General features: G+C 59.9%; 52 protein-coding genes and 5 pseudogenes (2 of these 57 only partly in view). 26 read left to right on the forward strand and 31 right to left on the reverse strand.

Annotated features, from left to right (window positions below; genetic code table 11):
- The 5 genes from ACVZUB_RS31295 to ACVZUB_RS31315 all read right to left on the reverse strand — a co-directional run.
- Positions 1 to 30: the 5' portion of a hypothetical protein gene (locus ACVZUB_RS31295; RefSeq protein WP_482628922.1), read on the reverse strand. It extends 768 nt beyond the left edge of the window; the window shows 30 of its 798 coding nt (coding positions 1-30); its start codon is at positions 28 to 30; the stop codon falls past the left edge of the window.
- Entirely contained in the window at positions 30 to 1997 is a 1968-nt protein-coding gene (locus ACVZUB_RS31300; protein ID WP_482628923.1) for a hypothetical protein, read from the reverse strand. Before ACVZUB_RS31300 ends, ACVZUB_RS31295 begins: the two co-directional genes overlap by 1 nt.
- A gap of 28 nt (positions 1998 to 2025) precedes the next feature.
- Positions 2026 to 2328 (reverse strand): type II toxin-antitoxin system PemK/MazF family toxin, encoded by a 303-nt coding sequence (locus ACVZUB_RS31305; RefSeq protein WP_482628924.1) that lies wholly within the window; start codon positions 2326 to 2328, stop codon positions 2026 to 2028.
- A complete protein-coding gene (locus tag ACVZUB_RS31310; protein WP_047270442.1) occupies positions 2329 to 2544 on the reverse strand; it encodes a hypothetical protein in 216 nt (71 codons plus the stop codon).
- 560 nt (positions 2545 to 3104) lie between these two features.
- Positions 3105 to 3737 (reverse strand): hypothetical protein, encoded by a 633-nt coding sequence (locus ACVZUB_RS31315; RefSeq protein ID WP_482628925.1) that lies wholly within the window; start codon positions 3735 to 3737, stop codon positions 3105 to 3107.
- Between the two features lie 401 nt (positions 3738 to 4138).
- Between ACVZUB_RS31315 and ACVZUB_RS31320 the strand changes: the two genes are divergently transcribed.
- Positions 4139 to 4903 (forward strand): Hachiman antiphage defense system protein HamA, encoded by a 765-nt coding sequence (locus ACVZUB_RS31320; RefSeq protein WP_482628926.1) that lies wholly within the window; start codon positions 4139 to 4141, stop codon positions 4901 to 4903.
- 52 nt (positions 4904 to 4955) lie between these two features.
- Complete coding sequence (locus tag ACVZUB_RS31325) at positions 4956 to 8450, forward strand: DEAD/DEAH box helicase (RefSeq protein ID WP_482628927.1); 3495 nt, start codon at positions 4956 to 4958, stop codon at positions 8448 to 8450.
- Between the two features lie 346 nt (positions 8451 to 8796).
- On the opposite strand, the gene ACVZUB_RS31330 is transcribed toward ACVZUB_RS31325, so the two are convergent.
- Positions 8797 to 9735: a hypothetical protein gene (locus tag ACVZUB_RS31330; protein WP_482628928.1), complete on the reverse strand. Its 939-nt coding sequence runs from the start codon at positions 9733 to 9735 to the stop codon at positions 8797 to 8799.
- Between the two features lie 347 nt (positions 9736 to 10082).
- Between ACVZUB_RS31330 and ACVZUB_RS31335 the strand changes: the two genes are divergently transcribed.
- Complete coding sequence (locus tag ACVZUB_RS31335) at positions 10083 to 10283, forward strand: hypothetical protein (RefSeq protein ID WP_157092595.1); 201 nt, start codon at positions 10083 to 10085, stop codon at positions 10281 to 10283.
- Between the two features lie 261 nt (positions 10284 to 10544).
- On the forward strand, positions 10545 to 10892 hold the full coding sequence (locus ACVZUB_RS31340; RefSeq protein WP_482628929.1) for a hypothetical protein: 348 nt from the start codon (positions 10545 to 10547) through the stop codon (positions 10890 to 10892).
- A 26-nt stretch (positions 10893 to 10918) separates the two neighbouring features.
- Here ACVZUB_RS31340 and ACVZUB_RS31345 read toward each other — a convergent pair whose 3' ends face one another.
- From ACVZUB_RS31345 to ACVZUB_RS31360, 4 genes are all read right to left on the reverse strand, one after another.
- On the reverse strand, positions 10919 to 11584 hold the full coding sequence (locus ACVZUB_RS31345; protein ID WP_482628930.1) for a TetR family transcriptional regulator: 666 nt from the start codon (positions 11582 to 11584) through the stop codon (positions 10919 to 10921).
- 76 nt (positions 11585 to 11660) lie between these two features.
- Entirely contained in the window at positions 11661 to 12230 is a 570-nt protein-coding gene (locus ACVZUB_RS31350) for a 3'-5' exonuclease (protein ID WP_482628931.1), read from the reverse strand.
- A 96-nt stretch (positions 12231 to 12326) separates the two neighbouring features.
- Positions 12327 to 12677, reverse strand: a complete 351-nt coding sequence (locus tag ACVZUB_RS31355; RefSeq protein WP_482628932.1) for a hypothetical protein — start codon at positions 12675 to 12677, stop codon at positions 12327 to 12329.
- A gap of 86 nt (positions 12678 to 12763) precedes the next feature.
- Entirely contained in the window at positions 12764 to 13000 is a 237-nt protein-coding gene (locus ACVZUB_RS31360) for a hypothetical protein (RefSeq protein WP_225989386.1), read from the reverse strand.
- A gap of 118 nt (positions 13001 to 13118) precedes the next feature.
- On the opposite strand from ACVZUB_RS31360, the gene ACVZUB_RS31365 reads away from it, so the two are divergent.
- Both ACVZUB_RS31365 and ACVZUB_RS31370 read left to right on the forward strand, forming a co-directional pair.
- Positions 13119 to 13712 carry a sigma factor-like helix-turn-helix DNA-binding protein gene (locus tag ACVZUB_RS31365; RefSeq protein WP_482628933.1) on the forward strand — a complete coding sequence of 198 codons (594 nt, stop codon included), beginning with the start codon at positions 13119 to 13121 and terminating at the stop codon, positions 13710 to 13712.
- A 178-nt stretch (positions 13713 to 13890) separates the two neighbouring features.
- Positions 13891 to 15021, forward strand: coding sequence for a lipase family protein (locus ACVZUB_RS31370; protein WP_482628934.1), 1131 nt, complete (start codon positions 13891 to 13893; stop codon positions 15019 to 15021).
- 528 nt (positions 15022 to 15549) lie between these two features.
- On the opposite strand, the gene ACVZUB_RS31375 is transcribed toward ACVZUB_RS31370, so the two are convergent.
- Positions 15550 to 16056, reverse strand: a complete 507-nt coding sequence (locus ACVZUB_RS31375; protein ID WP_482628935.1) for a hypothetical protein — start codon at positions 16054 to 16056, stop codon at positions 15550 to 15552.
- A gap of 478 nt (positions 16057 to 16534) precedes the next feature.
- On the opposite strand from ACVZUB_RS31375, the gene ACVZUB_RS31380 reads away from it, so the two are divergent.
- A complete protein-coding gene (locus ACVZUB_RS31380) occupies positions 16535 to 17134 on the forward strand; it encodes a TetR/AcrR family transcriptional regulator (protein ID WP_039972767.1) in 600 nt (199 codons plus the stop codon).
- Positions 17131 to 18924, forward strand: coding sequence for an alpha/beta fold hydrolase (locus tag ACVZUB_RS31385; RefSeq protein WP_482628936.1), 1794 nt, complete (start codon positions 17131 to 17133; stop codon positions 18922 to 18924). Before ACVZUB_RS31380 ends, ACVZUB_RS31385 begins: the two co-directional genes overlap by 4 nt.
- A gap of 254 nt (positions 18925 to 19178) precedes the next feature.
- Here the strand turns inward: ACVZUB_RS31385 and ACVZUB_RS31390 are convergent, their stop codons facing one another.
- On the reverse strand, positions 19179 to 21131 hold the full coding sequence (locus ACVZUB_RS31390; RefSeq protein WP_482628958.1) for a cutinase family protein: 1953 nt from the start codon (positions 21129 to 21131) through the stop codon (positions 19179 to 19181).
- 301 nt (positions 21132 to 21432) lie between these two features.
- On the opposite strand from ACVZUB_RS31390, the gene ACVZUB_RS31395 reads away from it, so the two are divergent.
- Positions 21433 to 22503 (forward strand): PDDEXK nuclease domain-containing protein, encoded by a 1071-nt coding sequence (locus ACVZUB_RS31395; protein ID WP_241064671.1) that lies wholly within the window; start codon positions 21433 to 21435, stop codon positions 22501 to 22503.
- 130 nt (positions 22504 to 22633) lie between these two features.
- Here the strand turns inward: ACVZUB_RS31395 and ACVZUB_RS31400 are convergent, their stop codons facing one another.
- From ACVZUB_RS31400 to ACVZUB_RS31450, 11 genes are all read right to left on the reverse strand, one after another.
- The gene (locus ACVZUB_RS31400; RefSeq protein WP_482628922.1) at positions 22634 to 23431 is read right to left on the reverse strand and encodes a hypothetical protein; all 798 of its coding nucleotides are present in this window, start codon (positions 23429 to 23431) and stop codon (positions 22634 to 22636) included.
- On the reverse strand, positions 23431 to 25281 hold the full coding sequence (locus ACVZUB_RS31405) for a hypothetical protein (RefSeq protein WP_482628937.1): 1851 nt from the start codon (positions 25279 to 25281) through the stop codon (positions 23431 to 23433). Before ACVZUB_RS31405 ends, ACVZUB_RS31400 begins: the two co-directional genes overlap by 1 nt.
- 28 nt (positions 25282 to 25309) lie before the next feature.
- The gene (locus tag ACVZUB_RS31410; protein WP_064444974.1) at positions 25310 to 25609 is read right to left on the reverse strand and encodes a type II toxin-antitoxin system PemK/MazF family toxin; all 300 of its coding nucleotides are present in this window, start codon (positions 25607 to 25609) and stop codon (positions 25310 to 25312) included.
- Positions 25609 to 25845: a YlcI/YnfO family protein gene (locus ACVZUB_RS31415; protein WP_042445813.1), complete on the reverse strand. Its 237-nt coding sequence runs from the start codon at positions 25843 to 25845 to the stop codon at positions 25609 to 25611. Before ACVZUB_RS31415 ends, ACVZUB_RS31410 begins: the two co-directional genes overlap by 1 nt.
- A 372-nt stretch (positions 25846 to 26217) precedes the next feature.
- Positions 26218 to 26958, reverse strand: a complete 741-nt coding sequence (locus ACVZUB_RS31420; RefSeq protein WP_482628938.1) for a TetR family transcriptional regulator — start codon at positions 26956 to 26958, stop codon at positions 26218 to 26220.
- Positions 26955 to 27923, reverse strand: a complete 969-nt coding sequence (locus ACVZUB_RS31425; RefSeq protein ID WP_482628939.1) for a DUF2637 domain-containing protein — start codon at positions 27921 to 27923, stop codon at positions 26955 to 26957. Before ACVZUB_RS31425 ends, ACVZUB_RS31420 begins: the two co-directional genes overlap by 4 nt.
- 630 nt (positions 27924 to 28553) lie before the next feature.
- Positions 28554 to 28748, reverse strand: coding sequence for a hypothetical protein (locus ACVZUB_RS31430; protein WP_232354273.1), 195 nt, complete (start codon positions 28746 to 28748; stop codon positions 28554 to 28556).
- Positions 28749 to 28864: 116 nt separating this feature from the next.
- Complete coding sequence (locus tag ACVZUB_RS31435; protein WP_029256883.1) at positions 28865 to 29647, reverse strand: ParA family protein; 783 nt, start codon at positions 29645 to 29647, stop codon at positions 28865 to 28867.
- Positions 29648 to 33867: 4220 nt separating this feature from the next.
- Complete coding sequence (locus ACVZUB_RS31440; protein ID WP_029256882.1) at positions 33868 to 34125, reverse strand: hypothetical protein; 258 nt, start codon at positions 34123 to 34125, stop codon at positions 33868 to 33870.
- 725 nt (positions 34126 to 34850) lie between these two features.
- Positions 34851 to 35789, reverse strand: coding sequence for a phospholipase D family protein (locus tag ACVZUB_RS31445; protein WP_064688359.1), 939 nt, complete (start codon positions 35787 to 35789; stop codon positions 34851 to 34853).
- Between the two features lie 475 nt (positions 35790 to 36264).
- Positions 36265 to 37722 (reverse strand): APC family permease, encoded by a 1458-nt coding sequence (locus ACVZUB_RS31450; protein ID WP_482628940.1) that lies wholly within the window; start codon positions 37720 to 37722, stop codon positions 36265 to 36267.
- Between the two features lie 117 nt (positions 37723 to 37839).
- On the opposite strand from ACVZUB_RS31450, the gene ACVZUB_RS31455 reads away from it, so the two are divergent.
- The 4 genes and pseudogenes from ACVZUB_RS31455 (at position 37840) to ACVZUB_RS31470 (ending at position 41869) form a co-directional block, all read left to right on the forward strand.
- Positions 37840 to 38364, forward strand: coding sequence for an imine reductase family protein (locus ACVZUB_RS31455; RefSeq protein ID WP_358345288.1), 525 nt, complete (start codon positions 37840 to 37842; stop codon positions 38362 to 38364).
- A gap of 19 nt (positions 38365 to 38383) precedes the next feature.
- Positions 38384 to 39264 (forward strand): annotated as a pseudogene (locus ACVZUB_RS31460) (phytanoyl-CoA dioxygenase family protein).
- Positions 39265 to 39456: 192 nt separating this feature from the next.
- A pseudogene (locus tag ACVZUB_RS31465) lies at positions 39457 to 40737 on the forward strand (IS256 family transposase).
- 382 nt (positions 40738 to 41119) lie between these two features.
- Positions 41120 to 41869: a GAF and ANTAR domain-containing protein gene (locus ACVZUB_RS31470; protein ID WP_042445282.1), complete on the forward strand. Its 750-nt coding sequence runs from the start codon at positions 41120 to 41122 to the stop codon at positions 41867 to 41869.
- A 108-nt stretch (positions 41870 to 41977) separates the two neighbouring features.
- On the opposite strand, the gene ACVZUB_RS31475 is transcribed toward ACVZUB_RS31470, so the two are convergent.
- Positions 41978 to 42745, reverse strand: coding sequence for a GAF and ANTAR domain-containing protein (locus ACVZUB_RS31475; protein WP_482628562.1), 768 nt, complete (start codon positions 42743 to 42745; stop codon positions 41978 to 41980).
- A gap of 269 nt (positions 42746 to 43014) precedes the next feature.
- Here ACVZUB_RS31475 and ACVZUB_RS31480 point away from each other — a divergent pair, with 269 nt between their 5' ends.
- Both ACVZUB_RS31480 and ACVZUB_RS31485 read left to right on the forward strand, forming a co-directional pair.
- A complete protein-coding gene (locus tag ACVZUB_RS31480) occupies positions 43015 to 43662 on the forward strand; it encodes a GAF and ANTAR domain-containing protein (RefSeq protein ID WP_482628058.1) in 648 nt (215 codons plus the stop codon).
- Positions 43663 to 43720: 58 nt separating this feature from the next.
- Positions 43721 to 44419 (forward strand): GAF domain-containing protein, encoded by a 699-nt coding sequence (locus ACVZUB_RS31485; RefSeq protein ID WP_042445280.1) that lies wholly within the window; start codon positions 43721 to 43723, stop codon positions 44417 to 44419.
- Positions 44420 to 44613: 194 nt separating this feature from the next.
- On the opposite strand, the gene ACVZUB_RS31490 is transcribed toward ACVZUB_RS31485, so the two are convergent.
- Both ACVZUB_RS31490 and ACVZUB_RS31495 read right to left on the reverse strand, forming a co-directional pair.
- Positions 44614 to 44814, reverse strand: coding sequence for a hypothetical protein (locus ACVZUB_RS31490; protein WP_482628563.1), 201 nt, complete (start codon positions 44812 to 44814; stop codon positions 44614 to 44616).
- 27 nt (positions 44815 to 44841) lie between these two features.
- A complete protein-coding gene (locus tag ACVZUB_RS31495; protein ID WP_054781737.1) occupies positions 44842 to 45186 on the reverse strand; it encodes a MerR family transcriptional regulator in 345 nt (114 codons plus the stop codon).
- Positions 45187 to 45350: 164 nt separating this feature from the next.
- Between ACVZUB_RS31495 and ACVZUB_RS31500 the strand changes: the two genes are divergently transcribed.
- From ACVZUB_RS31500 to ACVZUB_RS31525, 6 genes are all read left to right on the forward strand, one after another.
- The gene (locus tag ACVZUB_RS31500) at positions 45351 to 45809 is read left to right on the forward strand and encodes an Hsp20/alpha crystallin family protein (protein WP_158171149.1); all 459 of its coding nucleotides are present in this window, start codon (positions 45351 to 45353) and stop codon (positions 45807 to 45809) included.
- Entirely contained in the window at positions 45806 to 46192 is a 387-nt protein-coding gene (locus ACVZUB_RS31505; RefSeq protein WP_482628564.1) for a hypothetical protein, read from the forward strand. The genes ACVZUB_RS31500 and ACVZUB_RS31505 overlap by 4 nt, the downstream gene beginning before the upstream one ends.
- 302 nt (positions 46193 to 46494) lie before the next feature.
- Positions 46495 to 46746, forward strand: a complete 252-nt coding sequence (locus ACVZUB_RS31510) for a hypothetical protein (RefSeq protein ID WP_064688369.1) — start codon at positions 46495 to 46497, stop codon at positions 46744 to 46746.
- 62 nt (positions 46747 to 46808) lie between these two features.
- Complete coding sequence (locus ACVZUB_RS31515) at positions 46809 to 46970, forward strand: hypothetical protein (protein WP_156665952.1); 162 nt, start codon at positions 46809 to 46811, stop codon at positions 46968 to 46970.
- A 703-nt stretch (positions 46971 to 47673) separates the two neighbouring features.
- Entirely contained in the window at positions 47674 to 47862 is a 189-nt protein-coding gene (locus tag ACVZUB_RS31520) for a hypothetical protein (RefSeq protein ID WP_054828087.1), read from the forward strand.
- A gap of 46 nt (positions 47863 to 47908) precedes the next feature.
- On the forward strand, positions 47909 to 48466 hold the full coding sequence (locus ACVZUB_RS31525; protein ID WP_482628565.1) for a type 1 glutamine amidotransferase domain-containing protein: 558 nt from the start codon (positions 47909 to 47911) through the stop codon (positions 48464 to 48466).
- A 118-nt stretch (positions 48467 to 48584) separates the two neighbouring features.
- Here ACVZUB_RS31525 and ACVZUB_RS31530 read toward each other — a convergent pair.
- Positions 48585 to 49067, reverse strand: a pseudogene (locus ACVZUB_RS31530) (SRPBCC family protein).
- Positions 49068 to 49901: 834 nt separating this feature from the next.
- Between ACVZUB_RS31530 and ACVZUB_RS31535 the strand changes: the two are divergent.
- On the forward strand, positions 49902 to 50036 hold the full coding sequence (locus ACVZUB_RS31535; protein WP_256521188.1) for a hypothetical protein: 135 nt from the start codon (positions 49902 to 49904) through the stop codon (positions 50034 to 50036).
- Positions 50037 to 50884: 848 nt separating this feature from the next.
- On the opposite strand, the pseudogene ACVZUB_RS31540 reads toward ACVZUB_RS31535, so the two are convergent.
- Positions 50885 to 50992 (reverse strand): annotated as a pseudogene (locus ACVZUB_RS31540) (transposase); the annotation flags it as partial.
- Positions 50993 to 51459: 467 nt separating this feature from the next.
- On the opposite strand from ACVZUB_RS31540, the gene ACVZUB_RS31545 reads away from it, so the two are divergent.
- Complete coding sequence (locus ACVZUB_RS31545; protein ID WP_064688372.1) at positions 51460 to 51645, forward strand: hypothetical protein; 186 nt, start codon at positions 51460 to 51462, stop codon at positions 51643 to 51645.
- 1610 nt (positions 51646 to 53255) lie between these two features.
- A complete protein-coding gene (locus tag ACVZUB_RS31550) occupies positions 53256 to 54035 on the forward strand; it encodes a hypothetical protein (RefSeq protein WP_482628566.1) in 780 nt (259 codons plus the stop codon).
- 605 nt (positions 54036 to 54640) lie between these two features.
- Here ACVZUB_RS31550 and ACVZUB_RS31555 read toward each other — a convergent pair.
- A complete protein-coding gene (locus tag ACVZUB_RS31555; protein WP_482628959.1) occupies positions 54641 to 55048 on the reverse strand; it encodes an Lsr2 dimerization domain-containing protein in 408 nt (135 codons plus the stop codon).
- 806 nt (positions 55049 to 55854) lie between these two features.
- Here ACVZUB_RS31555 and ACVZUB_RS31560 point away from each other — a divergent pair.
- Positions 55855 to 56256 (forward strand): VOC family protein, encoded by a 402-nt coding sequence (locus tag ACVZUB_RS31560; protein ID WP_376137859.1) that lies wholly within the window; start codon positions 55855 to 55857, stop codon positions 56254 to 56256.
- Positions 56257 to 56625: 369 nt separating this feature from the next.
- Positions 56626 to 56757, forward strand: a pseudogene (locus tag ACVZUB_RS31565) (PadR family transcriptional regulator); the annotation flags it as partial.
- Here ACVZUB_RS31565 and ACVZUB_RS31570 read toward each other — a convergent pair.
- Positions 56730 to 57419, reverse strand: coding sequence for an SDR family NAD(P)-dependent oxidoreductase (locus tag ACVZUB_RS31570; RefSeq protein ID WP_482628567.1), 690 nt, complete (start codon positions 57417 to 57419; stop codon positions 56730 to 56732). The pseudogene ACVZUB_RS31565 and the gene ACVZUB_RS31570 overlap by 28 nt on opposite strands.
- A gap of 10 nt (positions 57420 to 57429) precedes the next feature.
- Positions 57430 to 57443: the final stretch of a hypothetical protein gene (locus ACVZUB_RS31575; protein ID WP_064444989.1), read on the reverse strand. The gene runs 238 nt beyond the window's last position; only the last 14 of its 252 coding nucleotides appear in the window; its start codon lies beyond the right edge, outside the window; it ends in the stop codon at positions 57430 to 57432.

The following is a 57443-nucleotide window of genomic DNA, read 5'->3' on the forward strand; positions in this document are numbered from 1 at the left end:
TGATCGCGGTTTCGGAAGATGCAGAGCCACTATATGTTTCCTTCATCTTCGCCGGTGAACGCAGCTTTGAGCGCGAGGTTGATCTCGTGGGTATCACGGGCGTCGGTCAGCATGACAGTGACGTCCTCGGTGAGCGGGGCACTCTTTTCCAGAGTCATCTTCCCGAGCGCGTCACTCTCGTCTGCGATGTCGATGCCCGGGGGCAGGGGGTAGACCCAGGAGTCGGTGACGGTGCGCAGTGGCCATCGGCCGGTTTCGCGCGCGATGCGCATCGCGACGCGGCGGCCTCGCCAGCGGCAGTGTGCGATGATCGCTGCTCGCCAGAGCGGTTGGTGGTGGTGTTGCATTTGTTTGGCGGTCCACATGTCGGGGTTGACCATTCGGCCGATGTAGCCCTTGTAGCAGGAGCCGATGAACCGTTTCATTGCTGTGTCGCCGGTGTCGACGGCAACTTTGCGGGCTTCTCTCAAGATTTTCGCCCACTTGTCGAGGGCCCGACCTTGTTCGGGGTAGACCCATGCTTCGGTGATGTCGAGGTCGTCGAGTTCTGCGCCGATTCCGCCATCTGCGATGGAGGTTTGCAGTGCGTCGAGGCTGACGGTGGTGATCCACGTCTGCACGGGTTGGTCGGCGAGCATGTGTGGGTGAGGCAACGGTAGAGCGGGTGGCAGTGCCAGCATGTCACCGGGTGGGAGGGTTACATGCCAGAGTCCGAACGGGGTTTTCGATTGCCGCGCAGCGTCGAGCGCGTTCTCGCCGCGAAGATGCCGAGGTTTTCCGTAGCCGAATTCGAGCATGCCAGCGGAAGCGAGGTATGCGGCTCGTTGGTCTATCGATACCAGTTGTGTTGCGTCGGACAGTTCTTCGCTGCCCGGGATGCGGGTCCATCCGACTGCAGGTTCGAGATCTCCGCGGGGTTCGCCGTCCAGCGGTGGGACCGGCCCACCGGCAGTGACGACGATTCCTTTACCGCTGCGGGTGCGGTCGCGTTTGATCTTGTCGACGATGGCGGCGCCGGTGCGTGCTGGGGTGGGGCCGGGTAGTACGCCGAGGTGTTGTGCGCACCAGGCGAGTCGGCGTCCCAGTTCGCGGGCAGCGGGGAGGTCGTCGTCGGGGAGGTAGGTTCCCGCGGCCGGTGATCCGAGGATCCCCATGTCTCCCACTCGATTGCCCCATCCGAAGTCTTTGTTCCAATAGGTCCACACGTAGGGTTCGATGAAAATGTCGACCATGGACGTGAAGTTCCCGGTGGTGCGGGAGAGGTGAACGACGTGGCCGGGTTCTCCGCGGAGTTCCCATCCTGCGGTCAGCATCGGGGTCAGCGTGGCATGGAGGATCGCTGTGAGTTCTTCGGCCGCGCGTGTGCGCAGGATTTCCATGTCGTCGACGTCGTCTTCGCTGCCTGGGTCGATGATCCATCCGAGCATTTCGCAGGCTTCGATTCCCACTATCCAGATCTGTGCCGGTGCGCCCAGCGGGGTGAGCGTTGCCCATCTGATCAGTTTGTCGAGTTTTTCGATGGAATCTACTGGGCCCGTGAGTGTATGGCCAGACGGTGTATAGGTGCCGGCTGCTGTGACAATGACAGCGTGGCCGTCTGCTGCCTCGCTGGCGGGAGGTAGGGCGGCCGGTTCGGTTGCGCCCCGTTCGGACGCCGGGGTGGGTCCCGGTTCCACGTCAGCAGTGGGGTCGTCTTGGGGCACAACGGTCTCAGTATCTGCGACCGATGACACGGGCGACGTCGAGCCGGCACCTTGACGATCTGCGTCGACGCTTTCGCCAGTTTCCGATTCGCCTTCTGGTTCCGCGTCGACACCATCCTCCGCGATCGGCGCATGGGCATCCATCACGTCAGCATCGGATTCCGGCGTTGCGGCGTCGTCGAGCTCGAAAAGGGCCGGTTCAGAATCGAGATCAGGACCATCCCCCTGAACTTCGGGCACCGGAGGAGGATCGAGATCGAACAGGGGAATCTGCTCCCACTTCTTCACCGCCATCGCTGCCACATCATCGCTGCTGATGCCCTCATGACTCGAGATCGAATGCAGATCGCAACGCCCTGCTCAACAACACTTCCTGAGCCGGCAGAAGAAATCCTCTGTTCGCCCCGAGAGCGGACACGGGGATGGTCGTAACCCCGTCGCAGTCGACAACCGATCCGTCCTCGACGCCGTTGACGTCACCTAGACTCAGCTCCGTCGACAACCCCCGCCGCACCGAACGAATGGGCGCAACAGTGACCGTTCCCAGATGAGGCCGAACCAACTCCCTCGTCAGAACCAAGACCGGACAAAGATCTCCGAGGCGCGCGTCATGGATCGGGCGCACTCAGTTCTTCTTCCCGTGCGCGGCAGCGATATTCACATCGCCACCTGCGCCGTCAGACAAGATCTCCACGTCACGGACCGCCAGCTGCCGACGCTGCTCACGCTCCAACGCTCGAAGCACGACTTGGGCACGGCTTTTCGCGCGCCCGCCACTGACCTCACTGTCGAGAAACGCCACGATGTCCTCGGGCAGCCGTACCGCGATCTGCGTACTCATAACCACCATGATACCGAATTGGGATGCAAACCGGTACTGGTCCCACATCCATTCATCCCCTTGCAACCACCGCCCCTGACACTCCCGGTGCCGGGGACTGCCGGCCGAACGTCCGGGGACTGCCGGGCCGTCAGTGCCCCAATTACCCGGTGCTGTACAACTCGGCGGCGAAAATGCCCCTCCCCATTGCGTGTGGCATCACCGAAAATCGACGCCCAACGCGTCGGCCAAGTGATGTGCATCGGAGCGCAAGTCCGCAAACACCGTGGGCAATCCTTCGGTGCCAGTACCGCAGCGGCGGGCATACGCGATCATTCCGTCCGCTGCCCGCACAGCGCGGACGTCACTATCGTGGATCTGCCACTCAGACCAGGCACCGCCAAGCCAACCTATGACTGACACGGCCTCCGCTGCGCTGGGTCCTGAAGTGCCTACGTACCAACGAAACTCACGCCAAAGACCAACAGAAACACACTCGCGCTGCGCGCTCCCTCTTCCGCTCACCAAAGATCGAGGTGAGGCCGGGCGCTGCGCGCTCCCCTGCCTCACCTCTCCCCTGGCTAGTCGGCCAACGCGTAGTCGAAATCCAGATACGAGAGATGGCCGCTGATGTGCTCACGAATATCGTCGGAATCAATTCGCTCCACAGCATCGCGCTGCGAAACACCGCGCACCGTCGCTGTCATCGTTGCAGTCACGGTCACCTCTACCTCCTGGTCACGCTCACGCCCTCGCAACCCGTTCTCTTCCATGAACCGATCGAATTGCTCGCACAAACTGTCGTCATCGGCCCATTCGATAGCCAGATCATTCAAGTTCTCGATCCATTCCTGATGCTTACGCACGGACTCACCCTGCGCGCGCTCCAGAATGGCGCACTTCTCACGCTCGGCTTCCAACTGCACCACAACACGCTGAGCTTCATACACAGGGGATACGTACTGCCCGAACCACCCAGGCGCTACAGCTGCAGCACGGACCTCTGTGGGCCGCACGGAACCTGCCCACGCCGACAGCAACTTCGGGCCTGGCACAGCCGACTGCGGAGAAACCAACACCGCCCTGCCCGTCTCCGGCGTAGAAACTTCCGCGTCAATCGAGAACCACCCTGCAGCGAGCACATCGCCGCTCTCATCAACTACCTCGGACCACGCACCCTCGGAGGGAAAGCCGGACACCAACGGGGCGGGCATCACCTCAAGCACCTCCACTCCATCGCGCACAGGAGCCGTGACAGCAAAATCCGCACTCACATCGAGAACAGCTATCGGAAAACCACCCTTCCCAGGTGATCGAATCGGCAGGCTGGTCAGGCACCGCCACTAAAAGGACTTCACAAACATATCAGGAATCCCCCACCTGATCAATCTAGAGGGGCCGAAATACATTGCAGTGCCAGTTATTTCGAATCATAGTCACAGCCAAGGCGCAAACCCCAGATGCCCCTGGCCCTCGCGGTGCCGGGGGCAGGGGCATCACGTCATTGCCCGCCGCCAAAATAACGCAGCGTGGACGGTTGGCAACTGCAGGGCACTCGGTCGGTTAATGTCACAGATGTTCAGAACGAAGTACACCCGACAAAGGGAAGCAGCACGTGACGCAATTCGACAGCTGGTGCGATCCCGAAGTACTCGTTGCGATCAATGGCCACACTTCCGGCGTCCTCGTCTCCAAGAACGATGACGACGGAATCTCAGCCGTGGCCGCAACATTGGCTGAAAAGTACACGAACACAAACACTTTGACTGCCATCGCACAAAGCCTCGGCAAACCCGGCGTTGCGAGGTTCCTGCAAAATCTCTTTCCGGGCGACGCCGGCTCTAGATCCGGCGATATGGGCGAAATTCTCGCAACCTCCTACCTCGAAGAAGAGCTCAACTACACAGTTGGGCCCAGTAGGCTTGAGCACCGCGATCACCCCACATGGGCGATGCGCGGTGACGACGTACTCGGAGCACGAATCGATCCAACCTCAGGCCTTCAACTCGCCAAAGGCGAGGCAAAGAGTCGTACCCGCATCTATGAAAAAACCGTCGAAGAAGCACGTACAGGCCTGTTGAGAGAGTCCGGACTTCCATCGCAGCACTCCCTCACCCAGTTTGCGACACGGCTCATCGCCGACGGAAATCGCACGCTTGGCCTTGCAGTGATGGATCACCAATTAACCAGTGGGATTCGTCCCGACATGGTGCTGCACCTGATGTTTTTGTTCACGCAAAACGACCCCACCAAGCACGTCACGACTGACCTCACCGGCTACAGCGGCCCCATACGACAACTCGCCCTGATTTTGCGAGTGACTGCCCATCAGAGGTTCATCACAGCGGCATACGAGCAGGCCTCCTCTTATGCTCCGTGAAACGGAAGAACTCGTCACAAGCCTGCAAGCAGCACTCGCATCTCAAGAAAACATGCTTGCACAAGGGCAAGCACAGGCCAGTATCCGCCGCGATGGTGCTCTGCCGGCAGATTCACCACGCTTCGAACCTTTTCTCGACAACGACCTCCTCAACTACAGCTACGCACTCATCTCGACCAGCATCGATCTACTCGACGCGCCCAGCACTGAGATTGAAGAACCGACTCGGACGGAACAGCTTGGCCTGGCGCGGCGCGGATTCATCCAGGCCTCGTATGCGCTGGAGGCTGCCACCCGCAACGCAGCACCATCCGCGGACCTCAGTTTCCACCGATTGATGGCCGGAGCTGCAAGTCACCTCGGAGACTTTGCGGCTCGCGCGTACTCACTCGTCGACGCCAGCATCCAGTCGGGACGTATGACCCCAATGGAAGCCACCCTAGCCGATCTGATCTTGCGGAAACCCAGACAAATCGAAGAACGCACCAGACTGCTGAAGACCTCACCTAGTTTCTCCGATGACGCACTACTTCAAGCTCTCCGAGGGAACCCGGCCGACATAGTCACTCTCACGGCAGATCCGACCCAGCCGGCCGGCGCACAGATCGAGAACGCAGTATCCGAAGTGGGACCTATCGTTGCCCTACTGAGCGAGCACTACATGTCCGCTGTCTCCAGCGCTCTCTTTGCAATTGCCTATGGCCAGGAGCCGCTGCTACAAGCAGCGATAGCAGACCTCGCGAGCGGGGAGCAGGCAGCAAGCGACATCAACGCCCCCGGACCCTGGTGGATCTACAGACTCACACGCCGGCTGATCGGCGATCTCCGAGAAACCAGCATCAGGAAGAACATTCCCATCAGCCGGCCGCCGGCAGCAACCGCCGATACCGAAGCCGATCAACGAGACTGGAAACAACTCCGCAAAACATTTGTAGCATCGCTGTTTGTGCGCAAGCGATCAGAAATCGACTTGTGGCCATCCCAGCTCCACGTCGTCGAACAAATCTTCTCTGGCACAAACGATCTCGTTATCTCTCTACCTACGAGCGCCGGCAAGACTCGTATCGCCGAACTGAGCATTCTCGCGTGCCTCGCTCAAGGCCGAAGAGCCGTTTACATCACTCCCCTTCGAGCCCTGTCCGCTCAGACCGAACGCATCTTGGAACGAACCTTCACTCCACTGGGGGTAAGAGTCTCGTCACTGTACGGAAGCATGGGAACCAGCGACATCGACGAAGATGCGCTTCGAACGAGCGACATCGTCGTCGCAACCCCCGAAAAACTTGACTTCGCTTTGCGCTCAGATCCCTCAGTTCTCGACGACGTCGGCGTCGTGATCCTTGACGAGGGACACATGATCGGCCCCACCGAACGCGAAATTCGCTACGAAGCGCAAGTACAGCGCCTACTACGTCGCGATGACGCCGACAACAGACGAATCGTGTGTCTCTCAGCAGTATTTCCCTCGGGTGAAGATCTCGATGACTTCGTCGCATGGATGACAGACGACGACCCCACCGGCCTGCACCGTGAAAAGTGGCGCCCCACCCAGCAAAAATTCGGTCTCGTCCAGTGGAACCAGAATCACGCTCGCTTGACGATGACGATCGGCAGCGGCCATACAACCTTCATCCCACGGTACGTCGAGGCAAAGGCACCCACCGGAAAGCGCAGAAACGCGTTTCCCAGCAACAATCGGGAACTCGTCATCGCTACCGCTTGGCGCTTAGTCGAGGAAGGCCAGTCGGTACTCGTCTTCTGCCCTCAACGCAATGGAGTAGGACCGTACGCCGACCATATCCTCAAGCTGCATCAACAGGGATTCATCGACACCATCCTTCCCGCCGGCGTCGACCTCGCCGACGCTCGCTCCGTGGGCACTGAATGGTTCGGCGCAGATCACCCCATCCTCAAATGCCTCGAACTCGGCGTCGCGATTCACCACGCGGCACTACCAGGTCCGTTCCGACAAGAAGTCGAGCGTCTCCTCCACGACGGCGTCATCAAGGTGACCATAGCGTCCCCGACCCTTGCACAGGGACTGAATCTGTCCGCCTCGGTAGTGCTCTTCCATGGTCTTCATCGAGAAGGAAAGTTGCTCAGCGGTTCCGACTTCTCCAATGTCATAGGACGCGCCGGTCGTGCGTTCGTCGATACAGAGGGCCTGGTGCTCTACCCCATGTTTGTGAGGAAAGCATCCCACCTACGCCAGTGGCGACAATTGACGACTGGCCAAGCGGGCAAGACGTTGCGTTCCGGGATGATCTCTGCGGGAGCAGCATTGATCAATCGAGTGCTCCACGCCTTCGGATCAGCACAGGTGCAACCCTTTATCGACTACGTCACTGGTGGTTCGAACTGGACACTTCCGGTCAGACAAGACGAGACAGCCGCACAGGAGCAAGAAGCCCGACAATCATGGGACGACAACCTGGCCCTCCTCGACACCAGCATTCTCAGCATCATTGGGGAGGACGAATCGGACCCAGATCAGGTGACACAACTCCTGATCGACATGCTGCGCGATTCTCTATGGGAACGTCAACTACTACGATTGACGCCAGAAATGGCCGGCGCACAACGTGCTGCGGTCACCAACCGCACTCTATTCATTTGGAACAACTCCACACCCAGACAACGACGCGGTTGGTACCTTGCCGGCCTGGGAGCTGCAACCGGATTCGATCTGGGCTTGATCGCAGCCGACGTTGTCGACAAGATTCTTCTGTCCGAAGACGCTATTGCACAGAGTGACTCAGCTTCCGCTATCACCCTGATCACTGACATTGCTTCTCTACTGTTCGCAGTCGACAAATTCAAACCCAAAACTTCTCTGGAGTGGGAGCCAGTGCTTGCTCACTGGTTAAGCGGCCGGCCGCTGGGAGAACTCGCCGACGACCGGGACAGTGTGGTTCAGTTCGTAGAAGCAGATCTCTCCTACAGGCTTGTGTGGGGGATGGAAGCCGCACGGGTTTACGAGACGGCACAAGCGAACCCAATTGCGGAGATGCTCACCGGTACAGCCACAGCCGCCATCGAAACCGGGACACTCAATCAACAGGCAGCGATCCTCATCCGGTCCGGATTTGACCACCGGTCTGCAGCGATCAAGGCAGTAGAAGCCATCGAGTCAACCTTCGATTCGAGCACCACTATGCGTCAATGGATCCGAGACCTGCCCTCATCACTCGTTTCCAGTCCCGACTGGCCGACGACCGAAACACACAGCGCTTGGCTACAATTCGCGAAAACCAGAAGTGACTCAAACAACATCCCATGGGAATTTCACATTGAACATGTCGAAGACGTCCAGTGGGATGAAGAAAGACCCCACCCCAAGGCGTGGTTGCGCGTAACAGACCTCGGCCCCGGCGCGGTCGAACTGTGGTCAACAGGATTCACCTATCTGGGCGAAGCGCGCGTCGAAATCAACCCTGATCGAATGGGCGTCCTGTACGCCCGCCGCAACGCAAATGACTCGTCGATAGAGCTGTACTACCGCGGCCCCCGCGATCTCCTCCTCTCCATGCTCGATCAAAACCAGTGACCTCCCCTTCAAACCGGAGCTCATCATTCCGTCGACTCAATTCGAATCGGCCCTCGTTATTGTTCCGTAACCTTTGGTCTGAAGTATGCCGAAATATTTTGGTCGGACCCTTCTTGCTTCAGAATGAACACGACGCAGCCCGGTTTCGTCGATACTGTTGGAGCACTTCCCATTACAGAGACATCATGCACAAAAAATGAAACCTTCCGGGCGTCGGTCGTCCAGGCTACGAGCAAGGCACGAAACTGTAGCCAGATTGGCCACGCTTGAAGATGAGCCCGCCACCGCCCCTGAGAATCGGATAGACGCCACCGATTCTGGACACGAAGACACCCTCAAGCCTGGCTTACACATCCAGAACATCACACGCCGCAGGTAGAGCCAACTCCTTGAAACCTTCGGCCAAAAAGTTCAAAGTGTGCGGTACCAACCCCGTTTTGGACACCTTCCCCGTACTGGGATGTGGCTCGGGTTTTTCGTAGCCGATCATCTTGCCGGCGCTGGTTCTCATGACATGTGGGATGACCTCAAGCAGCCCCAGGGATGACAGGAATTGATGACGATCGAATGCGGATGGACTCAAACCATGGCGCCTCAAGCGTTCTTCACTCGTCATCTGGAATGATCCACCCGTGACTGAGGATTGATACGCCGAGACAAGCAGCAATGCGAGTTCAGATTCCTCCAGGACATGGATCCATCCGTGTGTAAACAACTCCACCGGGACAGTGAAATAGTCCTCGCCGTCGCGCGGAACAACGTAGCGGACGTTTGCTCCGTGGTCGCGGCGGCCGCCCTCGTGGAGGAGATGGAAATGCTCAAACTTGTTGGCAGATTTTGCACCGCCGGGCAAAGCCACGAGTTCGTTCTCCGGACGGGCAAGTCTTTTCACTGAGCCCTTCAACTGATCCAACATCTTGGCCGGCGCGTCGAGGTACGTCGTCTTCTCGTCGTGTGCCTTGTTGTCCCGAGTGTCTTCGACCAATAGATCAATCCAACCGATATCGGTACCTCCGGCCCACACGAGGGGCCGACTGTTCGACACATGCGACTGACCTGGATGAAGCTGAGTCTGCGCTTCAAAGTATGTCAAAAGAGCAAACCGAAGGAGAGAACCCCGCGAGGTCACCAGTCGGGTCGACGGCGGGCGAAATTTGCGTTCAGGCAATTTGCGGTCCGACCCTTCCGGCGCTGGATCCGACCTGACTACGAATGCTGGACGTAGACGCACCTCGGCGAGCTGCTTCACACGACCGTCGTCCATCACTCGCTGAACTGCCGACATTGCCTTCGTCATCGCAGGCCCTGTGCGTCTGAGTCGTTCAAGCCGCGCCCTGTCCGTGTCCTTCGTCACATCGCCCTTCGATCTGCTTGTTTTAAATTGAAGGTTTTAACATGTATTTATGCACCTTTGCCGTTTCCTCGTTCCTAAGGTCAAACTACATTTTTAAAACCGCTATCAACCATACCAGCCCAGACTGGCGCTGAACTGTCTTCGAGGACAAAGTTGGAAGCGGCCCACCACAGATCACTGCCGCAGCCAGCGAGCAATTCGATCGAGGTGCGGCCCCCGGGCGCAATCCGGGGACCGCGTATGCCGACATCCATCTGACAGAGAGAGGAAACTCGACAATGACTACCCTACGACCCTTCCGCGCCACGGCGGACAACAATCCTGCTCCACGCCCTCAGCGGCTCCCCTTGCGGTGGGCGATCATCGCAATGCTTGCCTCTGTTGCCTGCGCCAGCGTGGGACTCGCCGGAGCCGGCATTGTTGCCGTCATCGCCACCGGAGTGGCGGTGACCACAGCCGCCCACCGCATAATCGCTTAAGGCTCTTTGGCTTCCATTGAAGCCTTGCAACACAGGCGGCCCCCGGACTTTCTGGAGGATACGGAAATGTTCGACCGGAATTCCGGTCGAACATTTCCGTACAGAGTTACTCAGGCATACCTGATCGCCATGGACAGGCTGTACAGAATTCGTGACGATTTGGACCAGAAATCTGTAGCCCCTGGTCAGATATTCTGCACCCCATGATGATTCGAAAAAGTGGGATAGAAATTTCTGGGCCGCATCCACTACGGTCATCGCATGATCACATCGCACACGACATCCCGACGCCTGGACACTCACGACAACGCCCCAGCGTTGCGTATCGAAGAGGTGCGCGTCTACACCCCGCCTCGCGGATGGCGAGAGCTTCTTGAACATCAGGGGAAATACTTTGTCGCGGACGCCATCACAATTCGGACGTCCAGCTACACCGATCTTGACGGAAACCGCATCGATGCCGGCGCCCTCTACCGCCACACTGTGAGCGCTCGACAGGTCACCCCCACGTCCTTCGGTGAGCCCACCACCATCTCGATTGGATGGGGCGACCTCCGCCACGTACTTGGAGACGAAATCGCCCACGAACTACACGGAATCGCCAGCTAGAAGCACTATTAGGAGAGAACTTCTTCTTAACCGGTGGCGGTCAGTGCACGCTGAGGATCTTCTGCAGACAAGACCCCGATGAGCCAGCCGGTGAGCATGTCGTCGATCGCAACAGTGATGCTCGGTGACGTGTTCATCAACGGGGGAGCGGTGATCGTCCCAAGGAACGTCGTACAACTTGCTTCCGAAAAACGTTGCGCGGCATCGTTGTCATGCAGCTCCCCCCGGTCGATCGCTGAAGCGACCAGCGCCTCAACCATGTCGACCCATTCCCGATATGCGCCTCCAGATCCGGTGATCCCCTGCTCGACGCTCAGCTTCAGTCCTGCTCGGAGTCGAAGATCCTCGCTTACAGCTTCGGCATGCTCACGGAAGAGCATCACGATTTGTGCGAGGGCGGAAGTTTCGGTCGAGTTCACCTCGTGGCGAAGGTCGTCGACGAAGGTCCGCCATTGATCAATCAACGCTTGGGCGATTGCTTCTTTCGATTCGAAATGAAAGTACAACGCGCCCTTCGACAGTCCGCTGCTGTCGAGCATCTCGTTGATGCCGGCGCCCGCGTAGCCATTCGCATCGAACATCTCCGCTGAGACGAGCAGGATCCTCTCCCGGGTCGCGATGGCTCGCGGTTGTTGTCGATAGCGGCGGGGGCTGGGTGAGTGAGTTGGCGGGGAAGTGAGGATGTCGCTCATCGCTGCAAAGTCCTTGTCTGGAGGTGGGCGCATTGCTCGTCACCCGATCGACGCTGTGCCTCTGTGGACAGGTGTTCTAGGTGAGATGAAGTGTCCGGTCGGCTAGCACAATTCCGTGGCGGGCGATCTCGCGCAGAATCTGGTGCGTCGCTGTGACGTCGGAGCGGGCACGGTGTCCGCCTGCGAGTTTGAGGTGATCGGTGATGCCCAGAGTCTGCGAGCGGCGCGCCATCACACACTGCCATTGTTCGGCGATACCCAGGTGGTCTGGGTTGAGGCCGTATCTGTGGCATTCAGCGATGATACGGCCTTGGTCGAAGGGTGCGTTGTACGCGAGTGTGATGCGAGACGCTGTTATCTCTGCGATTTCGGGGAAAATTTCCGGCCACATCGGTGCGCCGAGGAGATCGCTGGCTTCGATGCCGTGGACCCGGGCAGCCTCGGGGGCGATAGCGATCCCGCCTGGGTCTATCAGGCTGTCGAACAGTGTGTTGCCTGTGGCGGCGTCGATGATCGCAAGTTCGATGATTGCGCCGTCCAGATCTGTTGTTTCGCAGTCGAGGACGCAGGCAATGCCCGGTTCGAGCATCTGCTGTGCCCACGCCTGGGTCGAACCCGCACCGCCGCTGTTCGCCAGTTCCAGCATCCTCGTCCCCTCACATCAATCCTGTTGCCTGACAGATAGTCCCCTGCCTGGCCTTACGGCTCACCATCAGTGTGCAATCGGCCGGGGCCGGAGAAGCTAGAAAGCGCCGGCAGACACGGCGGAGAATGCGCCGGTCAGCCATCCACTGCGCATCGCGTAGAGAGCGCCGAGGAGAAACGCGATTCCGATCGCGACGGGCACCGATCGTCCGAGAAATTCTTCGTTGCTGGCGCTGTTTCGCAAGTCCGATTCGACGCGCAGAGCCACGAGAACGGCGGCAAACAACGCTGCGGATATCCACCAGTCCCCGGTCTTGAATCCAAGCACCATCGCGGCGGCCAGTCCGACTGCTGCGATCGCAGTACCGAAGTAAGCGTTCGACCGCCGCTGCGCCTGGTCCACTGCAGGTGCTCGTTGCATCTCGTGGGTGTCGTCGTTGTTCGTCATGTCTTCCCCCATAGAGTTTTCGGTTGCGGAGTACTCCGCCTGATTTGTGTGCATTGTTGCAAGGCTCACCGACACGCTGGCGCAGGTCAGTGCGGCTTTAGAACGCTGACGACATTGTCGATGCGGTACGAGATCGACGCCCGTGTGCCGGTGTAGCCGGCAATGCCGACGTGCACGGTGGTCTCGTTGATCCGTTCTACGACTTCAACGGTGTAGTCGTAGAATTCGCCGTTGCAGAACGGCTCTGCCCAGTCCGCGTTGCGCTCTCGGACGATGTCGCCCGGCTTCAGATCGAGGATGGCGGTGGTGGTGGTTTCGGACACGATAGGTCTCCTATTTCAGTGACATGACGAAGTGTGAGGGGCGAGTCGAGTAGGTGGCGTGCGAACGATAACGAGCACTGGTCCTCCCGAAGGCGAAACAAGCGGCTCGGACGCGGAAGTGCTTCTCGCTGAGTCTGTCAGTCGCGCACTCCTGGTCGTCCTCGAACGTCTCTCCCCGGCCGAGCGGGTCGCATTCGTGATGCACGACGTATTCGCCATGCCCTTCGACGAAATCGGGAGCATCCTGGATCGCACTGCGGCGACGAGTAAGAAGTTGGCGAGCCGAGCGCGCACCAAAATTCACGCCGCCCCCACCCCTGCGTCCTCACAGGTGGCGGAACACACCAAGATCGTAGAAGCCTTCCTCGCCGCTTCACACGGAAGCGATATCCCTACCTTGCTCGAACTTCTTGCACCGGACGTGATCCGAACAGTAGATCCAATTCTCGTTGCGCCCGGAGCGTCGACAGTCATCCGTGGGGCCGCCGAGGTTGCAAATGAGACTCGGCAGTTCACCACCCGCGCGAAAAAGACAGCAGTGGTGCTCATCGACGGCGAACCTGGCATCGTGATCGCACCGTCCGGACGTCTACATGCACTGATGACCATCTCATTCAACCTCGACGGGCAGATTCACCGGATCGACATCACCGCCGATCGTTCCTACCTCGATTCCGTCACGCTCACAATGCCATTAGCGGGAGGCGAATAAACCCGTTCGACGTTGCGAAAGGAGGGCGACATCCCCACCGGCACAACAGCTCAGGTCGTATAAAAGCATTCGACCGTAGGAGCGGCACCCGAAGATAGTCGAACCGGCATACCGACACCCCCGGGTTCGCGCAGAATGGTAGTCGGCGTACACGCGGATGAACCCGGGGAGCGGTGCAATGATCCGACGACGGCTCGGCCAAGCATTAATGGTGATCGCGCTCGCCTCCGCGGCCGTTTCGACCGCGCCCGTCCACGCGCAGGAACCGTCGCCAATCACGACGCCGGGCACAGTGACCGCGGCAACTTCCCTGCCGCACTCCTTCTGGATCCCCGGCGCCGCCAACGCATCAAAACTCACCTATTGGTCTACGGGACCGCTGAACCGGCCCGCGTTGAGTACAGGCGCGCTCTTCCTGCCCCCCGGCGACCCACCCGAAGGCGGCTGGCCGGTCATCTCGTGGGCTCACGGCACTGTAGGTATTTCCGACCAGTGCGCTCCCACCGTGACCGGGACCGTCGGCAGTCCATACCTCACGAACTGGCTCTCGCAGGGCTACGCGATCGTCGCGACCGACTACGTGGGGCTCGGCACGCCGGGAATCCACGCGTACCTGGACGGACCGTCGGCGGCGCACAGCGTGATCGACATGGTGCGTGCCGCGCGTGCGGTCGAACCGTCGCTCTCACCGCGGTGGTTGGCACTCGGACAGTCTCAGGGCGGGCAGGCCGCTATGGTCACGGCAGCGATCGCCACACGGTACGCACCCGAACTGGACTACCGGGCCGCGGTCGCAACCGGGGCGCCGTCCAATCTGGAGAACCTTGCACCACTCGTGGGGCCGGACTTTCCCCGCCTGCCACTGACCGGCAGCACCGTGTTCGTCTCGTACCTCTTGGCCGGACTCCGGGCGGCGCGACCCGATCTCGACATCGATCGCTACCTGACACCACGCGGCACGGATGCCCTGGCCAGAGCCGAAACCGACTGCTACCAGGACATGGCATCGGGCCTCGGCGACACCGCGATCGGCGATCTGGTGAACCGGCCCCTCGACGATCCCACAGTGCTGGCTGCTGCTCGCGGCATGCTGGAGATCCCGACGACCGGGTACGACCGGCCCGTCTTCCTCGGACAGGGGCTGACGGACGAGATGGTGCCGGCACCGCTGGCTTTGAAACTCGCTGCCGAACTCGCCGCCAACCGCCAGCCAGTCACATTCCGCACATATCCGACCGGTCATATCGAGACGATGCGGGCAGCGCTCCCCGAAAGCCTCTCCTTCGTCCGGAATCTCTTCCAGCCGTAGGTGAATCATGCGTTTCGTGAGAGCTTGTCCGACCCACTTTTCATCTTCTCAGCACCGTCAGGAGTGCGCGGCTGACCGAGGATCTGCCGAAGCCGAGCGTTGCAGCTACGGCGTCGAGGCTCTTGCCCCCGCCGCAGGTTGGACCGTCACCGAACAACGGGAGCGAGGCACGCCGAACACTGTTGTGGGAAACACGACCGCGCTCACGAGATCAACTCCGCTCGGATTGATTGGCAGTCTCCGCCTCGGCGGACACGCAAACGCTTGCTGTGAGCACCTTCCACTCCGGGTGCAGTCGATCGAGATTGCGATGTAGGCGCGCGAGCATTCTCCCCTAGAGCGGTGGCGAAACCGCACGGCTGCTGCACTCTTCGATAGTCCGTCACCGCTGATCAGGAGAGGCGAAGCGACAACACGAATTCCTGGCGGAGACCGGCGTGCCGTACCGGAATGTGCAGCGCGCCGCGATCGAACTCCTCAGGTCGAGGTCTGGTACCGCGGTGTGCCAATGGAGATTCTGGGGCTCCGTCAGTTTCCGAAGCTTACGCCCGTCTCCGGTGTAGGTACATCTGTGCTGGGGATTGTCACAACCCATGATGCTTGTTGCACTGTGTAGACGGTGTAGGGGAACACGGTGAGGTAGGGCTCGATTCCTGGATAATCCGATATCCACATGCTCGTAGCTTCGCCGCTGCTGGTGCACGTTGCCAGAACCACGTATGAGCCGTCGGGGATGTCCGTCACGACCTGAGCGGTTGTCCCGGTGGGGATCTCGCCAGTGGTTCCAATCGTTTGACCCGCTCGCAGCGTGTCCTCGACCGGCGGCAACGCTCCTCCGGGCGCATTGCCGAGCAGTGTCCGGCAGTGCAGGGGCGCTCCCGAATTGTTGGTGATCGTGTTGGTCACTGTCGACCCTGATGCGGTGTACGCGAAGCTGACGTCCGCGGCGGTGGAAGCTGATGCGAGCGCTGGCACAGCCAAGCCCAGAGGAAGAGTTGCAGCACCGAGCAGTGCCGCGCGTGTGATCGAGCGCATTGGATCTCCTTCATCGTTCGCGATGAATCGTCATCACCGATCTTGACACTGAAACAGACCGACTACGCCGATTTCGAGAAATGTCGGCTCCTTTGTTAACGATCCGACCTGTATTTGCCTGCGTTTACCGCCCGCCTATGAGTCATCTGAGAAGCCGCACCCGTGGAGAAGGGCCCCCTTTACGATCACACGCGAAGGCCGATGGTTCCGATGCGCTCAGCCTGTCCAGGGTCGCCTATACGGCCCTGGGACATCGAACAGACACCGATGCCGAGATGGCAACCTGACTTCTCTGACGACACGAAAATCTCGCTCAAGATGACACATGAACGATCTGCCGTTACGTGGCGATATGAACCAACTGGGGAAGCGTGCACGATAACTGCACCGACCAGCCCCCTACGACACGTGCTCCATGACGTTGGTAGACGCATTCTCTCGGTTGAAAATAATATGTAGACCGGTCTATTGTTGGCTCATGGCATCCAAAGGAGACCTGACAAGGGCACGGCTCGCAGAATCCATGCTCGAGCTCATCCAGACCAGCGGCTACAGCGGCACGGGCCTGAACGCCGTGATCGAACACGCCGCAGCGCCGAAAGGGTCGATCTACTTCCACTTCCCCGACGGGAAGGAAGGCCTGGGCGTCGCAGCGATTGAGCTCGCCACGAAGGCATTCGGGACGCTGATTGCAGAGGCCGCGATTTCCCGGGTCGATGCGGCCGAGGCAGCACGCGCCGCGATCGAGGCCCTGACGACCATCGTCAGCGAGAGCAACTTCCGGCGGGGTTGCCCGGTCTCCGTCGTCACCCTGGAGATGGGCGCGGAGAACGAGCGTCTGCGGCAGGCGTGCGCCGCTGCCTTTGAGTCGTGGATCGCCCTGACAACCGCGTTTCTCGAGGCCAGCGGCGTTGTCCCCGACGAGGCCCGATCCCTGGCGACCGTTGTTGTGTCGACGATCGAGGGGGCGGTCATCGTCTCTCGCGCTACGCAAAACACGCAACCCCTGATTTCGGCCGCTGACATCGTTGCGGAGCTCATCAACCAGCGCTGCCAGACCGTTGGCGGAACGCGATGACTCCACGCGACGTCTCCCGTCACGCCCTGGTCTTCGGGGCTTCAGGTCTGGTCGGTCGGCACCTCGTCCTGACCCTCGCCGAGGCTGGTACGAACGTCACGGCGGCAGTTCGGACCGCCGAGTCCGGGGCCCGTGTCGAGCGATGGGTCAGAGAGCATGGCCTGACGCGGAGCATCAGCACGACGATCGTCGACTTCGACGCTCCTGAAATCGTCGCGGGTGGCCCATCGGCGTTCCCCTTCATCACAGAGATCCACAACTGCGCCGGGTCCTACCGATTCGGAATGACCGCCCAGGAGGCACGCAGCGCGAACGTCGGCATCGTCGAGAAGCTGATCGACTTCGCCAAGGACCTCCCCAACCTGCAGCGCGTGATCCACGTGTCGGGCTACCGCGTCGGCGGACAAGACCCCACAACGGTTCCATGGCCCGACGATCACCGCACCGCGGTTTACAAGGACCTTGGCGCCTACGAAGCGTCAAAAGTGGAATCCGACGCAATCTTCCAGGCCCGAGCCCTCAAGCACGGAGTTCCCTGGACCATTGTCAATCCGTCCAGCGTGATCGGCGACAGCGCCACCGGGGAATCCGACCAGCACATCGGGCTGGCCAGCACAGTCGAGCAGATTTGGAACGGCACCGCAGCAGCGTTGCCTGGAAACGAATCGACGTTTCTCCCGATCGTCACGGTCGACTATCTGGCGGCCTTCATGACGGCAGCTGCGGTCGATCCCGCTGCTGAGGGCATGGCCTACTGGGTTCTCCACGACGACACCCCACCGCTAGCGGACCTGCTCACACACGTCGGTCGGCATCTCGGTGCGAAGGTCCCGCGGGTCAGGATTCCGATCGGCGTCATCAAGCGGCTCCCGCAGCAGATCACCAAGGCCGATCCCGAGACCCTCACCTTCATGTCCGCCGACCGCTATCCGACAGAGTCCGCCGTCGAGTTCGCCGACAGACACGGGATCCTGATGCCCGACGTGCTGGTGTCCCTCGAACGGTGGGCCGACTACCTGGCAGCGCATCGGTTTGGTGCCGTCATGTCCGCCGACCGTCGATTCGTCGACGTCGGCGGCCTGAGGACATTTGAGCTCGGCGTACGAGGATCGAGTCGGGTGATTCTTCCCGGCATGCCCGTGAACGCGGACACGTGGGCAGAGGTAGCTGCCGGCATCGAGGGGCGGGTCGTCGACTTGCCCGGCCTCGGCCTCAGTAGCGGGGCCGGCGTTCAGGACTGGGATGAGTGGCTGCCGGCGGTAGTAGCTGGTGAACCTGCTGACCTCGTCGGCCACTCCATCGGTGCGGCTGCTGCAGTAGTTGCGGCTGACCGGTTCCCGGCGCAGGTGAAGTCCCTCACGTTGATCGCACCGTTCTTCCTCCAGGCCCCGATGGGTTCCTCGGCCAGACTGAAGCCGCTCGAACGCGCCTACTTGCGACACGCAGACCCGGCACGGCTCTCACGCAAACTGACCGGATCAGAAGCGAGCGCGGATTCTCTCGTTTCCAGTCTCAGTGACCTCGAGCGAAGCAGTTCCAAGAGCGTGGCCGAGCATCTCGCCCGTGCGGGATCGAAGCGGTGGCGTGCTGAACTCCAAGAAGCGCTTAGGCGATTCAGTGGCCAGGTCCGCATCATCACAGGAAGCAAAGACCCAATCGACCCCGCCGCGGTTGCGCAGCTCGAGTCACTTCCGAACATCAAGCTGATCTCGCTGCCGGGTGCCGGGCACCATCCGCAACTAACCCATACCGATGCTCTCGTCGATCTGCTCGAGGGATCGCTCGCGTGACATAGACGCCTGCGGTTTCAGCAGCTGACAGAGTCTGGCTGCGCAGTTGTCCGTAAGCGATGACGCTTGCGTCAGGCTTCAACCCGGCGACCGACGTGGAATGTCTCTTCGTGATGTGGGTATGAAACGGCGGTCAATCTTTTTCTCCTCGTGGTCTTCTTGACTGTCCTGGCATCATCCTTGGGAAATGCCACGGTGTTCGCAGTGCTCGCATATCGTCCATCGAGGAGCCTGATTGTGGGCACGGTATCGACTCATGCTGCACGTCCGATCTGCAGATTGAGCCAGTCCGAGATCCACTGCATCGCGTTGCGGCCGGCGTTGTCGACGACGAGAGAGTTGTAGTTCTGGTGGGCGCCGGAGGCGAAGAAGGACGCTGCTTCGAGCCCCTCCCCTACCAGAGAGGCAAGGTCGTTGGCGCCCTGTGAATTGGCCATGGCGGTCAACGAATTAGCCAGTGCTGGAAGTTCCAGGTCCTGCGTCTGAGCGGTATTGATGGTCGCGGCCGTCGAGGCCTGCTTGCCGAGCAATGCCGGATCAGTCTTCGTAGCTTTGCCGGAGAGCATGTTGACCGCGACAGAGGCGAGTTCGAGCCCGACCGGGACGAGACTGGTCATGACAGTTCCGGCCCCGATCGGGTCGGGGAGCTGTCCGGGCGGTGGGAACAGCTTCTCGACTGCGGCCCAAGCGATTTCCTGTACCCGTCCGACGAGGTTGGCGAGTTTGATGATGTCGACGCCTCCCAGGATCGACGCGACGAGCGCCGCGACCTTTGAGTAGCCGGACGGATCCGGGATTGCCGACAGGACCTGTGAGACCCATTTCAGATCGACGCCGGCGGCCATCTTCACCAACGGCGAGAGCTGGTTGTTCAGATCCCCGGCGATCTTGTGAGCGCCATGGGCGTCGAGCGCGGCGACCTTCTGCGGAAGAAGGTTCAGGTTTGTCTGTATCGCTGGCATGTCCAGGGCGGTGAGACCGGTGGCCACGTTAAGAACTTGGTTGACGACCACTGTGGGTTTGAGCAAGGAGAGGACTCCGGAGGCGGAACCAAGGACATCGCTCGGTGTCGCCAGGAGCGGGGCAATCTGGCTGTCGAGGGTGCCAGCGGCGGCCGACAGGGAGGTCAGGTCCGGAGATGGGGCCGGCATCGTCGTGGAACCCCTGCTGGCGAGTGTGCTCGCGGTGTCGGCGATCGCGGTCACTGTCGCGAGCGCACTGCTGAGATCCGATTGACCGGCATTGTCCAGAACCTGGCTGGCATTGTTCTCGACTGTCCCCGGGGGTGATGCAGCGAACTGCCCGTTCGCCGCAGGATTGGCAGCCCCGGAGCCCTGTAATTCGGCAAGCGGGCTGATGGTGTTCGCCAGAGTTGCCGCTCTGGAGGCGACCCTCTCGAGGTCGACTGTGCCGTCAGTCTTCGACAGTTCACTGGTCAGATCGCCCGCGGCTGTGGAGAGGCCGGGAAGGTCGACTTGGGAGAAGTCCGACGCCAGCGCTGTGGCCAAGCGTGAATTGTCGCCGACCTGGCCGTCACCTCCTGCACTCGGAGCTTTGGTGAGCACTGAACCCAACGACCCAAGCACCGGACTCGAACCCTTCTGGATCGAGCAGTAGAGATCTTTCGGATCACAGATCGACGCGACCCGGCCCGACAGCTTCCCCATGCCCTGCGGCCGCGGATCAGCGATCCCCTTTCCTGACGGCTTCGGGCCGATGACTGCTTCACCGTTCGTTCCGGAACCGGGATCGGCGAGGAGCCCGACCGCGAGGACTTGCTCTGCCTTGATGGGGCCGGAGCCGTTGCCGATCTCAGAGGCAAGATCACCTGCGATGTCCGCACCCTGGGAATAGCCGGTGATGGTGAACTTGGTGCCAGAGCACTTCGTTGCGATCTCGGAGATCACGTCCTTCGCCCTCGTCAAACCATCAGATTTGCTGTCTGCATAGGTTTTTCCGTTGTCGAAGGCTCGGGCCATGTACGGCAGAGTGTAGATCTGTGCCGCGCTACCGTGCTTGTCCGCGATGCTGTCTGCGATCGGTTTGAGCATACCGACCGGGATCGAGGGATCGGCATCTTCTGCGGTTTCCCAGGTTCCAGGGATGAACAGGTTGAAAGTCTTCGAGCATCCGTTTGATTGGGCGGACGCGATGCCCGGCGACATCAAAGCGATGGAGGCTGCGACGACTGGTGCCGTCATCAGCATGCAGACCGGACGGTGGATGGTCGAACCTAGGAACGGCATGAGAACCTTTCTCTACCAGGGGGCACGATGTACCTGTCCGCGCGCGGGCTGGTCTGAAGCGCCCGATTTCAGGTGAGGGCCGTCATGGTGCTGGACGGATTGACTCCGATCAATGCACCCTGTGAAGAACTGAGCTGTGCGGGGGCCGGGTGATCCTGTGTCGAGTGCGCATCCACGCCCGAGTCGCCGTTCCTGCGGGCTGAGGTGTCCAGTGGGGCATGTCCGGTGGGCGTTCCCAGTAGCGCTGGGTAAAGATGGATGGGTGAATGCTCCAGCCGAACTGCCCGCCGACTACGCCCAGCTTCTCGATCATCTCAAGTCGCAAGTTCGGCAAGCACGAGTTCGCGCCACCCGAATCGTCAACACCGAACTGCTCAGCCTGTATTGGGACATAGGGCACGCGATCGTGCAGCGTCAGGAGGCCGAGGGCTGGGGTTCAAAGGTGATCGACAGGCTCGCCGTCGATCTTCGATCGGCCTTTCCCGACATGCGTGGGTTGTCGCGGACCAATCTGAAGTACATGCGGCAGATGGCGAGCATCTGGGGGCGCGATGCAATTGGCCAACAACCTGTTGGCCAATTGCCGTGGGGTCATGTGACGGTATTGCTCGACAAACTCGATAACCGGTCCGACCGCGACTGGTATGCATCGGCTGCTGCTGAACACGGGTGGTCGCGCAATGTGCTGCAAAATCAGATCAACAGCGGTTTACGGGGCAGGATTGGTGCGGCACCGTCGAATTTTCAGGACCATCTTCCGGCCGAGGATTCCGATCTGGCTCAACAGTTGGTGCGTGACCCGTACGTCTTCGATTTTCTCGATATCACCGAACGTGTCGCGGAGCGGGAGCTGGAGTCCGCGCTGATGCGTCGGCTGGAGCAATTCCTCCTCGAACTGGGACACGGGTTCGCTTTTGTCGGGCGCCAGTACCATTTCGAGGTCGGTGATCAGGATTTCTATATCGACTTGTTGTTCTTCAACTGGGTGCAAGCGAGGTTCGTTGTCGTCGAGTTGAAGGTAGGCAGGTTTGAGCCGGAGTATGTCGGGAAGCTCGGCTTCTATGTTTCGTGGATCGACGACAACCTCCGCAACAAGGACCTCCATGCACCGACTGTGGGGATCTTGCTCTGCGCGGGCCGCAATGACAACGTCGTCCGGTATTCGCTTGCCGGGACAACTGCACCCCTCGCCGTAGCCGACTACACCTATGAGACTCTGCCCTCCCAGGTTCGCGCTCTCGTTCCTACCGACGACGAGATCGCGGCAGCTGTGGAAGCCACGGTCTCCGAACTCGACTCCCATCTGCCTGCCAAACCGGACAACTCCGGCTGAGGGGCACCATTCGATTTCGAACCTGGGCGACGTATCCAGTGGTGCCAAGAGATCGATATCGGTGTTTCGCACGAGCGTCTGCGAACGAGATGCCCGGTCCTGCCCGGCGCGTCGAGAGCCAGGACTCGCCCTACGTCCAGTCGATGTGGACGGATTCGATGGAATCGAAGTGGAAACCGAAAGTGTCGCCGTACTGGTCGAATCCCTTGTTTTCGGGGTAATCCATCGTGGCGTGACGTTCGAGGATGGCAACCACCCGGGCATGATCGTCGCCTGCCAAAGCCATGGCGAGTTCTCGTGTTTCGTCGAGGCTGAAGGGGCTGTCGGAGTTCGCGAAGTCGAGGGTTCGCACTCGGTAGTCGTAGCCTTCTTCGGAGCCGTTGCGGACGGACACTCCCCCGCGGACTCGGATGGTGGCCTTTTTGGGTTGTCCGTCGGGTCGTAGTACGCCGGCGCGGTCCATGATGTCGCGGGCTTTGACGTTTTTGAGTTTCTTTTTCGCGTCTGAGCGTAGTTCGTTGGTTTCGCCGGAGCGGTAGCGAGAGACCGCTGATCGTGAACGGCCGATTTTCTTGGCGACAGCATCGATTCCGCCGAGGCGTTCGATGGCTGCTCGCCGTTGGGCGCGTTCGGTGACGTCGGGGTGTGGGATTCGTCCTTGCTGCGCCCAGCGGCGCAGTGTTCGGTCAGAGGGGGGCTTTCTTCCGGCGTCGACAGCTGCTTGCCGTAGGCCTTCTTTGCCGATTTCGGTACGGAGCTGGCGTACGGAGACTTTGCTGGTGAGTCCGGCTAATCCCCCACTTTTGACCGATTTCGATTTTTCGACACCGCTGGTCGCTGCTGTCGAGACGGATACGTTGAGTCCGTCCAAGCCGACGGTCTTCTGTGCGGGTTTGGTTGATCGCGGTTTCGGAAGATGCAGAGCCACTATATGTTTCCTTCATCTTCGCCGGTGAACGCAGCTTTGAGCGCGAGGTTGATCTCGTGGGTATCACGGGCGTCGGTCAGCATGACAGTGACGTCCTCGGTGAGCGGGGCACTCTTTTCCAGAGTCATCTTCCCGAGCGCGTCACTCTCGTCTGCGATGTCGATGCCCGGGGGCAGGGGGTAGACCCAGGAGTCGGTGACGGTGCGCAGTGGCCATCGGCCGGTTTCGCGCGCGATGCGCATCGCGACGCGGCGGCCTCGCCAGCGGCAGTGTGCGATGATCGCTGCTCGCCAGAGCGGTTGGTGGTGGTGTTGCATTTGTTTGGCGGTCCACATGTCGGGGTTGACCATTCGGCCGATGTAGCCCTTGTAGCAGGAGCCGATGAACCGTTTCATTGCTGTGTCGCCGGTGTCGACGGCAACTTTGCGGGCTTCTCTCAAGATTTTCGCCCACTTGTCGAGGGCCCGACCTTGTTCGGGGTAGACCCATGCTTCGGTGATGTCGAGGTCGTCGAGTTCTGCGCCGATTCCGCCATCTGCGATGGAGGTTTGCAGTGCGTCGAGGCTGACGGTGGTGATCCACGTCTGCACGGGTTGGTCGGCGAGCATGTGTGGGTGAGGCAACGGTAGAGCGGGTGGCAGTGCCAGCATGTCACCGGGTGGGAGGGTTACATGCCAGAGTCCGAACGGGGTTTTCGATTGCCGCGCAGCGTCGAGCGCGTTCTCGCCGCGAAGATGCCGAGGTTTTCCGTAGCCGAATTCGAGCATGCCAGCGGAAGCGAGGTATGCGGCTCGTTGGTCTATCGATACCAGTTGTGTTGCGTCGGACAGTTCTTCGCTGCCCGGGATGCGGGTCCATCCGACTGCAGGTTCGAGATCTCCGCGGGGTTCGCCGTCCAGCGGTGGGACCGGCCCACCGGCAGTGACGACGATTCCTTTACCGCTGCGGGTGCGGTCGCGTTTGATCTTGTCGACGATGGCGGCGCCGGTGCGTGCTGGGGTGGGGCCGGGTAGTACGCCGAGGTGTTGTGCGCACCAGGCGAGTCGGCGTCCCAGTTCGCGGGCAGCGGGGAGGTCGTCGTCGGGGAGGTAGGTTCCCGCGGCCGGTGATCCGAGGATCCCCATGTCTCCCACTCGATTGCCCCATCCGAAGTCTTTGTTCCAATAGGTCCACACGTAGGGTTCGATGAAAATGTCGACCATGGACGTGAAGTTCCCGGTGGTGCGGGAGAGGTGAACGACGTGGCCGGGTTCTCCGCGGAGTTCCCATCCTGCGGTCAGCATCGGGGTCAGCGTGGCATGGAGGATCGCTGTGAGTTCTTCGGCCGCGCGTGTGCGCAGGATTTCCATGTCGTCGACGTCGTCTTCGCTGCCTGGGTCGATGATCCATCCGAGCATTTCGCAGGCTTCGATTCCCACTATCCAGATCTGTGCCGGTGCGCCCAGCGGGGTGAGCGTTGCCCATCTGATCAGTTTGTCGAGTTTTTCGATGGAATCTACTGGGCCCGTGAGTGTATGGCCAGACGGTGTATAGGTGCCGGCTGCTGTGACAATGACAGCGTGGCCGTCTGCTGCCTCGCTGGCGGGAGGTAGGGCGGCCGGTTCGGTTGCGCCCCGTTCGGACGCCGGGGTGGGTTCGGGTTCCACGTCTTTGGAGCGCTTGTCCGGAGGGTCGACGATATCGTCGATGGCTGGGATCTCAGCGGCGTCGGAACTCGTTTCGAGAGAAGCGATGTCGTCAACGTCGAACAGTGCAGGCTGGTCTGGCTCGGGAATTTCGTCCGAACGGGTAGCGGATTCTGGTGTTTCGAGCTCGAATAGCGCGAACTGCTCCCTTTTCCTCAGCGCCATGCTGCATCCTTTCCGTTCACTGTCGTCCTCATTCGAGATCGAATGCGGCGCGCACGGCTATGGACAGTGATTCTTCTTGTGCTGGCAGAAGATAACCGATGACGTTGCCGAGTGCACTGACGGGAATGGTGGTGATGTGATCGCAACTGACCACCGCGTCGGCGGATAGTCCGTTCGCGGCACTGACGGACACCTCAGTGGACAGTCCTCGGATCTCGTCGGTGATGGGCGCTACCGTGACGGTCCCGAGGTGTGGACGGACCACCTGTCGGGTGAGTACGAGGACCGGGCGGACTGTGTCGAGGTCGGCTTCGTGAATTGGTCGCATCAGCTCAGGCCTGTTGACTGCGGATTGGCGGCGTGGTGAGCGAGAGAACTCAGGTCATGTTCGGATGTGGCGTTCGCGAGAATCTCCGCGTCACGTGCGGCGATCTGTCGGCGACGCTCGCGTTCGAGAGCGCGCAACACTACCGAGGCTCGCGAGGTGGCGCGCTGTTCTCTGATTTCGTCGTCGAGAAATGCCACGATCTCGTCCGGTAGTCGTACCGCGATCTGCGTGCTCATATGTCTATGGTACCGAAGTGGGATTCGTTTTGGTACCGCGATCGTGTGCGAGTTGAGGAACCGATCATTTCAACGGGAGGCAAGAGTCGATGAAGTGCTCAGAGGCCCTAGTGCGGCACCCCTTCCCACGGTCCCGTCGATGGTCACGTCTTCACGTCGGCGCGGCGCGGATCGCTATTGCTGAAAGATTCGGCGTGAGACAAAGCCTTCGAGGATTCGACGCTCGATGCCTGGCACGTTGTGGCCCCTCTCGACGACGCGACTGCCTCGCTAGCGTCGAGGAATTAGCAGTACACCGTGTACACGGTTGGCGACGTCACCGCGAGGATTGAGTTCGGCCCCCTCCCCCACCCACGATCTCGCCAGCGCGAACTACATATCTGAGATCAGATACGCGTTCACTAAATCGTCAATCCGCGACGTGAAATCTCCAGGGTCGCCGAGCACCTGTATGACTTGAATCGCACCGATGAATCCCGCGCACAGATTCTCAGCCAGGCGCTGGGCGGCGGAGGCGGGGAGCTGTCCGTCTGCGATCGCGGTATCGACGACTCGGCTGACGAGTTCCACCCACTTGCGGAATGCGGGTCGGGCAGTATCGAGACCTGCTTCTGTGGTGAGCCTGAGGCCTGCTCGGGCCAGGTCATCGTCAGCGATTAGCGCCGCCGAACCGCTAAAGAATGCAGCCAACTGCTCGATCGCCGGTATTGCTGATTCGTCGGTTGATTGTCGGGTTTGGCGGAGCGCGGTCAACCAGTGGTAGATGAGTTCTCGCGCGATCGCTTCCTTGGAGTCGAAGTGGAAGTACACCGCTCCTTTCGTGGAGGCAGCCTCCGCGATGATGTCGTTCAACGAGGTGGCGGCATACCCATCGATTGAGAAGGAGCGTGCAGCTGCCTTGAGGATCTTTGCCTTCGTGTCGTGCGCTCGTTGTTGTCGGGGTCGTTGGCGTTGGTCGGGTGGAACGATCAGATGGAGTCGGTCGTCTGGGTCAGTCAATGCGGGTTCCTTACCTGCAGTCGGTGGGGATTTCGCGGGCGCCGTCCCCCTCCATGATGGCGTGTTTCCTGCCCCTTGGAGACTGTGGCATTGCTGAGTTGCGGCGCTAGTCACGCTGTAGGGACGAGTTGGTCGGCGAACTGGGCGTCGGAGGCTCGCACGTCGATGAGCGGGGGATTCTCGAAGCCGGCCGCTCGGGCCGCGGTGTCGAATTTTTCGTACCGGCGCCACGACGTCGATGTTGCAACAGGAGGGTTGGATGTCTGAGCGATCATCTCCCAGGTGAGAGTTGGGTCTGCGAGCTTGCGTCGTGCGGTGTCCTTGACAGCGTCGGGTAGGCCCGATGTGGCAATGAACCACTCCAGTTCGGCGTGCGCCTCGTCGTTCGACGATTCCGGATCGACTGAGGGGCTCGTCTGTTCGGAGGGGCTCGAATGCGGAGCGCTTTCCGGCGCGTGATGCGTTTCCACGATGCCCAGAGAAGGCTGGAATCCCTCAGCTGTTTCGTTGCGCATGACGCGTCTTTGCGTAGCGACAATGCCCACGCCTGCAGCGGCATTGTCGATCTCGATCTTGTAGTCGGAATACGCGATACCCGTTGCTTTGATCAGGATCCCCAGTCCATGGGTGAAGGCGAGTACCAGCACCGGCGGAATGATCGCGATCATGGCAGCAACAGCAGGGTCGAGAGGCATGTAGCCGATACTCTGACCTGCAGCAACGGCCTGTTGCGCACCCGTTGCAGAGTGGAACGCATGGTAGGCGTTCCCAAGGATGCTGATCGCGACCACTGCAACAGCCACGGCAACGTAGAAGTACTTGTCGCGCCGATGCATCTTCAGTTTGCTCAGAATGACGATGGCTACGGTTGATCCGAAGATTGCACTGTCAACGATGACGGGAAAGATCCATGCGAGGTTTTCGGGGATGGTTCCTTGGCGCGCGAGGTCCCGCTGGACCGCGAAGGAGAGGACGAATGCGCCTGCGGTGATCCCGATCGCGATGAAAATCGCGATGAGAAGTGCGGCGATCAGTGCTCCAAGCTGGATCCGCGCGGCGCGCAGACTAAAATCACGCATGATCGGGTTTTCCTTCCTACAAGGGGTGTTCTCGGTCTGGAGTCCCGCTGGTTGCCGCCGGCGGGACTCCTCTGGTTTCGGAAGATTTCTTCTGGTTGCACTCCTTGCGTTTCGTCCGTTTTGCGCGCGGTGAAGGTTGACAGCGATTTCTAACGGTCGTATCCGAGAGTCGACTGATGCTTTTTGCGTCGCACTCAGAACACGTCGGGGATGTCGTTCCAGCGGCGTGCCTGTTGATCTCAGAGGGACGTGGGGTGGTCTGCAATTTTGCGTGAGAATTGCGTGACTGCAGCGAATTGTTCACGCAATTTGCTCCAGGGTTTGCGCTGCCAAGGCTTCCAAGTTCTACAGAACGGACTGTCAGCAGATGAGAGGTACATGGCATTGCACGCCCCAGCAAGGACTCCCACTCCGGGCGGGTTCGCATGTGCCCGCCCCCGCCGGCTGACCACTCGAAATACTGAAATCTGTGGAATGCTTCTCGGGTGCAAACCCATTCAGCGGGCGCGCTAAGCGCCGGTGCGTAGGTCTTCCCGCCGAAGTACAAGATGCCCTTGCCCGTGACGGAAATTCACAACCAGGACAATCCTTGGAGTGCATGCACGCAGTGCATGCCGTGCACGCAGTGTCCTACAGTCCTCTGGCCTTCAAGTATTCGTCCAGCGCAGCCTCGGTCATCGACGCCTCGCTGATTTCGCGATCGCCTGTCTCGTACCGCAACTTGTCGACACCGCGCCGGAGGCGATCCTTGGTGGAAGGTTTGATGCGCGTGTTGTGGGTCATCGACAGCTTCTCTTCCTCGTCCTTGCGGCCGCTGAGGTCCACTGAAGGCGACGATGGCGCAGGTGCAGGTGTCGCAGGGGTCGTGTCTCCCCTAGGCGGACGTTCCGGGATGAGTTCAGCCGGGTGAGTCTTACGAATGGCAGGTTCCCGCTTCACGCTCATGCCGGTGCTCCGATCACGATGGGCAACTCAGCGAGCAAGTCGCTGTATGCAAGTTGCAGTGTCAAAGCCTTTCCGCCCTTGAACTGGTGAATCGGAGTGCGATTCGAATGCGCATCCTGACGAGCCGCGAGTTCCGGGATCGACGTCTTGGCGACGAGAGCTCCGTACGTCTCCCGTAACTCGCTCTCTCGGAACTCATGTTCGCCAGTGGAGCGTTTACGACTGATCACGATCTTGTCGAACGCCAGCTTGGGGTTTGCGCGTTTACGAACGGTGTCGATCGTCTCTTCGAGCTTCTGAACACCACCGACGCTGTCGATTGTGGGTTCGGTGATCGCGACAACGCCATCTGCTGCGATGAGAACCGCGAACAGCACCTTGCCCATATTGGGAGGGCAGTCGAACAGCACGGCGTCATACGGAGAAAGGTCGAGCCCTTCGAACGCAACGTCTAGGCGAAACACCAGGTCGTTCGACCCATCCGATTCGATTTTTCCGAGTTCTTCGTCCGCTGGAATGAGGTCGACGCCATCCCATGGAGTAGCAATGATCGCCTCCGCTGCAATGCCTTCCCTGGTCTGGTTCATGAGGTGGTAGGCCGTCATCATGCCCTCTTCGAGCGTGACGCCGAGGCCGCCGGTCGTATTGCCCTGCTGGTCCATATCGACGACGAGTACTTTTCCGCCGACCGCGGTGATGGCGCTGGCAAGCCCGAGCGTGGAGGCCGTCTTGCCTACGCCACCCTTCTGGTTGCCGAGTGCGATTTTGCGTGGCTGCATTGCGGACCTTTCATCGAGGGCGTTGACGCTTGCGGGGCGTGCATTGCGTGTAAATCACGCAATGCATGCAATAGGGGCATTGCTTGCCGTGTGCGCAGTCCACGCCGTACGTGGATCGCATGCAGACTGTGCGTCACATGCAATCTGAGCACCGCATGCATTGCATGCTGTAGCTGCTCTGCCCGCTAGACACGCACACTGTGCATTACGTGCGCGCGTAGCATAACACGCATGTAATGCATGTCGTTCAAGCCTTGCACTCTGTGCGTGTCGTGCATTTCGTGCATGCTTTGCGTTACGCGCAAACCATGCTCGCAATGCGATTCCTGCAAGCATTGCGCGTAATGCTTGCGTTGCTAGACACGCTCGTATTGCAATACACGCTTGCATAACGTGCAACGCATTCCCTGCATTGTTTGCAACCCTCGCATTCTTCGCTCGGCGTGCACTGCGTGACATGCGTGCGCCCGTCGCAATGCACTCATAGCACGCATTTCACGCAGTGAATGCTCATCACGCATTGCATGCATGCAGTGCGTACGGCGTTGTGCATGGAGAACTCGCAGCGCATGCATCGCGTGGTCTGCATGGTTTGCACGTGCTGCATGTATTGCATGCACTGCATGCGCCCGCAAAAGTGCTGTTCACAGCACTAACTGGTCTCGAACGAATCAAGAAATTCGCCACGAAGATCAGACATCGAGGCAAAGGTTCGACCGGCCGAGAGCAGATTGACTGTCGTGATCGCCCGATCCCGACATGTCGCAGGCCCCGAATCGAACCAGGAGGCAGATAGTTCGCAGCGAGATTGTCGAGGAGATCGATCTGAAACTCCTGGAATGCCAACTGGCTCGAGGCCCGAGATCAGGGGGATTCGACCATTCCGGTTTGGACAGCACGGATTGTTCAGAAGTCGCCGAGCGACCATATTCAGCCAGTTCGTACCCAGGGCATCATTTCGAGGCCGGCGGGAACGGGCTGCCACTTCAGAAAATCTCTGATACTGCCCCGCGGCGGTAGGTCGACAGATGCACATGCTGTCAGTCGAAGCCAGAACATATTTCATCTCATCGGGCTCGGAAGGCCGAGACCCGCACGAGGGCACACAATGAACCGCGAGACGTGCACTGAAAGTGGCTTCCGGCACGCGGCGAGGAGGGGCGAACGACCACACTGAATCCCCATTTTGGTTGGGCGGAGGGACACCTAAGTTTATTGAGAGTTGCAACTACAGCAGATTTCATTGGCCAAATGGCGTGTTCACCTGACTCGCGAAGAATGTTTTCCGAGACATCCCAGGTACCTCCGGACCCGTGCACAATCGAAATTTCCGCGCGAAATGCGCGTCGAGTGTGTGACTCCGGAGGTACAAGGCAAACGACATACCGAGGTCCGAATGGGGCCGAGGTTCGGTCGACGTGTGGGCATCAAAGCGAATCCAAGCAGGCATGGAGTTATCGTCACAGTGACGAAATCAGGTTAGGGGATACGGTGGGGATGATCAGCACTGTGAGGGCCGATTTCACTGCTTCACGAGCAGAATTTTCGCATGCGGGCACTCGCACCCAGCGTCGCGCAGTTCGGTACAACCAAACACGCGTGTCCATTCGACCGGGTGGGGGAGTGGCGGCGATCAAGACCTAAGTCAAGTGTCTGTGAGAATCCCGTGCAGGACGCCTACTCTGCCGTGTCGGCGGATACGAACGTCACAAGGTGGCCGACGGTTGCCCGCAACAGTAGTGCCTTACATGCAATGCATGCCTTGCAACGCACGCATTGCGTGTATGGCACGCGCGATCAGAATGCCTCGCAACGCGTGCGTCACATGCAGTGATCGCAAGGCCATTCTTCCGCGCAAAATAGCCTCTACCTGCGAAAATTAAATTTCAGGATCAGACGCACCGCAGCATTGCGGGACGCACGACAGGGCGACACGTCCTCAGGCGTGCGAACGTCTCGGCATCCGGGACGGCAGTTTCCGACGTGACTATGCGCCCCGACGGCCACTATTCACTGGTTTGGGCGGGTTCAGTCCTTCGAAAGCGGGGGTCGAGTGCAATGCATAGACCCAAATACCGTCCTCCTGATTCTCAGTGCACGATCAACCACCTCACGCGTATTCAGACCAGGGCAAGCAGGGCTTTATCCAAGCGCAATCCTTCTCGCCAGCACTCGTTGCCCACCATGCGGCGCGATTCTGGACGTGCACTGCAGCCTTGGATTGGACGGCCTCAATGCTGAAGTTTGCTCAGGTGCGCACGAATGCTGGCGAGACTCCTCGCGCGGTGGTCCGGGTCCGCTGCCATTTTCGTGCGGTGTACGTGTGAGTTTTCGAGTAGTTGTTGTTCCCTCTTTCTCGCCAGGTCGGCCGACCTACGCTGTTCGCTGGGGGATTCTCTCGTCCAGTCGATGCCGTCGAGCCTTCGTCTGAGGTAGCCCAACGGCGAACCCAGGCTTGATCTCGTCGGCCAGATCCACCCCCGGTCTGCTGTGTCACGGGAGAGCGTCAGTGCGATGTCACGGCCGGTCCACCGAGTCGTATCGATTTTGACATCGCGGAGAAGATCGCAGATCACCCCGATATGTCCGGGTGGTCTGAGGGCCGGAGCATGGTTCACGAGTTCAGCCGCAGTCCTTTGAAGTGCCAGAGGCCGCGGTGTCCGAGCGCTGCTTCGTTTTTTCGATGTCGGCCGAGTTCGCGCGTGTACGCGTTGGTGAGTTCTTCCTAACGGAAGAACTTCAGAAGATAAAAAACCAACACTAGATAGGGTGTCAGCTCCTATCGACCCTGGTCGACCGGTGTTGGGCGGGTTGACTCGGTTGAGGCCGTCCCCCCGAGAGCTCCGAACCCTGCGGCGGGGAGCCCTCTCAGAGGCACGAGACGGCCGTGTCTTGGCGACCTTTCGAGGTGGTGTCGTTGCTACGACTGTTCGAGGAGAAGACAGTGACCATGTCGATGCAGCGCGGTGCTGTTGACCCCCGTGGTGGGCCTCAGCAGCGAGAAATTCCAGGGTTTTGAGGTTTCGCCCCCGGACGTGTTCGATGCCCATTCCAAGAGCGATGAGCACTCTCCTGGCGCGGTTGACCGAGGATTCGCTGACTTTGGCCCGGGCAGCGATTGTTGACTTGGCTGCGCAGACCCCGCGGCCTGTGTGGGATTCGGCGAAATGTGCGTGAGCTTGTGCCACGAGGTAAGCCTTGTCGGGCCTGATCAGGTTGCGCGCGCACAATGCCTTGCCGGCCGGAGTGGTGGTGTGGTGCCGGAACTGGCGGAGCCATTCCCTGCGTGAAGTCCAGACCGGAACGCGTGCTTGTTCTTTTGGTTCGACGGGGAGGGACCAAGAGCGCCCACGCTGGTCAGTGCGCTCGTTGAGTTGTCGTGCGGCGGCTTCGATACGAGCCACACGTGCGAGCGCGTCGTCGACTGCTGCTTGCCATTCGTCGACTTCTGTCGATTGAGAGACAACGGATCGGGTGCCGATGCGCGACACGCCGACGGTTGGTGATATGGAATGAGTTGGGGTGTATTCAGGGTATGCGCTACCCTGAGACATACCTGCCATAGGTAAGTCCCTTCCAGGGGATGCAGTACGAGCAGAGAAAGCGCCAACTTTCGAAGCTCACCTCTCGAGAATGTTTCGAGAACGGATGTCGGAGAACCTGCCAGTTCTCAGTCGACGTCAAGGACCTGCCAGTCCTATTTCGCCGCGATGCGGTCCGCTCCCAATCACCCCCTTCGGGGGCCTTTGTACTTTTCAAGAGGTCTGCGCTGTTTAGTTAGGTATCGGGGTACTTCGCTCGCTGCCGGCTAGGGGCGCCCTCCCTCTCTGCGGATCCGCTGTACGCGCGTTGCGGCCGCGGTCGTTCGAGAGGTCTGTTCGATCCGGCGGCCGCACATCGGTACCGCTATGGGTAGGGTGCTGGCCTGCTCGGAGGGGACATTCGGTACGCAGAAGTGTGATCCTGGCGTCGCGAAAGCTGAAATGTGATCTGGACGTGCCAGAAATGACACCGAGAACACGTCCGCGGGTATGGCGGAATTGCGTTTCTGCGATATCATCGAGTAAGCACCGCCTCTTCCTTTCGAGGTAGTGGTGGTCACCGCCTCTTCCTTCTCTGGGTTAGTGGTGGTCAGGAAGCTGGGAAGCTTCCACAACCGCATAAACGGACAGCCCCCGATGCCGCCAAGCCCTGGGGGTTGTTCGCTGTCTAGGGATAGTTCATGCGCCGACCGCAAGCTGCTCGATGCGACGCAACGATCCGGCCGCTTCGACTTCGAGAAGTCTTAGCTGCTCCGGATGCAGCTTGTCGCTGATGTAGTCCGGTATGTCCAGTCCGTGTGTGATGGCCAGTATGAGCACGGAGTAGTCCCCAGCAGGGATTCCGAGTTCGGCGGCCCGATCCTCGTACACCTTGTGCTGCTTGAGGGGAGCACGAGTCGCGATGTGTCCGCGAGGTCCCTTGTTGTGCTGTGCCATGAGGAAAGACTAGAACCAATCTGTAACTGATACGGGTAGGCGCGCTTGTTCGGTGTGTCGCGTGTGGTTGATGTTGCCATGGAGTTCTGTGGGATTTTTCGGCGGCCCGCGTCACAGGCCGCCGCCGGCCCGTCCAGCGACGAGCCCGATGGGGTGTTTCTAAGGCTTCACCGAAGGCGGATCCTGGGTGTGTCGGCGCCGGCTCGTTCGAAGGCGTTCTCGTGTCGGAGTCGGTTCGAAACTTGAGGAGCGGATGGAGATGCTTAGCGCTCATGCTCTGAAATGCCGGGTGCAATCATGTGTGATTGAACGAGGGGGAGGGGTGGGGCAGCCCACGCGTGAGCTGCTGCCTCCGCAGCGCACTGTCGTGTGACGAGGAGAGGAACTTGTGGACAGTGGACGGGGGGGTCGTCGGAAGGATCCGGAAAGGAAAACTCGATGTGGCCTCTTGTCGAATGTGCATCTCGAACGGGGAGAATTTTACGTTTCGTGTTCGCGGGCGAGTCGTGACGGGACTTCGGTTGGCGCGAGGTTCATCTGCGTGCAATGCCGCGGTTAATGCTCTTCATCGCAGTTACGCAAAGGATTTCGTTCGGCAGGTGGGGCAGCAAAGTCGCGTGTTGTTCGACTTCCGCCAGTGCAATGTTCGGGTCGACATATCGGGAGAGAAGTGCACTTGCGTTCGAACGGGTGCTGTGTGTTTCGTCAACATGTGTTCCTCGGGGTCAATGGCTCCACAGTGCCAAGAGTTCGGCCCGAAGGCTGGGGGAGCGAACATAGTGGTTAGACCTCAGTTGTGCGCTGGGATGCCCAACGTCGGCGAGACGCTTTTCGACGTCCGCAGCAGGAAGCGGCACTAGATCGTTGCGAACGCGGAGAAAGCAGTGAAATTGGCTGGGGGAGAGGGGCATTCTTTCCTGATTGGATATCACGGCAGCGGGTGGCAGTAGCAATTCGTCATCCATGGAGACGCGAATGACGACGTCCCCGCGTGCAATGCTGCATGGCTTTTCGATTGTGAGCGTTTCGAGTCGGTATCTCGCTGTCGGATCGACCGAAAGCTCCTTCGTTGAAGGCTTTTTCACAGGTGGGGTGCGCGTGTGAGGATGGCTCTCGTGGCGCCTGATGAATACTCTGTTGGTCGGAGTTGGAAGAAAGTCGTTGTCGAGGTTCTGAATTCGTCCTGCGATGCCGGGGATGGGTACGGCTCGCCCGGTTGCCCATTCGCGTTCAGCGTTGTCGATGAATGTCTGGTCTACGGTGGTGGTTTCGTCGATGTTGTTGATGAATGCGCGACTGTCGGCGACCACTTGAGGGTCATCGGAAATGATGACCGCCTCATGGGAGAATATGGAGTTTTCGGAAGCATTCGCCGAGCCGATTACAGCTCGTTGGTTCGTCACGATGACCTTGGCGTGCAATGCTGACGACGAGAGGATGCGAACGCCCTTGCTGAGGTAGTGCGAAAGAACGACAGGTGAAGTGGCGTGGGCGCGGATCGCCGCGGTTGAAGCATTGACGACCAGAAGGTCTCCACTGCGAAGTGGAAGTAGTTCAGGCGCAAGGTGTCCAAGGTAGGGGACAGCGGCATAGCGTGGGCCTCGCGTGCGGATTGCGCGAGTGATGTGTGGCCACGGGTTCGGTCCGTGGAAGCTGGTCCCCATAACCTAGAACGGTAGCGCGAATCGGGCCCGATTTATGGCGCCTGAGTGAAGTTGCTGTTGTTCTGCGTCACCTCCGAAGCAGAAGCATCGTCCGGATGTCTGTCGTGGAGGTAGTGGAACGGTGTGGCGATCACCCCCGCGGGGCCAGGCGATGTGATTTTCCAGTGCTACTGCAACGCTGTCGATTCGGCGTGCGAATCCGATACGGGACAGTGGCAGTAGTAGGGCGGACGTGCCGGGGAAGGCGTCTGCCGCCCGTTCGAACAGCGCCCTGCACAGTTCACCGGGAAACTCTCCGCCTGAGCGATCCCGCCGAGGTAGGGTGGGCGTGGTGGCTCGTGATGGCGCTCGAAAGAGGAACGTGCAGAGAGCTTCTCAAGCTTGCAGTGGAGGTCGATTGGCGTGGTCTTCATGAGCTGATGAACCCATGCGTTGCGTCGGGAAGCCGGTTTGTTTGCTTGAGGTTGAGGTTCGTCTACTGCTCTCGGGCCGTCGCTCGTTCCGAGTTCAGGTGAGGTGGCGGCTGGGAGGCGTCAGCGTGGCTTCGACGCCCCATCAGGTAAAAGGCGATAGTGGCCGGCGTGATGGTTGCGAGCGCAACGTAGGACATGGCACTGACTGGAGACGGTGCGGGGAAGAAGATTCCGTTGAGATAGATCCATGAGGTTGCGACGGCACCGACGATCAGTGCTGCGATTGTCACGGCGGTGGCTGCGCGCTCGCGGAAGAGGAGCATCACGGCGCCTATGCTGATGACGACGTATGGGCTCACCCAGAAATAGACGACCAGAGTTGACACTGCGTTATAGATGGAAGGAAGTGGGCCCGTGACGCCGATCACCAAAGTGCAAATGCCGAAGAGGCCACCGAGAATGATCAGCAGGATTGCGGAAACAGGGCTGTGAAATCGGGAGTGTATGCGTGTGAACCTTTGTGGTAGAAGCTTTTCGGCTGACAGAGTGGCGACGAAGCGGGATCCGTAGTTGACGAATCCGATCAGCGCGGCGAAGGTGGCTACGGCGACAACGAGGTCCGTCATTTGTCCCATTGCGGTCGGTAAGCCCGCATTCTCGGCCAGGGCGGCGGGGGATGATGTGCCGGAAAGGATTTGGTCGGACGTCTCCGTGATTCCTGGTGCCTGTAGGAAGGTTGCGATCACGTACAAGGTTCCAAGCACGATGGGAACACGCATCACGGCGGCCGGCACATTCTTCTTCGGGTCGCGGGTCTCCGCGGCCAGGGCCGCGCTCCCCTCGAAACCGACCAGGAACGCAGTTCCGGATGCGATGCCGGCCACGATCCCGCTGACGGACGCGCCCTGAAGAGTCAGTTGTTCCTGCAGATGTAGACCAGTGTGAATCGCACTCGCCCCGGTAATGGCCAGCAACAGTGGAAGACAAATCGCGGTGAGTAGGACCGCGATTACGATCGAAACATCTAGGCCGCGACAGGTGATCGCCGCAACAATTGCTGCGGAGGCGAGGTAGATCGCGATTTGTGCAGGGCGATCGAGGCCGCCGTCGATGCCGATAGATTGCAGAAAGCTACCGCTGTACGCGCCGATGACCAGCAAAATGCTTGCGACCATCGCCAGATACCCGAGGAACAACGAGGCTCCGATCAGTGACTGTGCCCATCGCCCGAATACTTCGCCGGCGTAGGAGTAGAGCGATCCGGAGGCGACATACCGGCTAGCGAAGACGGTTACTGCTCTGCCGACGCAGATGACTGTCAGCGCTGCGAGCAGAGCAGCGACCCAACCACCGAGTCCTGCGTTGAGGACCAGCAGCATTGGAAACGACGCCATGCCGACGGCAGGGATCATTGACGAGATGGCCAGCGAGGTCAGTTGAAGGCGGCTGAGATGGCCGGATTCAAGGTTGATGGACTCCGTATCAGTCTGTGCTACAGCATTATTCGACGAGTGATTCATATGTGCGTCCTTGAATTTGTGCACTGTCGAGTGCGGGCAGAGGCTATATGCCGGGATCGGCCGCGATCGCGCGTGTGAGGATCGGGATAGCCCTCAGGAGATAGTGATGTCAGTCACATGACGGAGGACATCGGAACCGAAAGTTCAGGGATCAACTATTCCGGAGACGAGGACGTGTGGGAGGACGTCCAGAGCCTTCTGACACCCATCGCCGCCCAATCACGATATGTCGGAGCCCGTCCCGGTGCCGCCAACGTGATCGACGCGGCCATGGCAGGCGCATTCTTCAACGTCGCGCTCGGTGCCTTCCACGAAGCAGCAGCGTACGTGCGGTCCGAGGACGTCGCGATCGCGGAGATGCGCCACAGTTTGCACCTGTGGACCGACAAACTTCTCGAACTCCTTCACGAAGCACTCAAAGCGTTCGAATCCGGAGAGTACGAGACCGATCAGGCAACCTTGAACGTATACGCAGCCGCAGTAGAAGCCTGGCAACAATCGATGCAGCGAGCAGGCCAACGCGCCGCTCTGATGACGGCGAATCTCGACAACTTGCAACGTGCATGCGCAGCCGGGCACGGGGACAAGGGCATTTTCGCCCAAATCGAAACACTCTCCGCCAACCCTCAATCCGCAATCTAAGGAGACATCAATGACAACCATGGCCAATCACCTCACCGCCCTGCCCTCGACAACAACAGTCGACGAGATCGTCGACGTGATCCACCGCGACGGCGGTGTCATCGTCGAAGATTTCCTCGACACCCCCAGCTCGACGAGCTGCGCGCCCAACTTGGCCCCGTCCTTGAAAGCACCGGCTACGGAGAAGACGAATTCTTCGCCGGAACCCAAACGCGAAGAGCAGGAGGGCTGTTCGGTCGGATCGACCTCATGCCCGAGATCGCGCTCCACCCGCTCTACTACGGGGCCGCCAAGAAGATCCTTCAGGTGCCCCTGTCCGTCTGGGTCGGAGACGACCAGATCGAAATCACGCCTGATATCCAGATCGGTGTCACTCAGGCAATCGAAATCCACCCAGGGCAGGGTGCCCAGCGTCTCCATCGAGACGACACGAGCTTTCTGTGGCGCCACCCCGACTACGGACGCGAGGGCCGACTGCAGATCATGGTGGCGGTCAGCGATTTCACAGCAGAAAACGGCGGCACCCTCGTCATACCCGGAAGCCATCGGTGGGACGACCAACGAGGCCCGAAACAAGCCGAAGCGGCGCCGACCGTAATGCGGGCCGGTGCTGCCCTCATCTGGACCGGTTCTACGTACCACGGCGGTGGTAACAACTCGTCCGAGGCGCCACGGACCGGCTTGACGATGGCATTCGACCTCGCCTGCTTACGTCAGGAAGAGAACCAATACCTGTCAATCCCGCGTGAAAAACTGCTTGATCTTTCCGAAGAGGTACAGCGACTGCTCGGCTGGGGGTCCGGAGCGAACCTGATGGGTTACGTCGAACGGGGCGGTCAGATGATCGACGCACACGTTCTCCTCGAAAACGGCGCCGTCGAACTCCCGACTGCCCGCTGAACTCAAGAACCTGCACGGTTGTCACCCGCAACCCAACTCGCTCAGTAGTTTCTGGGGTTCGAATCGAGAAATAGCCCGTAGCGTGACCGTCTGCGTGCCATCCGTAAACCTGCTGGTGGTCAAGCGGGACTGTCCCTAGATCGGTGTTTCGGCCCGAGACGCTGAGTGAATGCTCGGCGAGGAGGTGCCAAGATGACGACACTGGAAGATGTGACGAAGAAGAGGACCGAGCCCTCCGCGGAAGCTGCGGCGGCCGCGGAGTTGGTGCGCCTGGCCAAGGAGCAGGGCCTGTCGCTGACCGGGCCGGACGGGTTGCTCAAGCAGTTCACCAAAACCGTCCTGGAAACCGCGCTGAACGAGGAGATGACCGAGCACCTCGGGCACGACAAGAACCACGCTCCGCCGGATCGGGAATCGTCCAATATTCGCAACGGAACCAGATCGAAAACGGTGTTGACCGAGGCCAGCGGTCACGTTCCGATCGACGTCCCTCGTGATCGGTAGGGGACGTTCGAGCCGCAGATCGTCAAAAGGCGACAACGACGCCTCAGCGGGGTCGATGAGATCGTGTTGTCGTTGTATGCCAAAGGATTAACGACAGGTGAGATCAGCGCCCACTTCGCCGAAATCTACGGCGCCTCGGTCTCGAAAGAGACCATCTCGCGGATCACAGACAAAGTGCTCGAGGAAATGCAGGACTGGGCTGCCCGACCCCTCGATGAGGTATACGCGGCAATCTTCATCGACGCGATCGTCGTCAAAGTTCGAGACGGTCAGGTCGCCAACCGGCCGATTTACGCCGCGATCGGCGTCAGTCTCGACGGCCACCGTGACGTGCTCGGATTGTGGGCCGGCACCGGCGGTGAGGGCGCCAAATTTTGGATGTCGGTGCTGACGGATATCCGAAATCGGGGCACCCGGGACGTGTTCTTCCTGGTCTGCGACGGATTGAAAGGCCTACCGGAAGTCGTCGAAAACGTCTGGCCGGCCACCACGGTCCAGACATGCGTGATCCATTTGATTCGCAACACCTTTCGGTTGTCGTCGCGTCAGCACTGGGACGGGCTCAAACACGATCTCAAACCGATTTATACCGCCCCGACCGAGACGGCAGCGCGGGCAGCCTTCGACGATCTCGCCGAGCGCTGGGGGAACCGGTATCCGGCGATCATCAGGTTGTGGACCAATGCCTGGCAGGAGTTCATCCCGTTCCTCGATTACGACACCGAGATACGGCGAGTGCTTTGCTCCACCAACGCGATTGAGTCACTCAACGCCAGATATCGGAGGTCAGTCAAAGCGCGCGGGCATTTCCCCACGGAAGCTGCCGCACTGAAATGCCTCTATTTGGTGACGCGTTCGCTGGACCCGACCGGCAAGGGCCAGGCACGATGGATTGTGCGGTGGAAGCCTGCTCTGAACGCGTTTGCGATCACGTTCGCCGATCGTTGGCCCGGATCGGAAACATACTGATGGAAACTGGCCGAAACACCGTTGGCGAGATAGACCCGGTCAAGCAGATACGGGAAGACTGGTGGAAATCGCTGGACTGGCCGGGCGCGAGGAGGGCCATTATTGGCAGCAAAGTGATGGGTCTCCACGAGTGGTTCGGCGATTTTTTTGCGGGATCCGGCTCCCGCTAACGAGTTCGCGTGTAGCAGTCGTCCGCTGGACGCCGGTACCCCTCACCGCTGGTGAACCCTCCCTTTTTTGGTTGCCGGTCTGGCGGGCCCCGCCATGGGTTTGGCGGTGGCGTGTTCGGGCATTCGTGAGTTGTTGACAAGTGGAGATCGGGGTATTGCCGTTTTTCGTCGTGTGCCGTCACGGTCTCGTGGGAGTGCGTGTGGGGTGTGGGATGGATGTCGTACGAAGCGCTGCCGTCGGTGATGGGTGGTTTCCTCCGCTCGATGCGGCTGCCGAAGCGTTGCAGGATCTGTATCGGGTGTTGAATCCGGCCGGTCACATCGAGAAGTATCTGAACCGGTTGTGTGAGCATGCGGTGGAGTTGATCGAGGATGCGGACATGGCGGGGGTGACGGTTCTCGATGAGGAGGGCGCTGCGTCGACGGCGGCGCGCACGTCCCGTGAGGTCGTCATGGTGGACGAGCTGCAGTATCGGTCGTGGGCGGGTCCGTGTATCGAGGCCGCGGAGAGCGAGCAGATCGTGGTGGCGGACCGCACGACTGCCAGTGAGCGGTGGCCGGGTCTGGCGTCCGAGGCCCGGCGATTCGGGGTGCAGAGTTTCCTGTCGATTCCGTTGCCTGCGCTCGAGCCCGGGGTGCGTGCGGGTGCGGTCAACGTGTACGGCAGCCGTGCGGACGGGTTCGCCCGTTCTGAGGTGGCGTTGATGAATTTGTTCACCACTGCCGCTGGGTATGCGATCGGCAGTACCGAACGCTACCGGGGTGCCCGGCAGTTGGCTCTGCAGCTCGAGCGTGCTCTCGATTCGCGGGCGGTGATCGATCAGGCGAAGGGGGTGTTGATGGCGGTGCACGGTGTCGATGCGGATGGGGCGTTCGCGATGTTGGTCGAGACGTCTCAACGCACCAACACGAAACTGCGGGCGGTGGCAGAGGATCTGCTGGCGAGTGTGCGCATCACCTAGAGATGACGAGGCCCCGCGAACGCGGCGATGGTGAGCTCTCCCGCCTATCGACGGCACGCCGCTTCGTGCCGTCGCAGCGTCCTGACCGGTCGATCGGAAGCTCTAGCTCTATGTGCGTTCGTCATCGGCTGAAATGATCGTCTGACGTGCAACGTCCTGTAAATCCCTGGACTCACGACGTGCTGAAGCCTGGAGTTCGGAAAGCGCGGTCTCGGGGTCTGTATCTCGGCGGATCATCAAGATTCCGACTGCTCGTTCGATGTCGGCACGTGAGGCGATTCCTCGGCGCAGGGCGTTGGCGGCACGTTCGAGTCGATGGTCTGTTGCGATGGCGTCGAGCCCCGCTCCCAGATATTCGGCGATGACGACGACGAGATCACGGTCCCGGTCCGTCTCTGCCACCGCTGAATGCGAGTACAGGTTCAGTGACCCGACCGGCTCGTTGTAGTTGAACAGTGGTATCGCGAGAAAACCTTCCAATCCGGCGTTGCGCGCAGCAATGCCGAGAGTTGGCCACCGTGTGCCTAACTGCTCGACCGACATTCGGACCGACCGACCCGTGCGCGATGCTGACAGGCAGGGTCCGTCACCGAGGAGATATTGCGTGCGATCGAATTCTTCTACACGTTCATCGGTAGGGGCGACGGTGAACGGTTCGCTGTCCAGGGATGCCGTGACACCGGCGTGATCAACACCGACAACCAGATCGACGGCGGCGATCGTGCATCGAATCATCAACTCCACGACTCGATCCGGGGAATCAGCCGGTATGGAGAGAGATTGTTCGAGGCGATCGATGAGTCGCGGCTCGCGACCCTGTGCTCGCGCGAAGGCGGCCGACGGTCGCGCGCGCGGATGAGAACTGTCGAAGGTCATGATTTCTTGCCCGATCCGCGCGGTGGAAGTGGTCCACCAATGAAAAGTGGCACCGACGCGGCCGACTCGGCCGCGCGCCTGAGAAGTACCTCTATTCGGTAATCTCGACTTTACGCCGGATCGGAGTGACCAGGCGCCGTGTGTGCCCCGTGAAGGCGACTGAGGAGGTGCGTCCTGTGAATGCAGATCCGAGAGGAAGTCAGGACACACCCGAATTTCCCGACGAATCCGAAAGTGAGAGAGGGCGCCGCGCATCAGTCGAGTTGCCGATGACCGCGAAACTGTGTCGACAGTGTTTGAGGCTGGCGGAAGTTCAAGGGGCGGCGATCACAGTGCTCAGCAGCTCTTCGTCGAGGGAATTGATGTACGCGACGGACTCGGTGGCACAACATCTCGACGAACTACAGTTCACCGGCGGTGACGGTCCGTGCGTTGATGCATTCACAACTGAGCGACCGATGTTCTGCAACGACACTTCCAGTGATTCCGCCAATGACATCTGGCCGGGGTTTGCCAGCGAGGCAGACAAAGCCGGTGTCGGATCGGTGTTCGCCTTTCCGCTCAGGGGCGGAGGTGATGTCTTCGGTGTGCTCGAACTGTACCGTCTCGATCCCATTGGCCTCGACGACGAGCAGATCGAATTGGCGACTGCGAGTGCCGCTGCGATTTCGATGGCGATTCTTGCCGAACTTCCTGTCACCGGTGATCTGGACGCCGGGATGCTCGTCAATGCCTTTCACCGACCCGAGGTGAACCAGGCAGTCGGGATGATCGCGATCCAACTTCGTGTCTCGGTCGAAGAGTCACTTTCTCGGCTTCGAGCCGCCGCGTACTCCTCGGGGAGGCCGATCTGGGAGATCGCCGCAGATGTCGTGAATCGGCGGATCCGATTCGCACACGGTGGTGAGGACGGATGACATCTGATTCGGAAAGATCGCGCAATGTCTCTGCAGTAATTGACGATGGGAGCCCAGGATGAACACCCCCGCAATACAATTGAGCATTGCCGAGGTGACTCATCTTCTCACCACCGACTTCGATTCCCTGCGTGTACTCGAAACGATCGTTGAGCGATCGAGACAGAATCTGAGCGGTGTGTGGTGCGTCCTCGTCGTGCGAAACGGGGAGCAAGGTTATCTCGATGTGTTGGTGGAGTCGGCAAATGCCGAGTTCGTTCCCGACCGGACTCTTGCCATATCGGGTCCGGCTGCGCTGAGCGCTGAGAGCGGAGCGGTTGTGATGGTCGACAGCTTCAAAGACGTGGGGGAGCGGTGGCGGAAATTCGGTCGCTCAGGACTCGAACATGGGCTGGGCGGGTGCCGCTGCTTTCCGATGAGGTTGGGTCGGACATCGCTCGGATCACTCGTGGTCTTTACTCACGATTCGTGGCACAGCGCGGAGCGTAGTAATGCATACGGGCAGTCGATGGCAGATTTGGCCGCTCTGACTCTGTCCACGGACAGTCGTCAGGATCGTCATTCGCAGGTGGTGACGGCGGTCAAGAAGCTGATCGCGGTCCGCGGCGACGTGGAACAGGCAGTCGGCATGATCGCCGAACTCGACGGTATTTCGATCGAACTCGCAACTGCGCGGCTGGCGGAGAACGCGCGGCGACGAGGGATCAGCGCCGCGGCGTACTCGTCGTTGGTGCTGGCGAACCCGGATGCCCGGTGAGGCAGAGCCTCCTAGGTGGCACGAGCATGAAGTGATCCTTACCGGGAAGTTTTCGTATCGTATGCACTCTCAGACCCGGTCGTGCAGTCGTTCCCGAAAGAGCTGTTAGACAACGTATTCGGATACAGAGATGCCTCGGGTCGGCAGGGCGTTCCCTGCCCGGTTGGTGTAGTGCACCAGTCGGACAGGGAACCTCAGCGTTCGTCGTCGAGGGGGGCGGGTGTCGATTGTTCGAGCAGATCTCCCTCGGGCGCCGGCCATGGGGTGTCGAGTTCGGTGGTGAGGGCTTCGAGGTCGACGGCCTCCACTGCATTCGGGTCGGCTGGGATGGTTTGTTCGAGGTAGTCGGTGTCGGGTGTCGCGTCGAGGGCTGAGCGAATGCGGTTGTCTTCCATGGCGGTGGCCCTTTCTCTGTCGGGCGATCACGGACGTTTCTCTGTGTCGTGTGTGTTTTTCCGGCGTAGGTGGGCGTTGTCTGCGCGTAGCCGGGTGTTGTCGCGGCGTAGTAGGGCGGTGCTGTCTTCGAGTTCGAGGACTCGTTTGATGCCGACGAGGTTGATGCCGTCGGCGATGAGTTCTGTGATGCGGCCCAGACGGGTGAGGTCCTCGTCGTTGTAGCGGCGGGTACCGCCGCGGGTGCGGGCGGGGGTGATCAGGCCGTACTGTTCGTAGAGTCGCAGCGTGCCGGCGGTGAATCCGGAGAGCTCCGATGTCACCGAGATCGCGTACAGGCCAGGGGGTTCGGCGATAGCGGGGTTGCGCGCCATGATGGTCCTCCCATCAAAGAAATTTCGATATCTGCGGGAAAGCTCTTGATCCGATGTGTGTTTGATGATATACCAAATCTACAGCATCTACTGTAGAAGTTCGGTGGATGCGGTGGTGGTAGTCAGTGAACGGTTCCAGTGACTTTTCCTGGAGGTGACCGAAAATGTTGATGCGCACCGATCCTTTCCGTGACCTTGACCGCCTGACCCGACAGCTGTTGGGTACTGCTTCGCAGCCAGCGGTGATGCCGATGGATGCATGGCAGGAAGGTGAGCAGTTCGTCGTCGAGTTCGATCTTCCCGGCATGGACCCGGATTCACTCGACCTCGATGTGGACCGCAACGTGTTGACGGTGCACGCCGAGCGGCCGGTTCGCGCCGGCGAGGCGGAGATGATTGCGGCTGAGCGCCCGCGCGGGGTATTCAGTCGTCAACTGTTCCTGGGCGAGAACCTCGACACCGACAATATCGAGGCCGGCTACGACGCGGGCGTGCTGAGGTTGACGATCCCGCTCGCGGAGCGGGCCAAGCCCCGCAAGATCGAGATCAGCAGCGCCGGGAACAGCAACGGGAGCAGCAAGGAGGTGGGCCACAAGCAGGAGAGCAAGCAGATCGATGCGTGAACAGCACGCCGGAACAGTCCGCAGTCCACAACAGCAGGTCTCGAGAGGGTGCAGCGACAATGACTGGGGTCGATGATGTCGAGATCGACCGCATCGCCGAGGATGAGCGTGAAGTAGCCGGCAGGGGTCGGCGCGGCGACTCGGAGTGGGAGAGGCTGGGTATCCACCTCTGGCACGAACTGGAATATGCTGCCGTGGTGGAGGATTCGGATCGGATTCTCGCCGATGCACTCACTCCGGCGGCGTGGGTGTTGCTCACCCGGATTGCCGGCTGCACCCTCGACCCCGGCTTGGTGGCCCCGCCGATCATGATGTCCCGGTATACGTATCGGGTTCCGGTGATGCGGCCTCGGGCGACCCAACGCTCCCCTCCACAGGGTTAGGGGCGTGGGCGGGCTTCTCGTTGCCCGGCCCTCGACGGCGCAGCGGGGGACCCTCGGGTGTGAGGACTTGCGGGCAGGGTCCGTGGGTTCTTGCGCGGTGGTTGCCGAGACGCTCACACACTGTGACGTCTTTTGCGAGTACCGAGCAGCAGCGGGTACAGGCCTTGGACGGTAGAAAGTGCGAGAAGTGTGACCGGCTCGGCAATCACCTTTTCCGGCGCGCAGCGTGAACGCACACCGTGCAGAGTTTCGTCCGAACACAATGTCTACGAGTTATTTTCGACAAACGGTGAGGTCGCGTGATGGAACGGTACAGGTTCACGTTCGCGGACGGATCGACCGCCGAAAAGTTCTTCGATTCGGACAACGAGGCGATCGTGGCGGCGACGGCGGCCAACGGCGGCAGCAGTGGGGGATTGCATGTCCAGCGCTACGACCACCTCGGGGCGTTGTTGCCCACGAAACTGCCTCCCGGCGGGCACCGGGGAACACGGTGTTTACGAAGCAGTAGGGCGAGTCCGGTTCCGGATTCGGCGAGGGGCGGCCCGGTGTGAGGTGTTTAGGGGTGAATGGGCTGGGTAACAGGAGGGGAGACGGTGCGAAGGAGTAAAAACGCATGGATGTCAGTGACCTCGATGTGGTGGTGTGGCCCGTATCCGAGGAACGTGAAGCGTGGTGGCGCGAGATCGTCGGAGGCGGTAGAGATGGCCTGTCAGCGGCGATGACCCGGAATCGGCCCGGCGAGGACACGCCCCCGAGGGTTCTGCACGCGGCGTAAAAGTCGAAAGCCCACCTGCCGCTGTGGGCGGATGGCTGTGGTGTGTCTGCCGTCGGAGGTCGGAAGTTTCTATCGGGAATCTGTCGAGCGCGCAGGCGGAGTCGAGTAGTGCGGCGTCGACTCGAATGGTCGGGCACCAGACTTCTTCGTAGGTGCGCTACTGCGGTGCCGAAGGGCGCCGGAATGTCGAAAGACTGTGCCTACAAGACTGTTTCGCGTTGACGATGACCTCGTGTGGCAAGAGATGTCGGAGAACTGCCGTGTGCCAAGGATTCCACGGCCTCCGCAAGGGGCGAATCGGAGCCCACTGCGTTTCGCGGCATGACCTCGGGCTGACTGCCGGTCCCACAGAAGGGTGGAAACACGGTGCTGAACATTGTTCTGTTGCTTGTGATGCTGAGTATCGGCATGGGTGTGGTGATGTGTCTGGACTTCCGATGGCTTCGCTCTTCGGCCCGAGATGATCGTCGACGGTTTGCGTATCGGCGAGATACGGGGATCCCCAAGTCGTAAATCTACTTCTGACGGCTCAGGTCGCATACCAGCGTCCTCTCTGATCGCCTCGCGCACTTCGTGTGTGAACCGTACAGTCGGCGTACGACGCGTGGGTTCAGCGCCTGACCGTCCGTGGTGCCGGTACGGGTTGATACGCCGTCGTCGCGGTCGATGATTGAAGAAGCATCGGCTGGGGAAGCCGACTCGAATGGCTACTTACAGAGTGATCAATCCTGCAGGCGACGTCACCGCGACGCGCGACATCGACAGCGCTGACGATGCGCATGCCTGGTTCGTCGATGCCCGCGCCGATAACTCGGAACTGGGATGGCGCATGGAAGTCCAGCATGACGGTGAATGGTCGTTTTTCGACGACACCGAGGGCGCATCCAGCTGAGCAGTCGCTCGACGGTTGTGACGAAGATGAGGGAGGACGTTCAAGCATGAGTCGACTACTCGCAGGAAAGAAAGCGGCATTCCTCGTGGCGACGGAGGGAGTCGAACAAATCGAGTTGACGGACCCGTGGGATGCGTTGGTTGCCGAACACGCTCAGCCGTCGATTGTTTCGACAAAATCCGGAACCGTGCAGGCATTCAATCATCTCGACAAGGCTGACATCTTCGACGTGGATGCGGTGGTCGAGTCGGCGAAGTCGTCGGAGTACGACGCTCTCGTCCTGCCTGGCGGTGTGGCCAACCCCGACTTTCTTCGTGTGAATCCAGGGGCGGTGGCGTTCGCCCGGAGTTTCTTCGATGCCGGGAAGCCTGTCGCAGTGATCTGCCACGGACCGTGGACGCTGGTCGAAGCCGGCGTGGTCGGTGGTCGTACGCTGACGTCGTGGCCCAGTTTGCGTACCGACATTACGAACGCGGGCGGCGCGTGGGTTGACGAAGAAGTGGTCGTTTGTACTTCAGGGCCGAATACCTTGATATCGAGCCGCAACCCCGATGATCTGCCGGCGTTCTGCGCGAAGCTGATCGATACAGTCGCGACAACCTGACTCACCGGCGAGGAGCCCGTGACGGAAAGGAGTACTCCTCGCCCTTCCACAACGGATGATTCAGGCGTGGTCTTGGCTCGAAGGGTTGTTGTCGGTCGTACCCGGCTTTCGAACCGGGTCAGCGCGGGTAACCTCTGGCTACGGTGCGTGCAGGGTGCCGAGCGTGGCTTCGAGAGATCCTTCGGCGATGGCGGGAAAGATTCGTGCTTGCCGCTAGATTGGATCGATATCGGACCAGTCGCAGTACGAGGTCACGAGGGAACTGCGGCCGTTGACGGCCGGCTCGATCCGATATCCATAGACGTGACCGATCGGCGGCCGGACTGTTCCGAGGATGGTTCATGCTGGTTTGCGTTGGGGGACAAAGGTTTTGATCGTCGCTGGACGTCGTACTGTCCCATGGGTAGGTCACCCGGGGCTTCGCGATCCATGTGGACCACGAAATTCGTCGCGGGCCGCGGTCACGAGTTCGCCATCTGCGCCCATCAGCATTCCGGATCCGTCGATGGCGACGTGCCCTTGAGGGCCGCAGGGGGTCGCGAAGATCGATGCGGGGTCGGCACGGATGGGTGCGCTGTACTTCGATCCGTTCGCTAGTTATGTGGCGAATGCTGCCTTGTTGCCGATCGGTTGGCGAGGTTTCTCTCGTTCGGTGGGTGCATTCATCGGCTTCGGTCGGCGAGGGGGTGATGCGTGGACATGTCGGATGCTGGCGTCCACGTGCCGAACGGTTTGGGCAATACTGAGCGGGGTAGGTGCTCGTCGTGGAGTCTTCGCGAATACTCGTGGAGAGCGTGGGTAGTCGACCGTGTGGATCTCGGGTGACTGATGTAGATCCGCTGGCGGATCGAGTCGACTCGTGAGCGGTGCTCGAAGAAAGAACGTGCAGAGAGCTTCGCGATAATCCAGTCGCCGGAAACAATTCCATTCGCCGAAGAACCTGGCCATGGCACTGGGCGGTGAGCTGGGGGAGCTGTATGTCGAAATCGGACCACTGTTGGTCCAGCCTCGTTTGCCTCTGAACTCTGCATCCGTGGACAATGGGACGCAACGAAAATGGGGATCTCCCTTCTTTGAGGTACTGGTAGGCGTCGTTGTCGAACACATTCTGTGGAACTTAAGTACTAATGCATCCCTTGTTGAGTTGCCGAAACTACGACTTAAGTCGGAACAATTGAGATAAATCGCGAAAACTGGCACGAGTTCTAAAACACTGTCTACGGTTACATCCACATCGTGATCGCTCGGCCCTAGATCCCGTCCTTCGGGTGACGGAAATTCTTACCGGCGACATGCGACTGTCCGTTGCGAAGGAGTGGTAAATGTTAGTTCCGTTCTTGCAGGCGATTCTGAATTTCGCCTACGGATCAATCGATGCCGGTGGGGCCGTTATCGACGGGCTCACTGGAATCTCGAGCGAATAGGAGGATGTGAGATGAATTCATCTGATGTGGGTTCGGTTTCGGCACTCTTGCCCATGATGCTGACTGCTTTCAAGTCCATCATCACGATGCCCGTTGCGCTCTCCGTGGACTTCGGTCTCGACGTCCCGTTCAATCCGTTCAAATAGTGTAGGGGGTAGAAGTGGGTTCCTTGGAAGATGTTTTCGGTCTTTTCACCGGGTCACTGTCAGCGATCCACGTCAGCTTCTTCGAGATGCTGACTGCATTGTCGAGCGACGGATGGGTGAAGGAATGACCTTCCGATCCGACTTCTCGCGACTTAAGGAGGTGAGTATCTAATGCTTTTTTCCTTCTTGAGTAATGCTCTGGGTTCGCTTCGAGATGTCAGCGGCTTGGCGGTGATGGGAAGCATGATGATTCCCTCGTTCAGCGCGGAATAACTTGATATGCGGGTCGACTCGTCGATAGGTGACGAGCCGACCCGCATTTTCTGTTGCGATGAAGATCTGAAAAAGTCGACACCCGGCTTTGATCCGAGGTATCGACCTGCGTTCAGCAGAAGACGCTGAGCGAACCAATTGCAGGGTTCTGCTTGGCTGGCCGGCATCTCCGACGGTGCCGGCGGCGACTGAAAGTTCTTGAATGGAGTGGATAACGTCCATTGTCAGTTCGGAACTGCAACTGGTTTGGATACTTCTATTGGTGTCAAGTATCTTGTGCAAGTTACTCTTTCAGTCCTGCGCGGTAGCGTGATGCGGACTCGTAGTTCGGTTTGGTGGCTCGTTCCGCCCGCGAGATCGTCGTCAGAGGGACGTAGAAATGATCGTCGACGGACTGCATGGACAGGCCCCTGTTGGGCCGGATCGGCCGACGACCGTCGGTGCTCTGAGCTGTCGGCGGATCGACAACATGTAGATCTCACGGGCAGTGTGATGTTTGAGGCATCGCTGAATCTTCGCCGGCGATTTCCCTTCCACTGGTCGACGCGCGACGTAGGTGCGCTATTGCATGTCGCTACCATCGCGATCCGCCAGAGCGCATTGTTGGCATGACGATCTCCGCCGCGGTTGAGTTGGTGGCGAGTGTGCTTTCCTGCGGACGCGTCGATCGGAGAGATCCGCACAGGGCAGCGAACGATGCTTTACTGCGCAGTCTTTCGGGATGGCCGCCTGTGGTGACGAGCAGTGTGGATGTGCTGTCGACGCCGACCGATACGGCGAGCACTACAAGGTTGACTGGGCCACGAGATCGGTGAGTTCGCTTCGAAGCCGGTTCATTTCTTCACCCCGAATGATCACCTGACGGGACAGCAACCGTAGCGTCGATTTGGTTGCCTCCCGAGGATCAGTAGGTGCGCCCTATCCGACTCGCATCGTCGAGCAGTGTTGCAACGCTGCGGTTGTCATTGGTTCGAACTGATCACGTAGTCTCGAGGAGCGCTGACAATGACATTGTATTGTCGGTCAGTTGACCTTCGAGTCAGATGCAGCTCGACGCAATCACCAGGGCTAGTGTTGGCATCTTGACCTGCCCCAGGGTTTCTGACCCATGGCGGAGTGAAGATCGAGCCTCGATCAAAGGCTTCTGTTCATGCCACGACCGTGTTCGTCGGAGTTCCGATTCCAGGCCGCAACTCTTGTCCGAGCTGACAAACCGATCACCACCGCCGCATACGAACTCGGCCTCGGCGCCCCCGCGCTCCATAGTTGGGTTCGCCAAGGCCACGTCGACCGGGCGAACGGTCAGGCATCCCCAGAACAGAATCTGCGCGGCTGACGAAAGCGATTAAACGCCTCCGACAGCTCGAAATCGACGTCCAAATTCTCCGCACTGCCGCGGCGTCAATCGGGGAGAACTGCTTGGCTCCAGAAGGATTCACTCGATGTGCGATATTCTCGTCGACGCGGGCCCGTGAACGGTTGTTGCAGGCTTTTGGCGTCATCACCTCGGCTACTGCATATACAAGATCCAGCCGATGTCACCCGGCATGGATACGAGGACAGTGGCTCACCGGGCTGATCGCAGAAGCCCACACAGCCTCGCGACAGACCTACGGGTCTTGATGTGTGCATGCGGAGCTCACGCGCAGTATGGACATCGCGGTCAGCGAAAACCTCGTTGGCGAACTCATGAGGCTCGCCGGCGTCGCAGGCCTGCATGGCCCGGCGAAGACCAACGGTTGAAGGGCGTCGCGACGGCAGGCGATCTCGTGCACCGGCAGTTTCATCCTATCGTGCCAAATAGGTTGTGGTTCAATGGCTTTATCGAACACCTCACTCGGAAGAACTGTACTGCCGCGCGGTATTTGACGTGTTCAGACAGAAGACCGCTGGTCGGTCGATCGGCAATTGCCATGGCTCGACGCTGGTATTGAGTGCCTTGGAATGTCGCGATCAAGAATCGGAAACTGACTCCCGGGGGGATTGTGCACGCCGATTGTGTTGGTTGGATTCGTCCCGCAGCCTTGGCCCCCTCATCCGGCACTACAGGCGACGGGCAGTCACGCGGTCCGCCTTGAGACCGCGTCGTCAGAGCGACTAATCCACTGACCTGTCGGGGATGAAGTGTCGGTTGGTCGGTGAATGAAATCGAGTCGCTGTTCTGATGCGGTCGTAGCAATACGGGTCGGCACGCGCGAAGGCGACGTACTGCAGGTCCAACGGTTAACCTCCCGGTCAGTCCCCCTGCGGCTGGTAGTCAATTCGTGCCACATTCGAATCCCCGCGTGGCTTGGATTGCTTGTGGCAGAAGAGTATCCGATTTCGGTCATTTCGGGCGAAATTCGCAAACTATCGTCCAGAAGTACTAATGGCTGGCCGGGGCAGCCAGGTTGAGTCGCGCGAGCCTGCGAATGCTCGCGCGGCAACACGAGCGCGGAGTGAATCGGTCTCCCATGGATCCAATTCAGTTACGTTGTCTGCCAATTCTGTTCGGTTGCTCGTCCCGCCCTCCGACTTTCAGTGGAGGCGAAAGACCCTCATGCTGCGTCTAAAGTATGAACTTTTCGTTTTTCCTTGACTTAGTCGCCAAAGTGAGAAAACTGGTACCTGTTCTAGGGTTTCGGGATGCGAGAATTCTCGCCGGCACTGGACGCAGGATGCGATTCTTCTGCATCGCTGCGAAGGCTTACCCCTACATCGATATTCTACCGCCGACCATGTGTGGACTTGCTGAGCTGAAATCTACTGTCGGGCTGTCCTGCAACGGTATTCGAACCTGCCTTGCCTCCGGGAAGCAACTCCTGGAATGGCGCTGTTACCGAGTTCGTTCTGACTACGGATAGGGAGGAGGAGTTTTTCTTTGCGATGATGCCGCGATTCGAAATCTGTTGCGGCATTTCATCTTGTTGAACGCCAATCGTTTCTCAACGAAGGAAAAGGTTCACAATGACTGTATCTCTCGCTCGGCGTGCCGGAACAACTGCTGCGATCTCTGCGGCAGCATTAGGGCTGGTGTTTGCGGCCATGATGCCGGCGTCGGCCCACAACGTGACGACGAATTACAACAACGCCTGCATGGGTGACCCCAATTCACTCATTGCCGGCAATGTTCACCAGCCGCTTCAGGCTCACTCCATGTCGGTTGCGCACTCGTCGTCGACACCGGGCACCTACACGATTCAGCCAGGCTCGCAAACTGTTCCGACCAGTGGTGGCGGTGCCACCGTCATCAATCTGAATCGCTTGAACCTCGTATTCAAGATTGATCCGGCAACCTTCACCTCAGCCTCCATCGTCTCCGGGACGGGCAGTGGCTTCAGTGGCACCCCGGTGGTCACGCGAGTAAATGCAAGTGGTGCTGCCGACGCGACAGGGTCCTACCTTTCTCTCAATGGCGGAGTCGGAACAACGATTGCGGGTGCGAGTCCGGGCGGCTCGAATACCTCTGATGCGGGTTTGACCGCGCTTGCCGGCGCGACCTTCACGCTGCCCTCGGTTCAGGTTGTCACGACTTCCTCCAATCCTGCGGTCTACGTCAATACCGACGGTGATGCCGGGAAGTACGCAAACCCGAAGAACTACATGACGTTCCTGTCGAAGGCGACACTGTTCGGAACTCAGTACGCCCCGACGATGTGCTTGGCAACGGATGTCAACCCGCGAACCGACGCGAATATCGGTTCGGTTCTTGCCCCTAACGGTGGCGCGGGCAACCTGCACCCATGATTGCGGGCGTGGGTGCCGCACGCCGAGTCGATGTGACTTCCCGCGTGCACTGAATATGCAGCGTCGCAATGCTCGGTGAGAAGTTGCCCCACGCCCATCCGGGCGTGGGGCAACTTTCGTTCTCCCTGCGACTTCACTGCTGCATTGCGGCCTCGAGCTCGTCGCTTCTCCTTGACGGGTGTGTCAGCGGGTCGGTAACCCTTCAGTGGTCGCCAAGTCGAGGCGTTTCCTCTCGATCTCGGTCCTGCCCTCGGTGCCACGCCACCCGTTCAGCTCCGGATATTCGATCGACAGATCGAGTACGTTCCGGCGGAACTCGGGCGAAAGGCATCGTGGACCCCGGGCACATCAAAGTCTACGGACCCGGCGGTGCAACTCAGTGTCAGTCAGGTAGGGGAGAGGTTGATTCGGTCCTGTCGGATGGATGTGGGAGAGGCTGAACGCAAACCAAAATTCAGTGACCGTGATGTGCCGTCCAAGTGTCTACAGATACCGCAGTATCTTGTGTTTGTCGTTCGCCTGATTTGCGCACATCGCTGAAGGCAAGCAAGGTTGCCGTGGCACTTGGAGAATGCTGTTGACGTGCATCGGAGGTGAGGCCGCGCCTATCTGGGTGCCTGTCCTGCTCCACTTACGATTCTGTCGTCGAACGAAGATCGTCGGTGCGCAGCATTGAACGCCTGAATGATCTGCTTCGTGATCCCTCCGGACGGGCACACTGCATAGTTATGAATCTTTGCCCAGCTGAGTACGGCCTGCAGCTGCTGCTCGGTATGTCCGAAGTCGAGGGGCTTTTCGACACCTTGGGTTTCTGCATCGACGGTCTCGGCGTCGATCCGTTGTGCACAAGCGATATATTGCCGGAGAACGGCTTTCAACTTTTCCGCATTGGCTGGCCTAAGATCGATCACGTAATCCGTTCCGCGGAAGGAGAATTCAATTCTCTCGTTGACCTCGTGGGCGACAGGCATCCCGTCGAGATCGTCGACGCACTGTTGAATCAGTCTCTCCACCAAGGTGCAATCCTCCGAGTTGTCTGCTTGATCCTCAGCGTATTCGTCAACTTTAGCGTGGACGTCCGCCGGGCCTAGATTTTCACGGAAAGTGTCTCCTAGTCGTTTTCCAGAAGTCACCCGCGCGGAGCCAGCGGATCGCTGCGATGCGGACTGTGACGGTGTAGGTTACCGGTTCCGGTCACGCGTAAGAGCATTTGCGGGCAGCAAGGGATCGACCCCTCGGGCCGACGTGACCGTGTACCTCCGCGGGGCCACCTGGCTGCGTGCCCGCTATTCCGGCCGGGGTGCGGTTGATCCGTCCGGTTGTTACTGGCGAGCGACCGGACGGATCGCCCATGTTTGCAAGTTCAATGGGTGAGGCATTAGTTGGTTTGGTCCATCGGATGAACCCCACCTGTTCTCACCGGTGGACCACTGATCTGCGTGTCGAACTTTCATCGGTCCCGACACGCATGGTCCGCCGACGGGATGTTCACAGCTGATGTCGGCGGACCGCCGAGACTGCGCGCCCGTCCCTGACAGTTCGTACGGGCCGACCACGGAGGTGCGGTCACGCTCCGGCGCCGGTGGGCACCTGGTCCGCGCGCGATAATCGGCGCGCTCGGTCCGTTCCGGTTCAGCGTGCGGCCCGGGGCGGACCACCGAGAACCGCGTGCCGCCTGAGTGGGCTAGGTCGGTGCCCGCCTCGCGACTCTCGGCGAGTGCCTGTTCGAGGCGGGGCATGTGCACAAGAACGCAGGTAGGGCCGTCGCTGTAGGGTGACTTTCTGGAGTCGTTTACGGTGATGAATGAGGTGCGCAACCATGGGATTCTCGGTCGAGCGGTTTGACCACATCGTGATCAACTGTCGTGACGTAGACGCCACAGCCCAGTGGTACGCGACAGTACTCGGAATGACGATCGAGCGATTCGGTCCCACGGCTCGCACTGCGGTGAAGTTCGGAATTCAGAAGATCAATTTGAGGCCGCTCGGAACGGTGGAGCAAGACCCCGGCTGGGCCACCGGTGCCGTCGAGGCGGCAGGTTCCGAGGATTTGTGCTTCGTCACGTCGGCTTCGCCGGATGCTGTCAGTGCCCACCTGGAGAGCTGTGGGGTGGAGGTGCTCGACGGGCCCGTGACCAAGCTAGGTGCCATGGGAGAGATGGTGTCGCACTATTGTCGGGATCTGGACGGCAATCTCGTCGAGATTGCCGTCTACCCGTGAACTGAGCACGCCGAGAATGGCTTACCGCCGTGGCAACACGGCCCGAGGCTGCCTCAGTCGCGGTCGCGTATTTCGAAGCAAGCAGTTGTCGGTGAGCGTCGCTGGCAGTGTGTCTGTCGTGTCGGGTACCGCGTGACTGTTGAATCCCGCTTCGCTGTGTTCAGGCGGTAATGCGTTGAGGGAGCTGACTCTGGCCTGCTCGGCCGGAGGAGCGAGGTGACGTCACGAAGGGCGAGTTGCAGCGGTCGAAGATCGAAGCGGTTTGCACGATTTCGCCTCGTGGCAAAGTGTGACGTCGGGATGCGGAATGACCGTTCGATTCACGCTAGTACTATCGGGGTCCGATATCGATATGCGAGGGGTGGGGTGATGAAAGAATTTCAGCGGGCCGCTGTGCGGCTTCACTTCCTTCATCACGCTGCGCAGGAACCGATTTACGGGGCCTGGATGTCGGAAGAACTCGCGCATCATCGCTACAAGATCAGCCGCCCAGATCTGTTCGGATTGGTATGAGGGGCGCCGATGGGCACCCGCCTGAACCCTCGACGCGAGATAGGCTGATCGGCGACGAAAGGCAAACCGCCGAAATCATTTGTCGCTGAGCCCTGTATCGGTCCGGGGTGGACGGAACATACTCGTACGTTGTTGCCGCACAGGTCGAGGGCCGCCGCCTTGGTAAGTCCTCGAAGGCCCCATTCGCTGGCAACGTAAGCACCCATTCCCTGGTATCCGGTCAGGCCCGCTGTGGAGGAGATGTTCACGATTGCACCTCCGCCTGCGGTTGTCAGGGACTTTGCAGCACAGTGTATTCCGAGCCCTGCTCCGTACAGGTTGGTATTGAGGACATGTTTGAACTGCGTGGGGCGTTGTAGTTGCACGCTTCCCGACTCGATGATTCCGGCATTGTTGACGAGGACGGACAGATGTCCGAAAGTTGACTCGGCTGTGTCGATGGCGGATTCCCAACTCTCCTGTTGTGTCACGTCGGAACGCTGGAACGCCACGCGGTCACCGAGTTTCGATGCTGTGGCGTTTCCTTCTCCTTCGAGGAGGTCGCCGATGAGGACTCCGAAGCCTTCTTCGGACAGGGCTTTGGCGATGGCCGCACCGACCTGGCTCGCTCCTCCGGAAATGAGAGCGCTTCTTCCGTTGTGGTCGGTCATGCGTAGCCCTTCAGTTGAAGTTGT

The sequence above is a fragment of the Rhodococcus sp. OS5 genome, assembly GCF_056837585.1.

Bases quoted from the DNA above. Each gene is read 5' to 3' on its own strand.
- ACVZUB_RS31300 (WP_482628923.1), bottom strand. From the start codon at position 1,997: ATGGCGGTGAAGAAGTGGGAGCAGATTCCCCTGTTCGATCTCGATCCT.
- ACVZUB_RS31560 (WP_376137859.1), top strand. From the start codon at position 55,855: ATGGGATTCTCGGTCGAGCGGTTTGACCACATCGTGATCAACTGTCGT.
- ACVZUB_RS31435 (WP_029256883.1), bottom strand. From the start codon at position 29,647: ATGCAGCCACGCAAAATCGCACTCGGCAACCAGAAGGGTGGCGTAGGC.
- ACVZUB_RS31375 (WP_482628935.1), bottom strand. From the start codon at position 16,056: ATGCGCTCGATCACACGCGCGGCACTGCTCGGTGCTGCAACTCTTCCT.
- ACVZUB_RS31535 (WP_256521188.1), top strand. From the start codon at position 49,902: ATGAATTCATCTGATGTGGGTTCGGTTTCGGCACTCTTGCCCATGATG.
- ACVZUB_RS31470 (WP_042445282.1), top strand. From the start codon at position 41,120: ATGGATGTCGTACGAAGCGCTGCCGTCGGTGATGGGTGGTTTCCTCCG.
- ACVZUB_RS31440 (WP_029256882.1), bottom strand. From the start codon at position 34,125: ATGGCACAGCACAACAAGGGACCTCGCGGACACATCGCGACTCGTGCT.
- ACVZUB_RS31450 (WP_482628940.1), bottom strand. From the start codon at position 37,722: ATGAATCACTCGTCGAATAATGCTGTAGCACAGACTGATACGGAGTCC.
- ACVZUB_RS31355 (WP_482628932.1), bottom strand. From the start codon at position 12,677: ATGACGAACAACGACGACACCCACGAGATGCAACGAGCACCTGCAGTG.
- ACVZUB_RS31490 (WP_482628563.1), bottom strand. From the start codon at position 44,814: ATGGAAGACAACCGCATTCGCTCAGCCCTCGACGCGACACCCGACACC.
- ACVZUB_RS31475 (WP_482628562.1), bottom strand. From the start codon at position 42,745: ATGACCTTCGACAGTTCTCATCCGCGCGCGCGACCGTCGGCCGCCTTC.
- ACVZUB_RS31370 (WP_482628934.1), top strand. From the start codon at position 13,891: ATGATCCGACGACGGCTCGGCCAAGCATTAATGGTGATCGCGCTCGCC.
- ACVZUB_RS31340 (WP_482628929.1), top strand. From the start codon at position 10,545: ATGATCACATCGCACACGACATCCCGACGCCTGGACACTCACGACAAC.
- ACVZUB_RS31335 (WP_157092595.1), top strand. From the start codon at position 10,083: ATGACTACCCTACGACCCTTCCGCGCCACGGCGGACAACAATCCTGCT.
- ACVZUB_RS31445 (WP_064688359.1), bottom strand. From the start codon at position 35,789: ATGGGGACCAGCTTCCACGGACCGAACCCGTGGCCACACATCACTCGC.
- ACVZUB_RS31330 (WP_482628928.1), bottom strand. From the start codon at position 9,735: ATGTCGGCAGTTCAGCGAGTGATGGACGACGGTCGTGTGAAGCAGCTC.
- ACVZUB_RS31405 (WP_482628937.1), bottom strand. From the start codon at position 25,281: ATGGCGCTGAGGAAAAGGGAGCAGTTCGCGCTATTCGAGCTCGAAACA.
- ACVZUB_RS31425 (WP_482628939.1), bottom strand. From the start codon at position 27,923: ATGCGTGATTTTAGTCTGCGCGCCGCGCGGATCCAGCTTGGAGCACTG.
- ACVZUB_RS31410 (WP_064444974.1), bottom strand. From the start codon at position 25,609: ATGCGACCAATTCACGAAGCCGACCTCGACACAGTCCGCCCGGTCCTC.
- ACVZUB_RS31500 (WP_158171149.1), top strand. From the start codon at position 45,351: ATGTTGATGCGCACCGATCCTTTCCGTGACCTTGACCGCCTGACCCGA.
- ACVZUB_RS31310 (WP_047270442.1), bottom strand. From the start codon at position 2,544: ATGAGTACGCAGATCGCGGTACGGCTGCCCGAGGACATCGTGGCGTTT.
- ACVZUB_RS31550 (WP_482628566.1), top strand. From the start codon at position 53,256: ATGACTGTATCTCTCGCTCGGCGTGCCGGAACAACTGCTGCGATCTCT.
- ACVZUB_RS31350 (WP_482628931.1), bottom strand. From the start codon at position 12,230: ATGCTGGAACTGGCGAACAGCGGCGGTGCGGGTTCGACCCAGGCGTGG.
- ACVZUB_RS31520 (WP_054828087.1), top strand. From the start codon at position 47,674: ATGGCTACTTACAGAGTGATCAATCCTGCAGGCGACGTCACCGCGACG.
- ACVZUB_RS31495 (WP_054781737.1), bottom strand. From the start codon at position 45,186: ATGGCGCGCAACCCCGCTATCGCCGAACCCCCTGGCCTGTACGCGATC.
- ACVZUB_RS31380 (WP_039972767.1), top strand. From the start codon at position 16,535: ATGGCATCCAAAGGAGACCTGACAAGGGCACGGCTCGCAGAATCCATG.
- ACVZUB_RS31485 (WP_042445280.1), top strand. From the start codon at position 43,721: ATGAACACCCCCGCAATACAATTGAGCATTGCCGAGGTGACTCATCTT.
- ACVZUB_RS31570 (WP_482628567.1), bottom strand. From the start codon at position 57,419: ATGACCGACCACAACGGAAGAAGCGCTCTCATTTCCGGAGGAGCGAGC.
- ACVZUB_RS31480 (WP_482628058.1), top strand. From the start codon at position 43,015: ATGACCGCGAAACTGTGTCGACAGTGTTTGAGGCTGGCGGAAGTTCAA.
- ACVZUB_RS31345 (WP_482628930.1), bottom strand. From the start codon at position 11,584: ATGAGCGACATCCTCACTTCCCCGCCAACTCACTCACCCAGCCCCCGC.
- ACVZUB_RS31325 (WP_482628927.1), top strand. From the start codon at position 4,956: ATGCTTGCACAAGGGCAAGCACAGGCCAGTATCCGCCGCGATGGTGCT.
- ACVZUB_RS31455 (WP_358345288.1), top strand. From the start codon at position 37,840: ATGACGGAGGACATCGGAACCGAAAGTTCAGGGATCAACTATTCCGGA.
- ACVZUB_RS31385 (WP_482628936.1), top strand. From the start codon at position 17,131: ATGACTCCACGCGACGTCTCCCGTCACGCCCTGGTCTTCGGGGCTTCA.
- ACVZUB_RS31525 (WP_482628565.1), top strand. From the start codon at position 47,909: ATGAGTCGACTACTCGCAGGAAAGAAAGCGGCATTCCTCGTGGCGACG.
- ACVZUB_RS31390 (WP_482628958.1), bottom strand. From the start codon at position 21,131: ATGCTGATGACGGCACCAGTCGTCGCAGCCTCCATCGCTTTGATGTCG.
- ACVZUB_RS31415 (WP_042445813.1), bottom strand. From the start codon at position 25,845: ATGAGCACGCAGATCGCGGTACGACTACCGGACGAGATCGTGGCATTT.
- ACVZUB_RS31515 (WP_156665952.1), top strand. From the start codon at position 46,809: ATGGATGTCAGTGACCTCGATGTGGTGGTGTGGCCCGTATCCGAGGAA.
- ACVZUB_RS31315 (WP_482628925.1), bottom strand. From the start codon at position 3,737: ATGCCCGCCCCGTTGGTGTCCGGCTTTCCCTCCGAGGGTGCGTGGTCC.
- ACVZUB_RS31545 (WP_064688372.1), top strand. From the start codon at position 51,460: ATGCCACGACCGTGTTCGTCGGAGTTCCGATTCCAGGCCGCAACTCTT.
- ACVZUB_RS31510 (WP_064688369.1), top strand. From the start codon at position 46,495: ATGGAACGGTACAGGTTCACGTTCGCGGACGGATCGACCGCCGAAAAG.